The sequence below is a fragment of the Paractinoplanes globisporus DSM 43857 genome, from assembly GCF_000379645.1.
Taxonomy (GTDB): Bacteria; Actinomycetota; Actinomycetes; order Mycobacteriales; family Micromonosporaceae; genus Actinoplanes; species Actinoplanes globisporus.
On record NZ_KB903297.1, the window covers coordinates 1 to 57,671 of the forward strand.

Annotated in this window: 47 protein-coding genes; 11 read left to right on the top strand and 36 right to left on the bottom strand. The window is 69.9% G+C overall.

Annotated features, from left to right (window positions below):
- Positions 1 to 66: 66 nt before the first annotated feature.
- The 11 genes from A3CQ_RS58875 to A3CQ_RS0110835 all read right to left on the bottom strand — a co-directional run bounded on the left by A3CQ_RS58875 (position 67) and on the right by A3CQ_RS0110835 (position 12,579).
- Positions 67 to 495, bottom strand: coding sequence for a very short patch repair endonuclease (locus tag A3CQ_RS58875; RefSeq protein WP_084699009.1), 429 nt, complete (start codon positions 493 to 495; stop codon positions 67 to 69).
- A gap of 30 nt (positions 496 to 525) precedes the next feature.
- Positions 526 to 1,329, bottom strand: coding sequence for a DUF6339 family protein (locus A3CQ_RS0110790; protein WP_020510948.1), 804 nt, complete (start codon positions 1,327 to 1,329; stop codon positions 526 to 528).
- Positions 1,326 to 2,123 carry a hypothetical protein gene (locus tag A3CQ_RS57235; protein ID WP_157295692.1) on the bottom strand — a complete coding sequence of 266 codons (798 nt, stop codon included), beginning with the start codon at positions 2,121 to 2,123 and terminating at the stop codon, positions 1,326 to 1,328. The genes A3CQ_RS0110790 and A3CQ_RS57235 overlap by 4 nt, the downstream gene beginning before the upstream one ends.
- A gap of 106 nt (positions 2,124 to 2,229) precedes the next feature.
- A complete protein-coding gene (locus A3CQ_RS0110800) occupies positions 2,230 to 4,170 on the bottom strand; it encodes a hypothetical protein (RefSeq protein WP_020510950.1) in 1,941 nt (646 codons plus the stop codon).
- Positions 4,167 to 5,159, bottom strand: a complete 993-nt coding sequence (locus A3CQ_RS52320; protein ID WP_084699010.1) for a PD-(D/E)XK motif protein — start codon at positions 5,157 to 5,159, stop codon at positions 4,167 to 4,169. Before A3CQ_RS52320 ends, A3CQ_RS0110800 begins: the two co-directional genes overlap by 4 nt.
- On the bottom strand, positions 5,156 to 7,753 hold the full coding sequence (locus A3CQ_RS0110810) for a Z1 domain-containing protein (protein WP_026205540.1): 2,598 nt from the start codon (positions 7,751 to 7,753) through the stop codon (positions 5,156 to 5,158). Before A3CQ_RS0110810 ends, A3CQ_RS52320 begins: the two co-directional genes overlap by 4 nt.
- Before the next feature lie 160 nt (positions 7,754 to 7,913).
- On the bottom strand, positions 7,914 to 8,999 hold the full coding sequence (locus tag A3CQ_RS0110815; RefSeq protein WP_020510953.1) for an outer membrane protein assembly factor BamB family protein: 1,086 nt from the start codon (positions 8,997 to 8,999) through the stop codon (positions 7,914 to 7,916).
- A gap of 171 nt (positions 9,000 to 9,170) precedes the next feature.
- Positions 9,171 to 9,755: a DUF305 domain-containing protein gene (locus A3CQ_RS0110820; RefSeq protein ID WP_020510954.1), complete on the bottom strand. Its 585-nt coding sequence runs from the start codon at positions 9,753 to 9,755 to the stop codon at positions 9,171 to 9,173.
- Positions 9,752 to 10,492 carry a lytic polysaccharide monooxygenase gene (locus A3CQ_RS0110825; protein WP_020510955.1) on the bottom strand — a complete coding sequence of 247 codons (741 nt, stop codon included), beginning with the start codon at positions 10,490 to 10,492 and terminating at the stop codon, positions 9,752 to 9,754. Before A3CQ_RS0110825 ends, A3CQ_RS0110820 begins: the two co-directional genes overlap by 4 nt.
- Positions 10,493 to 10,579: 87 nt before the next feature.
- Entirely contained in the window at positions 10,580 to 11,896 is a 1,317-nt protein-coding gene (locus A3CQ_RS0110830; RefSeq protein WP_020510956.1) for a HAMP domain-containing protein, read from the bottom strand.
- Positions 11,893 to 12,579: a response regulator transcription factor gene (locus tag A3CQ_RS0110835; protein WP_026205541.1), complete on the bottom strand. Its 687-nt coding sequence runs from the start codon at positions 12,577 to 12,579 to the stop codon at positions 11,893 to 11,895. Before A3CQ_RS0110835 ends, A3CQ_RS0110830 begins: the two co-directional genes overlap by 4 nt.
- 36 nt (positions 12,580 to 12,615) lie before the next feature.
- On the opposite strand from A3CQ_RS0110835, the gene A3CQ_RS0110840 reads away from it, so the two are divergent.
- Positions 12,616 to 13,194 (top strand): hypothetical protein, encoded by a 579-nt coding sequence (locus tag A3CQ_RS0110840; protein WP_020510958.1) that lies wholly within the window; start codon positions 12,616 to 12,618, stop codon positions 13,192 to 13,194.
- A 36-nt stretch (positions 13,195 to 13,230) separates the two neighbouring features.
- On the top strand, positions 13,231 to 13,575 hold the full coding sequence (locus tag A3CQ_RS0110845; RefSeq protein ID WP_026205542.1) for a phage holin family protein: 345 nt from the start codon (positions 13,231 to 13,233) through the stop codon (positions 13,573 to 13,575).
- Here A3CQ_RS0110845 and A3CQ_RS57240 read toward each other — a convergent pair.
- On the bottom strand, positions 13,562 to 14,527 hold the full coding sequence (locus A3CQ_RS57240; protein WP_157295696.1) for an SGNH hydrolase domain-containing protein: 966 nt from the start codon (positions 14,525 to 14,527) through the stop codon (positions 13,562 to 13,564). The two genes, A3CQ_RS0110845 and A3CQ_RS57240, sit on opposite strands and share 14 nt — an antisense overlap.
- Complete coding sequence (locus A3CQ_RS57245; RefSeq protein WP_084699020.1) at positions 14,514 to 15,737, bottom strand: acyltransferase family protein; 1,224 nt, start codon at positions 15,735 to 15,737, stop codon at positions 14,514 to 14,516. The genes A3CQ_RS57240 and A3CQ_RS57245 overlap by 14 nt, the downstream gene beginning before the upstream one ends.
- Positions 15,738 to 15,885: 148 nt before the next feature.
- Here A3CQ_RS57245 and A3CQ_RS60665 point away from each other — a divergent pair, with 148 nt between their 5' ends.
- From A3CQ_RS60665 to A3CQ_RS0110870, 4 genes are read left to right on the top strand one after another with little or no spacing between them, the layout of a single operon-like run.
- A complete protein-coding gene (locus A3CQ_RS60665; protein WP_020510962.1) occupies positions 15,886 to 16,479 on the top strand; it encodes an OB-fold-containig protein in 594 nt (197 codons plus the stop codon).
- Positions 16,479 to 18,389, top strand: a complete 1,911-nt coding sequence (locus tag A3CQ_RS52330) for a flotillin family protein (protein ID WP_020510963.1) — start codon at positions 16,479 to 16,481, stop codon at positions 18,387 to 18,389. The genes A3CQ_RS60665 and A3CQ_RS52330 overlap by 1 nt, the downstream gene beginning before the upstream one ends.
- Positions 18,389 to 23,212 (top strand): DNA repair ATPase, encoded by a 4,824-nt coding sequence (locus tag A3CQ_RS0110865; protein ID WP_020510964.1) that lies wholly within the window; start codon positions 18,389 to 18,391, stop codon positions 23,210 to 23,212. Before A3CQ_RS52330 ends, A3CQ_RS0110865 begins: the two co-directional genes overlap by 1 nt.
- 23 nt (positions 23,213 to 23,235) lie before the next feature.
- Positions 23,236 to 23,571 carry a cupin domain-containing protein gene (locus A3CQ_RS0110870; RefSeq protein ID WP_020510965.1) on the top strand — a complete coding sequence of 112 codons (336 nt, stop codon included), beginning with the start codon at positions 23,236 to 23,238 and terminating at the stop codon, positions 23,569 to 23,571.
- Here A3CQ_RS0110870 and A3CQ_RS0110875 read toward each other — a convergent pair.
- Positions 23,559 to 25,448, bottom strand: coding sequence for a glycoside hydrolase family 30 beta sandwich domain-containing protein (locus A3CQ_RS0110875; RefSeq protein ID WP_020510966.1), 1,890 nt, complete (start codon positions 25,446 to 25,448; stop codon positions 23,559 to 23,561). The genes A3CQ_RS0110870 and A3CQ_RS0110875 overlap by 13 nt on opposite strands.
- Before the next feature lie 102 nt (positions 25,449 to 25,550).
- Here A3CQ_RS0110875 and A3CQ_RS0110880 point away from each other — a divergent pair, with 102 nt between their 5' ends.
- Together A3CQ_RS0110880 and A3CQ_RS0110885 are read left to right on the top strand one after the other, a co-directional pair.
- The gene (locus tag A3CQ_RS0110880) at positions 25,551 to 26,549 is read left to right on the top strand and encodes a LacI family DNA-binding transcriptional regulator (protein ID WP_020510967.1); all 999 of its coding nucleotides are present in this window, start codon (positions 25,551 to 25,553) and stop codon (positions 26,547 to 26,549) included.
- 708 nt (positions 26,550 to 27,257) lie between these two features.
- Positions 27,258 to 28,532, top strand: a complete 1,275-nt coding sequence (locus tag A3CQ_RS0110885; RefSeq protein ID WP_026205544.1) for an RICIN domain-containing protein — start codon at positions 27,258 to 27,260, stop codon at positions 28,530 to 28,532.
- A gap of 34 nt (positions 28,533 to 28,566) precedes the next feature.
- Here A3CQ_RS0110885 and A3CQ_RS0110890 read toward each other — a convergent pair whose 3' ends face one another.
- The 13 genes from A3CQ_RS0110890 to A3CQ_RS0110950 all read right to left on the bottom strand — a co-directional run bounded on the left by A3CQ_RS0110890 (position 28,567) and on the right by A3CQ_RS0110950 (position 44,779).
- A complete protein-coding gene (locus A3CQ_RS0110890; protein WP_020510969.1) occupies positions 28,567 to 29,382 on the bottom strand; it encodes a phosphate ABC transporter ATP-binding protein in 816 nt (271 codons plus the stop codon).
- A 13-nt stretch (positions 29,383 to 29,395) separates the two neighbouring features.
- Positions 29,396 to 30,424: a sortase gene (locus tag A3CQ_RS0110895; protein ID WP_211216533.1), complete on the bottom strand. Its 1,029-nt coding sequence runs from the start codon at positions 30,422 to 30,424 to the stop codon at positions 29,396 to 29,398.
- Positions 30,421 to 31,215 (bottom strand): hypothetical protein, encoded by a 795-nt coding sequence (locus tag A3CQ_RS0110900; RefSeq protein WP_040432159.1) that lies wholly within the window; start codon positions 31,213 to 31,215, stop codon positions 30,421 to 30,423. Before A3CQ_RS0110900 ends, A3CQ_RS0110895 begins: the two co-directional genes overlap by 4 nt.
- Before the next feature lie 2 nt (positions 31,216 to 31,217).
- Positions 31,218 to 31,937, bottom strand: coding sequence for a hypothetical protein (locus A3CQ_RS52335; protein WP_020510972.1), 720 nt, complete (start codon positions 31,935 to 31,937; stop codon positions 31,218 to 31,220).
- A complete protein-coding gene (locus A3CQ_RS52340; RefSeq protein ID WP_040432161.1) occupies positions 31,924 to 32,934 on the bottom strand; it encodes a WxL protein peptidoglycan domain-containing protein in 1,011 nt (336 codons plus the stop codon). Before A3CQ_RS52340 ends, A3CQ_RS52335 begins: the two co-directional genes overlap by 14 nt.
- Positions 32,935 to 32,996: 62 nt before the next feature.
- Positions 32,997 to 34,604, bottom strand: a complete 1,608-nt coding sequence (locus A3CQ_RS0110915; protein ID WP_211216535.1) for an Ig-like domain-containing protein — start codon at positions 34,602 to 34,604, stop codon at positions 32,997 to 32,999.
- Positions 34,601 to 35,581 (bottom strand): substrate-binding domain-containing protein, encoded by a 981-nt coding sequence (locus A3CQ_RS0110920; protein ID WP_020510975.1) that lies wholly within the window; start codon positions 35,579 to 35,581, stop codon positions 34,601 to 34,603. Before A3CQ_RS0110920 ends, A3CQ_RS0110915 begins: the two co-directional genes overlap by 4 nt.
- Before the next feature lie 157 nt (positions 35,582 to 35,738).
- On the bottom strand, positions 35,739 to 38,132 hold the full coding sequence (locus tag A3CQ_RS0110925; RefSeq protein ID WP_026205546.1) for a hypothetical protein: 2,394 nt from the start codon (positions 38,130 to 38,132) through the stop codon (positions 35,739 to 35,741).
- Positions 38,129 to 39,769, bottom strand: a complete 1,641-nt coding sequence (pstS, locus tag A3CQ_RS0110930; RefSeq protein WP_040432204.1) for a phosphate ABC transporter substrate-binding protein PstS — start codon at positions 39,767 to 39,769, stop codon at positions 38,129 to 38,131. The genes A3CQ_RS0110925 and pstS overlap by 4 nt, the downstream gene beginning before the upstream one ends.
- A gap of 2 nt (positions 39,770 to 39,771) precedes the next feature.
- On the bottom strand, positions 39,772 to 41,268 hold the full coding sequence (gene pstA / locus A3CQ_RS52345) for a phosphate ABC transporter permease PstA (RefSeq protein ID WP_020510977.1): 1,497 nt from the start codon (positions 41,266 to 41,268) through the stop codon (positions 39,772 to 39,774).
- 26 nt (positions 41,269 to 41,294) lie between these two features.
- Positions 41,295 to 42,302: a phosphate ABC transporter permease subunit PstC gene (gene pstC / locus A3CQ_RS0110940; RefSeq protein WP_020510978.1), complete on the bottom strand. Its 1,008-nt coding sequence runs from the start codon at positions 42,300 to 42,302 to the stop codon at positions 41,295 to 41,297.
- Between the two features lie 149 nt (positions 42,303 to 42,451).
- The gene (locus A3CQ_RS0110945) at positions 42,452 to 42,778 is read right to left on the bottom strand and encodes a hypothetical protein (protein WP_020510979.1); all 327 of its coding nucleotides are present in this window, start codon (positions 42,776 to 42,778) and stop codon (positions 42,452 to 42,454) included.
- A 144-nt stretch (positions 42,779 to 42,922) separates the two neighbouring features.
- Positions 42,923 to 44,779, bottom strand: coding sequence for a primary-amine oxidase (locus A3CQ_RS0110950; protein WP_020510980.1), 1,857 nt, complete (start codon positions 44,777 to 44,779; stop codon positions 42,923 to 42,925).
- A gap of 99 nt (positions 44,780 to 44,878) precedes the next feature.
- On the opposite strand from A3CQ_RS0110950, the gene A3CQ_RS0110955 reads away from it, so the two are divergent.
- A complete protein-coding gene (locus A3CQ_RS0110955; protein WP_020510981.1) occupies positions 44,879 to 46,021 on the top strand; it encodes an aromatic ring-hydroxylating oxygenase subunit alpha in 1,143 nt (380 codons plus the stop codon).
- On the opposite strand, the gene A3CQ_RS0110960 is transcribed toward A3CQ_RS0110955, so the two are convergent.
- The 5 genes from A3CQ_RS0110960 to A3CQ_RS52355 are packed head-to-tail and all read right to left on the bottom strand — an operon-like array spanning position 45,974 to position 50,308.
- Positions 45,974 to 46,849, bottom strand: a complete 876-nt coding sequence (locus A3CQ_RS0110960; RefSeq protein ID WP_020510982.1) for a hypothetical protein — start codon at positions 46,847 to 46,849, stop codon at positions 45,974 to 45,976. The two genes, A3CQ_RS0110955 and A3CQ_RS0110960, sit on opposite strands and share 48 nt — an antisense overlap.
- A 40-nt stretch (positions 46,850 to 46,889) precedes the next feature.
- Positions 46,890 to 48,098 (bottom strand): ABC transporter permease, encoded by a 1,209-nt coding sequence (locus A3CQ_RS0110965; RefSeq protein ID WP_026205547.1) that lies wholly within the window; start codon positions 48,096 to 48,098, stop codon positions 46,890 to 46,892.
- A complete protein-coding gene (locus A3CQ_RS0110970) occupies positions 48,079 to 48,765 on the bottom strand; it encodes an ABC transporter ATP-binding protein (protein ID WP_020510984.1) in 687 nt (228 codons plus the stop codon). The genes A3CQ_RS0110965 and A3CQ_RS0110970 overlap by 20 nt, the downstream gene beginning before the upstream one ends.
- Complete coding sequence (locus A3CQ_RS52350; protein ID WP_020510985.1) at positions 48,762 to 49,808, bottom strand: efflux RND transporter periplasmic adaptor subunit; 1,047 nt, start codon at positions 49,806 to 49,808, stop codon at positions 48,762 to 48,764. The genes A3CQ_RS0110970 and A3CQ_RS52350 overlap by 4 nt, the downstream gene beginning before the upstream one ends.
- Positions 49,805 to 50,308: a hypothetical protein gene (locus A3CQ_RS52355; RefSeq protein WP_020510986.1), complete on the bottom strand. Its 504-nt coding sequence runs from the start codon at positions 50,306 to 50,308 to the stop codon at positions 49,805 to 49,807. The genes A3CQ_RS52350 and A3CQ_RS52355 overlap by 4 nt, the downstream gene beginning before the upstream one ends.
- An 87-nt stretch (positions 50,309 to 50,395) precedes the next feature.
- Between A3CQ_RS52355 and A3CQ_RS0110985 the strand changes: the two genes are divergently transcribed.
- Together A3CQ_RS0110985 and A3CQ_RS52360 are read left to right on the top strand one after the other, a co-directional pair.
- Positions 50,396 to 51,037 (top strand): response regulator transcription factor, encoded by a 642-nt coding sequence (locus tag A3CQ_RS0110985; protein ID WP_020510987.1) that lies wholly within the window; start codon positions 50,396 to 50,398, stop codon positions 51,035 to 51,037.
- 2 nt (positions 51,038 to 51,039) lie between these two features.
- Positions 51,040 to 52,248, top strand: coding sequence for a sensor histidine kinase (locus A3CQ_RS52360; RefSeq protein ID WP_020510988.1), 1,209 nt, complete (start codon positions 51,040 to 51,042; stop codon positions 52,246 to 52,248).
- Here A3CQ_RS52360 and A3CQ_RS0110995 read toward each other — a convergent pair.
- From A3CQ_RS0110995 to A3CQ_RS0111010, 4 genes are read right to left on the bottom strand one after another with little or no spacing between them, the layout of a single operon-like run.
- Positions 52,201 to 53,373, bottom strand: a complete 1,173-nt coding sequence (locus A3CQ_RS0110995; RefSeq protein WP_020510989.1) for an acyl-CoA dehydrogenase family protein — start codon at positions 53,371 to 53,373, stop codon at positions 52,201 to 52,203. The two genes, A3CQ_RS52360 and A3CQ_RS0110995, sit on opposite strands and share 48 nt — an antisense overlap.
- A 43-nt stretch (positions 53,374 to 53,416) precedes the next feature.
- Positions 53,417 to 54,880: an aldehyde dehydrogenase family protein gene (locus A3CQ_RS0111000; RefSeq protein WP_020510990.1), complete on the bottom strand. Its 1,464-nt coding sequence runs from the start codon at positions 54,878 to 54,880 to the stop codon at positions 53,417 to 53,419.
- Entirely contained in the window at positions 54,877 to 56,202 is a 1,326-nt protein-coding gene (gene gabT / locus A3CQ_RS0111005; RefSeq protein WP_020510991.1) for a 4-aminobutyrate--2-oxoglutarate transaminase, read from the bottom strand. The genes A3CQ_RS0111000 and gabT overlap by 4 nt, the downstream gene beginning before the upstream one ends.
- A gap of 1 nt (position 56,203) precedes the next feature.
- The gene (locus A3CQ_RS0111010) at positions 56,204 to 57,622 is read right to left on the bottom strand and encodes a gamma-aminobutyraldehyde dehydrogenase (protein WP_020510992.1); all 1,419 of its coding nucleotides are present in this window, start codon (positions 57,620 to 57,622) and stop codon (positions 56,204 to 56,206) included.
- Positions 57,623 to 57,671: the final 49 nt, after the last annotated feature.

Below are 57,671 nucleotides of genomic sequence, written 5' to 3' on the forward strand. Positions count from 1 at the left end.
GTCACTGCACCCGACCTTCCAGCGCAATCCAAAGACCCTAGTTGATCCGAAGTGCTCTGAGCTCGATCAGCCTTCGCCAGTACGCACCACTGCGGCAATACGAGCTGCGGCTTCCGCCGGCTCCTCGTGCTCCCAGACTCGCACCACCTGCCAACCGAGTGCGGTCAGATGCGCGTTGGTCGCGACGTCTCGTGCCTGGTTGGTTGTCAGCTTGCGGAACCACCAGTCGGAGTTGGACGCCGGGCTGGTGGCATGTTGCGGACAAACATGCCAAAAGCAGCCATCAACGAATACCGCGACGCGGGCCCGGGTGAAGGCGATGTCCATCGTTCGGCGCGGCATGCCCGGAATCGGCATAGTGACCCGAAACCTCAGCCCCATGGCGTGCAGACGCTTCCGGATTGCCACCTCGGGCTGCGTATCGCGCCGGCGTTGGCGGCTCATACGCCCCGACACGGACGCCGAGCTCGGTATCGCGAGATGCGCCTCCGGCATGGCGGTCAGGCTACCCGCGTACGAACGTTGTCAGATTCGCGCATGCCGCCCGACGGGTCTGTCCGTGTCATCACCCTGCCGCGTTCGAGTCCGACCGTGGCGGACGTCCGAGATCGTCCGTGCCACCTCGGGGCGCAACAACACCTCGGGTAGGCCGAACAGGTCCTGGAACGCCCCACGACGCATCAGAAGTTTGAGGACGTCTCGTAGCGCATCTGTCTCGTCGAGCCCCGTCCAGTCCTTCGGCCACTCCTTGGCGAGCGCACGGATCAAATCTGGCGAACCGCCGATCGAGCGCCGACGGGCCAGGATCTGGTCGAAGTTGCGCTCGGGGAAGACGGAAAGCAAGTGGTACGGGTCGTCGAGGCGGGCGTCGTCTCGGAGCAATTCGGCCCGCCACCAGAGCCGACCGAAGACGTGGCGGGTGATGTCCGTGGCCAGAAACCGGTCCTCCGGCGGCTGGGGAAATCGCCAGGTCGCGACGTCAGGCAGGAGGACAAGGGCTAGAAACGCCCACATCGGTCGGATTGCTCCCTCGGCCGGTACGAGATCCATGCTGGTGTGCAGCGTGCGGGCGAGCTCGGTGTCGAATTCGTGCACCGCCCGCCGAATGGGCTCACCCGGGAAGCCGCGCTTTGCTGCGATTTCCACGACCTGTGTCCGGAGAATGGACAGCCGCTCAGCTGTCGCTCGGACACCACCGGTCGGGGCAAAGTACTGAGCTAGGTGAGTGGTGTCGGACAGACTGGCAAGCGCCGAGGCGTCACTATCCTTGATCTCGCGGAAGCGTTCTTTCGCGGCGTTCGCGGGCAGACGTGGGTAGAGCGTGCTCATCGCTCGTCCGCCAGGAGCTGGGTGGCGGCCTGAGTGATGGCTGCGAACAGCGGCGGGTCGCTCGCACGGATCCGTCGAATCTCCAGCAGATCGTCTGCAAGGTAGTTCGACATGTACGTCCTCATCAGCCCTTGCAGGACGGCGCCGAGCGTGTCCTTCTCGAAGGTTTCGGTCATCTCGAATGCTTCGTCGCCGAGTGCCCGCTCGAGCATCGTTCTGACGACGTCCGACCTGAGCGTGGACAGCACCGCACGGTCGACCTCGTTCGGTGATCCGGCACGTTTGACCGCCGCCACGATCATCGGGTGTTCCTGATTGACCAGAAGCTGGATGGCCCCTAACGCGGTCGCGTTCAGATCCGGACCCAGCTCCAGAAACCACGCTGCACGATGCGGGAGACTCGACGAGGAGAACGGGATGAGGGCGATCGGGAAGAGCGGGGCGTCGCCCTGCAGCCGAATTTCGATCGCGTCGCTCCACAGACTGCTGCCGATGAGATGTGCGACCGCCGGCCTCGCCTCGATCTCACCCGCAAGCACCACCAACGTTTCCAAGCGAACGACACCGCCCAGCCGCTCGCCGGAAATATCCACGTCGATCACGTAGTCCTGGACGTCATCCTTCAGCGGCACCCAGGCGGCCGAGCCGCGGAGCAGTGACGGGACGGCATTCCAGCGAACGCTGATCGCCATCGCGGTATCGCCGGGCAAGCCGGCGGACTCACGGCTTGCCGCCAGGTCGATCGACAGCCTGCGACGAAGCCGGAGATTTGCCTGGTAGTCCCAGTCCGGCAAGCTGTTGGGCGCCTCCCTCGCCGAGTCGGAGTGCGGGTCGATCGTCCAAGCCGAGGCCTTGACCAGACCACCGGTGATACGACGGTAAGGCCAGGCTCTTGTCCCTCTACCGGCCAACGCCCGCGACCTCCTCAGGACGGAGAACTGCGACATCAACCTGGGTGATGGTGTCCGGGACGGGCCTGACGACCAGGCTCAGCCGCAGGCCGGTCGTGGCGTTGGAGAGATTGATCAGGTCGCCGTCCACCTCTTCGGCGCCGATCCGCCACCCGATCACCAGCGCCTCGTCGGAACCTTCGGGCGGGTCCTGCTCGCGACTTCCGTCGGCGACCGTGATGCCCGCCGAGCCTCGAGCGACCAGATGACCGCTGCCCACCGCGACTGCGTCCTGGACGAGCAGCAGACCTATCTCGGACTCCTCGAAGTACGGGTCACCGTCGAGCCGGATCGAGGCGCGACTGCGCTTCGACGTCGCGGCCATGGGAGGTGGCACGTCGGACCCCTCCTGCTCTTTGGCGCCGTCCTTGTCGGCCGGCCGCACGCCGGATTGCTCGATGACCGGGATCGAATCCCCGACAGCGAGCGGAACCGGCAGCACGCCCGAGGCGGCTCCGGATCCCGTCGCGGCGGCCACGAGCGATCCCAGGAAGTTGCTGACCGCTCCGAGTGGTGCGGACGTGGCCGCCGACTTCACCTCGGCCGGCCTTGCGAACTCCGCGAGCCGCTCCTTGATCCGGACGAAGGTCGTCCGGACGAATGTGCGTTCGGTGCCCTCCAACTGGGCGAATACCCAATCGTCGTGCGTGGGCGGCTCGGCTGCCGCGTAGGTGCGGTCCATGTCATCGAAGGCGCGGAATACGCCGGCGTACGCGAGGTTGGCGCTGATCGGTTCGGGTCCCGGGTGGTACTTCACGACCAACTCCGGCGCGCGCAGAAGGCAAACGTGGTGTGGCGCAGTCGTAATCCCCAGATCCTGGGCCGCCGCCGGGGGCTCGTACGGCGGGATGAGCTGCCGTTCAAGCGCCATCCGACCAAGCTGCTTCTTCGGACGTTCGCACTTGAGGATCAGTACGTCGTCGTTACTCGCCAGCCGCCGGTATGCCGCGACGAAAGTACGCAGGCCACGAGTCTTCTCCGGCACCGGGACGGGAACCGCGAGACCTCGATGCCAGACCCGCGGGAGGAACCGTTCATCGCCCCGCAGTTCAAGCATGATCGGCCAAAGGTTCCACGCAATCGCGTCGGCGAGGTACTGCGCGATGTCCTCGTCGGTCTCGTCACCGAAATCCGGCTCCACGACGACGACATCCGTCCCGGTTTCGTCGGGTGCGAACGAACGCAGACCGAGGGCGTCGGCTGCGGCCGACGCCCGGTCACCGGTCAGCGGCTCGACATGCTCCGACTCGACGTCGCCCCACCAGTGACGTCCGGTGTACGGCTTGGTGACGCCGTCGGCATCCGTCAGCTCCATGGACTCACCGAGGCAGATGCCGATGACTCGGGTCTCCGGACCGTTGGGAGTGGCGGTCCTGGTGTGCACGATGATCGTGCCGGCGCGGGACATCTGATAGAGAATTCCTTTGCCGTACCCGTACGTGCCCCCGCCTCGCTTGGTATCCGGCGGGTCACCCACATTGAGCACGAACGACACCCAGTCGCGCGCCTTATCGCCTCGCGCGGTATCTGCGCGAGTCGGGCCGCCGAGACCCTTCGTACCGCGATCGCTGATGGTGAGCGTACGAACCATCGTCGACTGCCACTCGCGGCCACGAAGGATCTGTCTGAGCGGGAACTGTTCGCTGTGCGGCGCGCCCTCCAGCAACATGCTCCGCCAGGCGTTGGCGTTCTGCGGTGGGACGACGGTGAGGTTCAACGTGAACTCGACCGGCCGATCACCGAGTCTCGCGTCCCAGCTGTTCTGGGCCGACTCGCGTACCAGGATGGCCGGCCAAGGGATAGGCGGTTTGCCCAGCGTGCGCTTGATTCCCTCGGCACTGATCGAGCCGGCGGGCGGAAAGGGTTGCGAGTACCAGCGTGGCGGCGTCATTTCCTGACCATGGAGTTCATGAATTCGGCGATCTCGTCCTTCTGCATGGGGGCTGGAGCAAGATCAAGATCGAGGGTATAGCGAAGGTCGGACAGTCCCGCCGGCACACCGGTGACGAAGGAAGTCGGGATCACCCGCGGGAAGTCTTCGGTAACTCGGTAACTCGCCTCTTCGACCAACGTGAAACGTATGCCGCTATATTTGTCCCGGTCCGCGACAAGGTACCCAGACCGGGCGAGAAGCTGCCAGAACTCGCGTGGTCGACCGACCCGATCGGTGATCTTGTCGACGAGGTCAGCGATCGAGGTGCCTGACCCATCGGAGGTATCGAGGCGCATCCAGCGCAGCATCAGGCCACCACCCGGCGGCGCCGCGAGCTGATCCAGGCCGTGGATCCGCACCGATCTCCCCTCAGCCGACGCCGTGGCTTTGACTTCGGCTGCCCATCCATTTGCCACGAAGTCGTGCGGCGATCGAAGCGGTCCCTGCCAAGCATCGGCCAGGCTCGGGTCAACAGTGACCAGAGCGTCGAGGAAAAGCAGCTCGCCGAAGAGACCCGCCAGCCGATCGATACCCAACTGGGCGCCGCTTCGGAACAACTCGTGCCATCCGTCCAGGACCTGCTCGACGACTACGAGCGGCGCAGCCCGCCGGGCAGCAAGCGCCCCAATGACATCGGCGCAGAGCCCGGTGAAGATGTTGGTGAGATCGTCCCGAAGCAGCACCAGGTTCGCGTAGCCGTTCGCTCCCGAGTCGTCCTCGAGAACGAGAGGCAGCAAATGCACTGCTGCGGCTCTCGTATCGGCTCTCACGACTTCCCGCCCGTTCGCCGGCACCAGCAGATGGCGCTTGTTGTCAGGGCCCATGGCGCAAAGCACGGGAGATCCGTCCACCGTCACCGGCAATGCGGACGTCAACCACGCCGATCCTGGGGGTTGCGCATCGAGGACGGCCCAGTGGTCGACCACCACCGTTCTAAGGTCGGTCATACGCTCTCGTCCTCAAGGTCCTGCTGGAGAACCTCCGGGTTCTCCTCCTCCCAGTAGGTACTGGAAACCCTCGAGAGGTCCGCCGAGATGTAGTCCTGCTCAACCTGGCTGTCTGCCTTCGTCGGTTTGGGGAAGACGAACGCCGCGCCCATCACAACCTCGCATGGTGCGTTCAACGGCGATCTGTTCTTGCGCGTGCTCGTGGACACCGGGTCGATCGGGTAGAGCAGGAGCAGACCGTGGTCGGGTCGCTGTTTCGCCCGAAGCTTGTCCACCTCCGAGCGCTTGGCCACGTCCGTCCCGTCCGGCACCCGCAGGTTCACCGTCGCGTCCCGTGGCCCGGACAGCGTCTTGATGTCAGCCAACGGATCTTCGGAACCGTTGATCCTGCTGCGCCGGTTCAGTCCTACCGATGTTCCGTCCGGCAGTTTCCACGTCGTCGCGTCTTGCCTGGAGTTGCCGATCACGGCCACGTCCCAGGCAACCAGCGCGTTGTTGTCCACCCGCTTCTCGATGTACCGCCTCAGCAGATGGGAACGTGCTTCCTCGGTTCGCTCATGGAATTGATATTCGTCGACGAAATTGACGACGTCCCGGTAGGAGACATCCCGCCATAGCCACCGCTGGTCCGACCCGGGCAAGGGTTCGGCTCGGCCGTGTTGCTGTGCCGCCTGGATCAACCGGACAGCCGCATCCGAGTTGCGCTGAAGCCACTCCTCCGCGCCGCCGTCGGTCGGGAAGTAACGACTCTCCACGAGATCGCCGCCGTAGGCGGCGTGCGCGGTCACCGCTGCCTTCATCCGGGCGGGCGCCGTGACGAGCATTTTCGGATGGGTACGGATCCTGACCGCGAACGTCAACGGATTCTTGTCCTCGGTCAGGTAACGGTCGATGTCCTTGCGGATCTCCGCCTCCACCACCGCCAGATGACGGAACCAGCCCGCCAACTCGTCCGTCATCCAGATCCGCGGAAGATCCGCGTAGCCGGATCGGTGGCCGAACCAGCGGCCCATTTGCAGCAGCGTGTCGTATGCGGAGGAAGCCCGGACGAAGTAGCTCGTGACCAGGCCCTCGAGCGTCAGGCCTCGACTGAGCGTGTTGCCACCCACGGCAATGGCGACCACCGAGCCGGACTCGTAGTCGAGGCGGTCGCGACTGCGGTAGTTGTCCACGACGACCCTGCTCTCCGACACAACGTCCGGGAGATGCCGCAGAACGGCGTCGAAGGGAACGGGAGCCTCGCCGAAGTCAGCGGCGTCAACGCGATTCGTCTCGTCCGCCCATTGCTTCTCGATCTCGTCGTAGAGTTCGAAGTCGTCATCCTGCAGCCCGGCGATCACCTCCTGGCGCAGGTCATCGAGCGGGAAACGGAAGTCCTCGTGAATACCCGTCTGCAGCGTGGTGTGAACAAGCATCGTCGAATGCGGCACGCCGGTGCCTCGCTCGCGACGCGCTGCCGTGGCAAGCCAGAAGTAAAGAACCGCGCGGCGAAGTGAGTCGGTCATCTCCGGCATGAAGCCCGCGGCAGCGGCCCTGTTGATCGGACGAACGAGTTCGACGTCCTCGTCCGGGATCTCGCGGATCATGTCCTCGCCCGCCGGCACATCGTTGAGATCCTCGCCGTCCAACGGGTCACGCCCGAAGAGCAACTCCGGTCCTTGGTATCCCTTAGGAGCTTCCAGGCTCACGACGAAGTCCCGGGGATAGAAGTCTTCTTCCTCGGCTGGATCGATGAGGAGGTTCGCGAAGGGCGTCGCCGTATACCCCACATAGTCGACCTTGGTAAAGGACTTGAGCAGCTTTCCCAGCAAAGGATTGATCACTTTGCCGCCGACCGTGGCCTGGTCGGCCTCGTCGTCGATGACCAGCGTCGGACAGTCGCGAAGATACTCCTTCGCGGATGCCAGCCACCTGTTCAGCTTCTCCAAGACCTTCGCGTTCTTCTTGACGACCAGCAGCGACTGTTGGTTCTGGGAGGCGAAGTAGGAGGCGGCGTTGCCTTTGCGATCGAAGTCCGAGTCGACGGTCGTGACCTCGTGCCACTGGCCGGGGTTGAGCTGGACGAGTTCACGCGCGAGCCGGGCCTGCGTCTGTCGGCGCAAACCGTTGTGGATCCCCGAAAGCACGATGAACAGGCGATATCCACGATCGGCGGCTTTGGCCATCACGGCCGTGAAGTTGGCCGTCTTGCCCGACTGAACGTATCCGAGAACCAGGCCCATGCTGCGGAAATCATCGGCCCGTGGATTGTCCAGGAGTCCGACAACCTTCGTTGACTCGTCCTCAAGCGAGTCGATCGCACCCTGCGACCAAGGACGAACACCGCCCGCCAGATTCCTCTTCAACGCCGGCCAATAGCGGTCTCCCGTTCGCGGTCCGGTGTACCACGTGAGCCGACCCGCCGTGTACACGACCTTGGGCTCCCGCATTTCGCGGATCTTGATGACTTCCCGCTCGTGGCGCTCCAGGATCACCCCGATGATGTCGTCCGGGACCCGGAGCAATCGAAGCATCTGGACAGCCTTTTCCGGCGTGTTGCGATCCAGGATCGACTGAAATGCCTCGTACTGGTCATCCAGGTCCTCGTCCGTCATGCGGCCCATGTTTGCAGTACGGCCGGTCGACGCGACATAAGAACGCGGAAGAAAACTGCTGAAAGCGCTTGACCAATCGTCGGCCGAACCCGGCCGACTGACGGTAGCGGTCTCGACGAACGGACCAAGACGCCACGGTCACGACGCCGGCGTCGTGATCCTACGGTGCGTAGGCAGCAAGCCTGCCGTCGTCGACCGTGAACAGCATGCCGCCCGTGATGATCTCGTGGCCGGGGTAGGCGGGGGCGAAAAGGGCTCCCGTCGCCGGGTCGAGGATGGGGCCGCCCAGGTAGAGGAGACCGCCTGCGCGCACCGGCTGAGCGAAAGGCTTTGGCAGTAAGCGCGACCACAAGAGGCGACCGGTCGCTGCGCTCAGGGCGTCGATCGCGTTGCCGTAGGCGCGGAACACCCGGCGGCCGTCGGTGGCCAGCAGGTCGTTTTGGGCGCCTCGGGCCGTCCACAGCAGGGCTCCGGTGGCGGCGCTGACCGCAGACAGGGAATTGCCGTTGGCTACCAGGAAGCGGTCGCTGGCCGGCGTTGCGGCCTTGGCCTGCCAAAACGCCTTTGCCGTCCACAAGGGAGCGCCGGTGACGATGTCGACCGCGGACGTGTTGTGGGTGTCGGTCAGCAGGAGGCGGCCGTTGGCGGAGACGTTTGAGGCCTGGTAGCCGGGCTTGCGCCAAGCGATCCGGCCGTCGGCTGCGCGGTACGCGATGGTCGTTAGCGAGTCCGACGGGGATTCGCCCCAGATGACGGCCATGCCCTTGTCTACGGCCAGGGAGTAGACGGGGATGTCGCTGTCGGCCTGCCAGCGGAGTCGGCCGGTTCGTAGGTCGAGGGCGACCACGGTGCCGTCCGGATCGCTCTGGGAGTAGCAGTCGGAGGTGGCGGCAATCAAGGTGTTGCCGTCGACGGCCATCGCGGGGGTTTCCGTTCCCACCGGGTCTTGCCAGTTGAAGTGCCAGGCCGGGGCGCCGGTCGCGGCGTCATAGGCGGAGATGCCGTACTGGTCGGTGGCGATCACGCGTCCACCTGCCACGAGTGGTGCCGAGTAGCCGGCGCAGGCACCGCCCTCGTGCTTGCGCAGCGGCACTGACCAGCGGCGGGTCAGGGACGTGATCGTGCTGAGGTTGATGACCGTCTCGTGCGGGTTGTAGTAGCTGTCCTCGGCGTCGTAGCCGGGATGGTCCCAAGCCGCGGGGACTCCGGCATGGGCCGCGACGGCTGGTGACAGAGCAAAGATCAAAGACACAACCACGGCTTGTGTACGTCGGAAAGCGTGCACGGCGAGACCCCCGATACCCGGAAATAGGGTGATTTGCGCAGGCTAGCCTATGCCGTTGACAACCCTCGACGCGGCCAAAGGCGGTCCCCGGGGGAGTCCGGGGGCCGCCTCAGCCGGGGTAAGCGAAAGGGCTCAGCCGTTCATCAAGCGCAGCATCTGCTGCACCTCGCCCTGGCGCGACTCGCGCACCCGGGCCGCGTAGGCCTTGACCGCCTCATTCGCCCCGTTCGTGGTTTCCAGGTGGGCCATCTCGATGGCGTTGTGCTGGTGGGCCAGGAAGAGGTTGAGAAACGCCGTGTCGAAGGCGGCGGCCGAAACCGTCTTCAGTGCCTTGATCTCGGCGGGGCCGGTGGCGGGGAGGCCGCCATGGTCGGCGTGCAGGCTCTTGGTGGTGTCGACGTCGACGGGCCTCTTCCATTGGGTGAGCCACGACTTCATCATCGACAGCTCGTCCTTCTCGGTGGCCTGCACGGCCTGGGCGAGCACCTTGAGATCGGGACTCTGCGCCCGGGAGGCCGCGGTCGCCGTCATCTCCAGGCCCTGCTTCTGGTGGTAGACCAGCATCTGCAGGAACATCACGTCGGTGTCGTTGAACTTGTCGCCGGCCTGGATCTCGGCGACGTCCTGCGCGGACAGGGTGGCGGCAGGAGAAGGGGCGGCGCTGCCGCAGGCTGCCAAGGACGGAAGGAACAGGAGAACGAGCAGCAGGCGCTTCACAGCGGCAGCCAGAGGGCGAGCGTATAGATCGACGGCTCCCAGCTGTTGATCGACGTGTGCGACTGACGGCACTGATACTTCTTACCCTGATAAGTCACGACGTTATCGATTTTGTACGAGACGCCCGGAGCCCACGAGGAGGACGACGCGGTGGGCGGGTAGCTGGGTGCCGTGGTAGGTGGAGACGTCGGGGCGCTTGCTGTCGGGGCCGTACTGGGCGACCCGCCGCCGATGTTCAGGTCCACGCAGTTGTAGAAGGCGTTCGCCGTGTCCCCGATGTTCCAGACGGCCAGCACCGTGTGCCGCCCCGGAAACCTGCTGAGATCGACGGTCTGCGAGACGACGGCGTCCGGCTGCGCGTTCCCACCGTCGAACGTGGCGACCTTCGTGCCCTCGATGAAGTACTCCCAGTCCGCGGTGACGTGTCGCGCGGTCAAGACCCAGGTGAAGGTCACGGAGTTGCCGACGGACTTGGCCGGCCAGTTCCGGGACTCGTCCGAGAGCACCGACCACTGCGCCACTCCGCCGTCGCACGATCGCAGGCCCTTCTTCCCCTCCACGCTCTGCGGCTCGAACTGAATCGGCCCGCAGTCGGCGACCGCGCCCGAGGCGCACAGCGCCTGCCGGCTCGGCGGCGTGGAAACGTATCCGTGTGCCAGCGCCGGCGAGGCGACCGCGAGGCTCGATCCGGCCGTCACGCTCAGCGCTACCAGCGGATAGGCGATCTTCCTGCGCATGTCGGCTCTCCCCTGACGTCGTGGCCATGTACGGCGGAGACGCTAGGGAGGGCCGTCATAAAGGAGCCTTAACGAACCCAGAAAGGATCATGAAACCGCGCGGCGGCGGCGCGGGGACGGCTCCAGGGGCTGCGCGGCAGGCGAAGTGAACAGGATGCCCACGCGGGCGCCGCCGAGCGGGCTGCGTGAGATCACGAGTTCGCCGGCCGATGACGAAGCCGCGCGACGCACGATGTCCAAGCCCAGGCCGGTCGAGCCGGCGCCGCTGACCCCGCGCTGCACGGCCCGCGACGGGTCGGCGATGCCGGGGCCGGCGTCGTCGACCAGCAGACCGTCCGGCGAGATCGACACCCGGAACGCGGTGCGTTCGGGCGTGTGCGAGAAGACGTTGCCGAGCATCGCGTCGACGACCAGGATCAGCTCGCTGCGCGGGACCGGCAGCATCACCGGCACGTCGCCGCCGACGACCTCCCACGGCCGTTCCTGGTCCTCGGCCAGCACCGACCAGAAGGCGAGCCGGTCGGCCAGCACCTCGACCAGGTCGGTCCGCTCCTGGCCGCGCGCCTCGACGCCCAGCCTTGCCCCGGTGATGATCGCCTCGAGTTCCTCGTCGAGCAGGTCGCAGGCCTGCCGCATGCGGTCGGCCACCGGCCCGGGCGGCATCGCCTCCGCGTCGAGGCGCAGCGCGGTCAGCGGCGTACGCAATCGGTGGGAAAGATCCGCGGCCAGCTCGCGCTCCTTGTCGAGGAGGCTGCGCAGGTCGTCGGCCATGGTGTTGAAGGCGTTCGCGGCGTCGCGCAGCTCGCGCGGCCCGATCGGCTCGACCCGGGTGGCCAGGTCGCCGGAGCCGAGCCGGCGGGTGGAGTTGGCCAGCTGCCGGGTGGCCCGCACGAGCTGGCTGCCGAGCCGGTCGGCGAGCAGCGTCGAGCCCGCGACCAGCACGATCGCGAGCCCGCCGAGCACGAACCAGGCCGGCCACACGCCGCGGCGCATCTCGGCGTCGGGCACGTAGACCTCGACCACCACCGTCCGGCCGTCGGTCAGGACCGTTGGCTGCAGGTAGGCCACCCCGTCGGGCGCCGGCGCCAGCACCGACCGGCGGTCCTGGGCGGCGATGGAGATCTGCGCGGCATCGGTGTGCGAGCTGCCGATCGGGGCAACTTCCGGCAGGTGTACGGCGAGCCGCCCCGCGCTGCCGGCAGTAGTGCTGGCCACGGCGTTGGTCAGCAGCGTCGGATCGGCGTCGACCCCGAGCACGGTGACCAGGGACGTGGCCTGCTGGCGCGCGTCGCTGATCGCCCGGTCGTGCGCGATCTGCCGGGTGGCCACCGCCAGCGGCACGAGGAAAGCGAGCGCGACCATCGAGGTGATGGCCAGCGCGAGACGATTCAGGGCCCATCTCATCGGGGATCGACCATCATCACGCCGACACCGCGCACGGTGTGCAGGAACCGGGGCGCCGCCGCCGTCTCGCCGAGCTTGCGCCGCAACCACGAGATGTGTACGTCGATGGTCTGCTCCTCGCCGATCCGGGCCTGGTTCCACACCTCGTTCATCAGCTCCCGCCGGCTGATCACCTGCCCGACCCGCTCGGCCAGGTAGGCCAGCACGTCGAACTCGCGCCGGGTCAGCTGCAGCGGCTGCCCGCTCAGCTCGGCCCGGCGCTGCCGCGGGTGGATGACCAGGTCGCCCACGACGATCTGCTGCTGGATCGGCTCGGGCGCGGTGCGGGCCCGGCGCAGCACGGCGGCGATCCGGGCGAGGATGTGCCCGCCCGAGAACGGCTTGGTCACGTAGTCGTCGGCGCCGGCGCTGAGCAGGCTGATGATGTCGGCCTCGGAGCGCCGCGCGGTGGCCACGATGACCGGCACGTCGGAGACCGAGCGCATCATCCGCAGCGCGTCGGTGCCGTCGATGTCGGGCAGGCCGAGATCGAGGATGACCAGGTCGGGCCGCTCCTCGGTGACTATCTTCAGCGCCTCCGCGGCCCGGCCGACCGGCCGCACGACGTGCCCGGCGTCGGTCAACGCCCGGGACAGCGCGGCCGTGATGATGCGGTCGTCCTCGACCAGCAGGATCAACGCCATGGCGTACACCATAGGTGTATCTGAGAGCATGGCCGCGTGGGATCTTCCCGGTGGACTCCGATCGCGGGCTGGGCGGCCGCTACCGCGACCAGCATCGTGCTGGCCAGCGTGGCCATCCTGCCGGTGCTGCGCGCGAGCGAACCGCGGGACAGCGCGCTCGCCCAGCTGCCGGCCGCGGCGACCAGCTTCCCGGTGCCGCTGCCGAGCGTGACCACCGCGCCCGGGACGCAGAGACCGGCGACCTCACCGACCAGCCGGCGGCCGCGCACGACGGCGCCGACCTCGAAGGCCACCACGACCCGACCGGCCACGAAGACCACCACGCCGCCGACCACGACCGAGGACGGCTGGACGGTCACCACCGCCGAGGACGGGCTGCGCACCTACGTGCGGACGTTCCAGGTCGAGGGCGGGCAGGCGGTCATCAAGATGACCTCCGACGCGGTCGTCACGCTGGTCACGGCGACCCCGGCCGAGGGGTTCGCGGTGCAGAAGGTCCAGGACTCCCCGGACAACCTGGCCGTCTACTTCAACGAGACGAACCACAGCTTCATCATTCACGCGACCTGGTTCAACGACAAACCGTTCGCCGAGGTCAGCGAGATCGGTCAATAGCGGGATAAATCAGCCGCCGATGGGTACTTCGGCGGCATGGCTACGCAGTTGGTGCAGCAGCTCACCGACCAGGCCACGGCCCTGGTCCGCGAGGAATTGGCCGCCGTCCGGGTCGACGTCGTGAAGACGGCCAGGTGGGGCGCGGCCGGCGTGATCGCCTTCTACGGCCTCGGCGCGCTCACCGTGACGGTCGGGGCGCTGGTGGCGCTGGTCGGGCCGGCCTGGCTCGCCGCGCTGGTGACCGCGGCGCTCCTCCTCGCCGTCACCGGCGCGGCCACACTGACCGGAAAAGGTCAGTTGCGCAAGCCCTTCCCCGAGGAGGCACTGGCCAGCGGCCGCCGCGACGTGGCCGCGGTCCGGGACGCGATCAGACGGCGCTGAGCGAGTCGAGCGCGTCCTCGAGGACGCCGTTGAGCATCCGCGAGTACGTCCCGGTGAGGTGGTACCGGTTCCGGTAGACCATGACGTTTCCGACCACCGGCGTGCAGGTCGTCGTGCACAGCCAGGGCAGCACCGAGATGTACCCGGCCCCGGTGGCCCGCGCGGCGGCCTGGTCGGCGGCATTCCAGACCCGGGCGGTGGCCTTGGCCCGGGTCGTGAAGCAGGACGGCACGTTGGAGCCGTGCGCGGCCAGGCAGTCGGGCGCGCTCTGGTCCAGCACCGGGGTGTCCCCCAGCACGACCACCCGCGTCGCCGATCGGGACAGCGTGCCCAGCGTCTTGATCAGCCCGTCCCGCCACTGTCCGGGTGTGATCAGCACGCCGCGGCCCAGCTTCTGCGAGAAGCTCTCGTTGGTGACCACCACGAGCTCGGGGCGCGTCAGCCGCACCTGCCCGAGGACGAAGTCGCGGAACCGGTCGCACTCGGGGAACGGCCGCGACTCCTGCTGGTTCCAGTAGCTCAGCGCGGGCGTCGGGCAGGCCGGCTTGCCGTAGAAGTCGAGTCGCCAGTGCCGGCGCTCGGCGATCTCCTTCATCGCGGGCAGCCACATCCCGGCGTGCGAGTCGCCGTAGAGGACCACCCGCACCGCGCTCGCCGGGTCACCGAAGACGCACGGCTGCGCGATCCGGTCGGCGGCCGGCGCGACCTCGCACTTCGTGTTGTCGAAGCCCAGGTCGTCGCCCGCGGTCGCGAGCGACGGGGTCAGGTCAGCGGGCACCGTGTGGATGGTGGGGGCCTTGCGAACCGCGGCCAGCACGCCGGCCAGGGCGACCCGGGGCGCGGGCCGATCGGCCGGGCGCGGCGCCGCGTTGCCCTCGGAACAGGCGGTGAGCAGCGCCAGAACGAGCACGAGGACCGGCAGTCGACGCGTACGGGAATCAATGCTGCACATGCGGGACCGGCGCTCCTAACCGCGGTTGATACTCGGCACCGTCACCCGAGCCGGCGGGCGAGGTGGTGGTCTTCCACTGGGCCACGGCGACCGGCGCGAGGCTCAGCAACACCGCTAGGGCCGCCGTGAGCAGGTGCGACCGCCGGAGGCGGCCACTGCGGCGGATCGGGTTCTCCACCAACGCGTACGTGATGATGGCGAGCCCGACGCTGAGCAGCACCAGAACCGCCCGGCCGAGGCCGCTGAGCTGGCCGAAGGCCTGCGAGGCGATCATCAGGACCGGCCAGTGCCAGAGATAGAGGGAGTACGAGATCCGGCCGAGCCAGCGCAGCGGCGCGAGCCCGAGGATCGCGTCGCCCCGGCCGGCCAGCACCAGCACGGTGGACAGCACCGGCAGCGCGGCGGCCGAGCCGGGGAACGGCGTGCCGTCGTCGAGGGTCAGCGCCGCGACGACGATCCCGGCCAGGCCCGCACCCGCCATCGCGGTGGACAGGCCGGCCGGGATCCGGTCGAGGCGTCCGGCGACCAGCGCGAGCAGGCAGCCGGCCCCCAGTTCCCAGGCGCGGGTGGCCGGGGAGAAGTACGACCAGGTGGCGCCCTCCTGCCACACCGAGCAGGCCAGCGACGCGGCGACCGCCACGGCGAGCACGGCCGGGGTGGCGTGCCGCAGGCCCAGCCAGATCAGCAGGACCAGCAGCGCGGGCCACACGAAATAGAACTGCTCCTCGACCGCGAGCGACCAGAAGTGCTGGAGCGGCGACGGCGCGGCCTGCGACTCCAGGTAGTCGACGCCCTGTGCGGCGAAGTTGAAGTTGGAAGCGAACAGCGCGGCCCACCGGCCGTCCGAGGCGATCTCGTCGCCGCGGAGGAAGCCGAGCCAGTGGTACCCGGCCAGGATCACGGTGACCAGCACGACGCTCGACGCGGGCAGGATGCGCCGAGCGCGGCGGCCGTAGAAACGCAAAAGCGAGAGACGGCCGGTCGTGGCCACCTCGCGCAGCATCAGGGAGGTGATGAGGAAACCCGAGATGACGAAGAAGACGTCGACCCCGATATAGCCGCCCCCGATGCCGGGCACCCCGGCGTGGAAGAGGACGACGGCGGCGACCGCGACGGCGCGCAGCCCCTCGATGTCGGGACGGAAGGAGAGGGACGGCCCGGCCGCGCGCGTCGCGACCGGGTGACGTACCTCTGTTGTCGTCTCTGTCATCGGAATCGACGCTAGCGGTACGAACCCGGCGAAACCGCTCATTGAGCCGAATTCGACGCGTCCGGCGAGACTTCCGCGAAACCCCTGCGTAGCCCCGCAAAGAAGTGCTAGCGCGCGTTGCACCCGCCTGTCACCATGACGTTCGGCTATGGACGGGGACGGGGGCGTCATCAGGGCGATGGACGGGTTCATCGATGCTGCGCTGAGCTTTCCCGCCGTTCTTTTCACCCCGCTTTTGATCATCGTGGTCGCGTTCTGGGCCGTGGTGGTCGCCGGGGGCGCCGACCCCGATGCCGACGGCAGCGGTGACCTGCTCGGCTTCGCCGGACTCGGCGGCGTTCCGGTCTCTGTCCCGCTGTCCTTGCTCGTGGTCTTCGCCTGGTTCGGCAGCCTCGCCGGCGCCGAGTTCCTCCCCGGCTGGATCGCGCTGATCGCCGCACTGGCGGTGGCCTGGCTGATCACCCGGCTCGCCGTCGTCCTCATCGGACGGTTCCGGCCGCCGGCGCCCGAGTCCCGCGCCGACTTTGTCGGCCGCACCTGTGTCATCCGTACCGGGCGCGTGAGTCGCACCTTCGGCCAGGCCGAGGTACGCGCCGAGGACGGCTCCTCCGCCATCGTGCAGGTTCGCCAGGCCGGCGACGACGATCTGCACGCGGGCACGGTCGCCGTGCTCTACGACTTCGACCCGGAAGGCGAGTTCTTCTGGGTGGTTCCCGCCGACATCGCCACGAAGGATCATTGATGGACGTAATTTCCACCGGTCTTGGCATCCTGATCGCCGTCGTCGTCCTCATCGTTCTGGGCGCGCTGCTGTTCGTGAGCCGCCTCTTCCGCAAGGTCGAGCAGGGCAAGGCGCTGATCATCTCCAAGGTGAGGCGGGTGGACGTCACCTTCACCGGGGCCATCGTTCTGCCCGTCCTGCACAAGGCCGAGCTCATGGACATCTCGGTGAAGACCATCGAGATCGCGCGGACCGGCCGCGAGGGGCTGATCTGCCGCGACAACATCCGGGCCGACATCCGGATCACGTTCTTCGTCCGGGTCAACAAGACGACCGAGGACGTCATCAAGGTGGCCCAGGCGATCGGCACCGCCCGCGCCAGCAACGAGACCACGCTGCAGGAGCTGTTCAGCGCGAAGTTCTCCGAGGCGCTCAAGACGGTCGGCAAGCAGCTCGACTTCGTCGACCTCTACACGAAGCGGCACGACTTCCGCGACCAGATCATCGAGGTCATCGGCACCGACCTCAATGGATACAGCCTCGAGGACGCGGCCATCGACTTCCTCGAGCAGACGCCGCTGATGGCGCTGGACAACAAGAACATCCTGGACGCCCAGGGCATCCGGAAGATCACCGAGCTCACCGCGATCGAGGCGGTCAAGACCAACGACTTCCGGCGCAACGAGGAGAAGGAGATCACCCGGCAGAACGTGGAGGCCAAGGAGGCCATCCTCGAGCTGCAGCGCCGGCAGGCGGACGCCGAGATCCGGCAGCGCCGCGAGATCGAGACGATCCGCGCCCGCGAGGAGGCCGAGATCGCGCTCGCCCAGGCCGAGGAGCGGCTGCGCGCCGAGGGCGCCGCGCTCAAGACCGACCAGCAGCTCGGCATCCAGCAGGAGAACAAGGCCCGCGAGATCGCCGTGGCCGAGAAGAACCGCGAGCGGGTCATCGCGATCGAGACCGAGCGCATCGAGAAGGACCGCATGCTCGAGGTCATCGCGCGGCAACGGGAGACCGAGCTGACCACGATCTCCAAGGACAAGGAGGTCGAGGGCGAGAAGCGCCTGATCGCCGAGGTCATCCGGGAACGGATCGCGGTGGAGAAGACGGTCGCGGAGCAGGAGGAGAACATCAAGCGCCTCCGGGTCGTCGAGGAGGCCGAGCGCACCCGCCAGGCCGTGATCATCCAGGCCGAGGCCGAGGCGCAGGAGGCGCTGGTCAAGGACATCAAGGCGGCCGAGGCGGCGGAGGCCGCGGCGAAGTTCAAGGCCCGCGAGTCGCTGCTGCTGGCCGAGGCACGGCAGCAGGCCGCCGAGCTCGACGCCCGCGCCAAGATCCGGCTGGCCGAGGGTCTGCAGGCCGAGTCGGCCGCGGCCGGCCTCGCCGACGTGCAGGTGCGAGAGCGCAACGCCGAGGTGGTCGAGAAGACGGGCAAGGCGGAGAACGTGGTCGCCCGCGAGAAGGCGATGATCGCGGCCGACGCGATCAAGGCGAAGCTCGTCGCCGAGGCCGCGGGCCTGCAGGACAAGGCGGGCGCGATGGCCGCGCTCGACGACGCGACCCGCGAGCACGAGGAGTACCGCCTGCGGCTGGAGGCGGAGAAGGAGATCCGGCTCGCCGGCATCAGCGTGCACAAGGAGATCGCCGAGGCGCAGGCCATGGTCATCGCGGCCGGCCTCGAGAAGGCGGACATCGACATCGTCGGCGGCGAGTCGGTCTTCTTCGACAAGCTGATCGGCTCGATCACGCTGGGCAAGAGCGTGGACGGCTTCGTCGAGCACTCGACCGTGGCCCAGGCCCTCGGCTCGCGCTACCTCAACGGCGAGGGTGACCTCGTCGGCGACCTCAGCAAGGCGCTGGCCGGGATGAGCACGGAGGATGTCGCCAACGTCAGCGTCGCGGCCCTGCTTGCCAAGCAGACGGCTCAGTAGTGGCCGAGGTGACCGAGCCGAACCTCGATGCCGGCACCTACGAGGTCCTGCGCGCCCGGCTGGGCGCGCAGGCCAAGGAGTTGGCGGCGCGGGCCGAGGCGCTGAACGACAAGAGGGTGCGGACGTTCGGCGGCCGGCCGATGACCCTCATCGGCACCGAGCGCATCCGCACCGAGAACAACTGCGTGCCGCGGGACATCGCGCACGTGGGCGGGGCGATGCTGTTCGGCTACAACGTCTTCATCGGGCTCAAGGCCGAGACCTCGGTCGGGGACGTCTTCGCTGTCCACGACTTCGTGGACGGCAAGCTCGGCGGCTCGGCGAAGCCGGGCCTGATCGACGACCCCGGGTTCCAGCGGGACTTCGCCGAGCTGTACCGCTACTACCGGGACACCAGGCTGCTGCAGTTGCGCCGGCTGGAGGGGCTGCTGCTCGCCGTCTTCCAGACCGGCGCGCGCGGCGACGACCTGAAGGTGCTGCGCTGGCGGGTGGCGACCGACGGCACGGTGTCCTACCTGGACAACCGGGGCGAGCGCGACCACGTCTTCCCGTCGGCGCACGACTTCGCGTGGACTCCGACCACCCGCGACCAGCACGTGCTGGGACGCCACCCGCACGTCTCGATCGAGGACACGGTCTTCGTCGAGACGGTCGGCGGCGACCTCACCATCAAGGTCGAGAACAACACCGAGGACGGCGAGGGCGTCTACACGGAGCCCGTGGACGAACCGCTCCAAAGTCTGGCCGATGCCGAGATCGCGTACGCGCGAATCGGGCCTTTGATCTTGATCCGGGTCCTGCCCTACAAGGAGACCCGGCCGCGCCATCTGGTCTTCAACACCCGCACCCGGGACGTGCGCCGGCTCGACGGGATCGGGCAGGCCTGCCAGCGACTGCCGGAGGATCAGGGGATCATCTTTCCGGGCGGGTACTACCTGGCCACGGGCGTGAGCCGGACCTTCGACGCGGAGACCGCCGACCTCGAGTTCGAGCGGGTGATCCGTTCGGTCAACGGCGAGGACGTGCTCTACGTCTTCCACGCGCGTGAGTCGGGGCGCTATCTCCTGCTGCCCTACAACGTGATCCGTAAGGAGGTCGCCACCCCGATCACCTGCCACGGCTGGTCGCTGTTCGACGACGGCACGCTGATCGCCTTCCGGCACGACGGCGACGAGCCGAGCCGGGTGCATCCGATGCAGATCTGGCAGACGCCGTACGTCTCGGACACGTTCGCGGCCGCGCAGCCGACCGGCGCCGGACCGCTCGAGCGGATCGGCAACGCGGACCTGGTACGCGGCATCGCCGACGCGCTCTCGGTGGCGCGGATGGTCGACGAGATGTCGCCCTCCGGTCCGGTCTTCGAGGCGATCATCGCGACCTGCGGGCGGCTCTTCGACCACTACTTCTGGCTCGGCGAGGCGGAGCTCGAGGACCTGGCGACCCCGCTCGGCGAAGTGCGCGCCACCGCCGAGCAGGTGCTCGACGAGTTCGAGGCCGTGCAGCAGCTCACCGCCCAGGCCAAGGCGGCGGTCGATGAGGCTTCCGAAAGCGCCGCCGCGTTGATCCGGCGGGCCCGGGCCGATTCGCCGACCGCCACCGACGGCTGGATCGCCCTCCTGGCGTCGCTCCGCGCGCAGCAGGGACACGCGGTCACGCTGCGCGAGATGCGGTACGCGGACCTGGCCCGGCTCGGCGAGCTCGCCGCCTCCCTGGAGGAGGAGGTCGACGCCACCGCGGGCCGGGCGGTCGAGTTCCTTCGCCGCGAGGACGCCTTCGCGGGCTATCAACAGGCGGTCGAGGGGCTGGTCGCCGAGGCCGGCAAGATCGCCACGGTGGCGGCGGCCGAGCCCGTTGCCGCCCGGCTCGCCGAGCAGGGTGACGGCCTGCAGGTGGTCATCGACGTGGTCGGCGGTCTGGAGATCGCCGACGCGACCGTACGGGTGGCGATCCTCGAGCGGATCGGCGAGGTGCTCGGCGGAGTCAACCGCGCCCGGGCGACTCTCGACGCACGCCGCCGGGAACTCGCCGCTTCGGAGGGGCGGGCGGCGTTCGCAGCTGAGTTCGCGCTGCTCGGGCAGGCCGTGACGGCCGGGCTCGCGGCGGCCGACACCCCCGAGCGCTGCGACGAGCAGTCGGCCAAGCTGATGCTGCAGGTCGAGGGACTGGAGTCGCGGTTCGGGGACTTCGACGACTTCGTCGAGCAGCTGACGGCCAAGCGGGCCGAGCTCTACGAGGCGTTCGCGGGCCGGCGGCAGGGCCTGCTCGACGAGCGGCAGCGGCGGGCCGACCGGCTGGTGGCCTCGGCCCAGCGCACGCTCGCGAGCGTACAGCGGCGGGTGGCCTCGCTGTCCACACTGGACGAGGTCAACACCTACTTCGCGACCGATCCGATGGTGGGCAAGCTGCGCTCGGTCGCCGGCGAGCTGCGGCAACTCGGCGACACCGTGCGGGCGGAGGAGCTGGACGGGCGGGTCAAGGCGGCGCGGCAGGAGGCCGGGCGGGCCCTGCGCGACCGGCTCGACCTCTACGGCGACGGCGGTGCCACTATCCGGCTCGGCCGGCACACCTTCGCGGTGAACACCCAGCCCACCGACCTCACGCTCGTGCCCGACGGCGCCGACCTGGCCTTCACGATCACCGGCACCGACTACCGCGCACCGATCCGCGACGCCGAGTTCATCGCGACCACCCGTTCCTTCTGGGAGCAGCCGCTGATCTCCGAGAACCGCGAGGTCTACCGCTCCGAGCACCTCGCCGCCGCGATCTTCGCGTCGGATCCGGCGGGTGCCGCGGCCGCGCTCGCCGACGATTCCCTTCGTGATCTCGTACGGCGGGAAGCCGAGTCCCGCATCGACGAGGGGTACGAGCGCGGCGTGCACGACGCCGACGCGGCCCTGATCCTGTCGGCCGTGATCCGCCTGCACGCCACGGCCGGCCTGCTCCGGTACGAGCCGTCGGTGCGGGTCGCCGCGCAGCTGTTCTGGGCCTTCGACGCGACACCCGAGCAGCGCGCGGCGTGGACGCTGCGGGCAACCTCGCTGGCCCGTGCCCGTTCCGTCTTCGGCGCTGCGGACGTGCTCTCCACCCTGGCCGACGAGCTGTCCGCGGCCGCCGGCGCGCCGATCGGCGAATACCTGGCCGAGGAGTTGGCGGCCGGGCCGGCCGGGTTCGTCACCAGCGCCGGCGCGCGCACGTTCCTCGACCGTTTCCACCGGGCCGGGCGGGGTTACCTCGACGATCTGGCCGGGTTGCCGGACGTCGGGGCGCGCCGGCAGCTGATCACCGAGTGGCTGTCGGCGTTCCTGGCCGCGCGGCCCGACAGCGGCACCGCCGACGACCTGGCCGAGGCGGTCGCGATCGAGCTGACCGGAACGCTGCTCACCCGGTACGACTCGGCCGCGGCCCTGGACGCCACGGTCGAGGGGCTGCTCGGGGTGCATCCGCGGATCGTGGGCGGCCGGCTGGCGATCCGGCTCGACCGGTTCCTCGCCACGACGCGGTCGTTTCGCGAGACGGCGGTGCCGGCCTTCCGGGCGTACGGGAAAAAGCGAAGCTCTCTGGCCGGCGCCGAACGCACCCGCCTGCGTCTCGATGATTTCCAACCGGCGGTCCTGACCGCCTTCGTCCGGAACCGTCTGCTCGACGAGGTGTATCTGCCGCTGATCGGGGACAACCTGGCCCGGCAGATCGGGGCGGCCGGCGACGCCAAGCGCACCGACCAGTCCGGCCTGCTGCTGCTGATCTCGCCGCCCGGCTACGGCAAGACCACGCTCATGGAGTACGTGGCCAACCGGCTCGGCCTGGTCTTCGTCAAGGTCAACGGGCCGGCGCTCGGGCACGCGGTCACCTCGCTCGACCCGGACGCCGCGCCGAACTCCACCGCCCGGCAGGAGGTCGAGAAGATCTCCTTCGCGCTGGAGATGGGCAATAACGTCCTGCTCTACCTCGACGACATCCAGCACACCTCGCCCGAGCTGCTGCAGAAGTTCATCTCGCTCTGCGACGCGCAGCGGCAGATGGAGGGTGTCTGGGAGGGCTCGACCAAGACGTACGACCTGCGCGGTAAGCGGTTCGCGGTGTGCATGGCCGGCAACCCGTACACCGAGAGTGGGCAGCGGTTCCGGATTCCGGACATGCTCGCCAACCGGGCCGACGTGTGGAACCTCGGTGACGTCCTGTCCGGCAAGGCGGATCTCTTTGAGATGTCCTACCTGGAGAACGCGCTCACCTCGAACCCGGTTCTCGCGCCGCTGGCCACCCGCGCGCCGGAGGACCTGCCGCTGCTGGTGCGGCTCGCTTCGGGCGACTCGAGCGTGCGGCCGGACCGGTTGTCGTACGCGTACTCGGCGGCCGAGCTCGACCAGGTGCTGTCGGTGCTCCGCAAGATGCGGCACGTACAGCGGGTGGTGCTGCGGAACAACCAGGCTTACATCGCGTCGGCAGGACAGGCGGACGCGTCGCGGACCGAGCCGCCGTTCCGCCTGCAGGGCTCGTACCGGAACATGAACAAGCTCGCCGAGCGGATCGTCCCGGCCATGAACGACGAGGAGGTGGAGACTGTGCTCGACGACCACTACGTCGGCGAGGCGCAGACCCTCACCTCGGGCGCCGAGGCGAACCTGCTGAAACTGGCCGAGCTGCGCGGACGGATGACACCCGCGCAGGTGACCCGGTGGGCCGAGGTCAAGGCGGCCTACCTGCGGGCGCAGGCCCTGGGTGGGGACGGTGACGACCCGATGGCGAGGGCGGTCGGCGCGGTCGGTCTGCTCGCCGATCGGGTGGGTGACGTCTCCTCGGCGATCGGGCGCCTGCGGCCGAATTGATCTCTGCCGGATATCGTTCCGGCATGGATGGAGTCGAGGTCTTCCGCCTGGCCGACATCGCGGTCAAGCACGCCGCCGCCGACGCCGGGGACGTGGTGTCGGGCTCGCCGACGCTCGGCACCACGGCGATCACCACGCTCGGGGACTCGGGCGTGGAGGTCGGGGTCTGGGAGATGAGCGTGGGCGCGGTTCGTGACGTCGAGGTCGACGAGGTCTTCCTGGTGCTGGCCGGCTCGGCGACCATCACCGTCGACGGTTCCTCGGTCGTCGTCGGTGCCGGCGATCTGGTACGGCTGACCGCCGGCACCGCTACGACCTGGGAAGTTACTTCTCCCCTCCGGAAGCTCTACCTCGCGTAGGCCCGAACGTCCGCGACCGACCACCAGCTGCCGGACTCCCCGGTCACGCTGATCCGGACATATCTAGTTTGTCGCCCATTGAGGTTGCCGGTCGAGAACTGGCCGGTGCCCGCGGTGGGTGCCGCCCACCAGGTCTGACCGTCCCTCGAGGCCTGAATCGTGTAGCCGCGCGGGTAGTCGCCGGTGGAGGCGCCGGTGTCGAAGACGATCCTTTCCGGCCTGAGCGTGCGGCCGAAGTCGACCTGGAGGTACTGACCGGGCTGCTGGGCGGCGCCGGTGCTGAAGCGGGTGCTGGCGTCGTCGTCGACCGCATTGGCCGGTACGTCGGTAGCGCTCGCCGGGGAGGCCGTGGCCGTCCAGCCGGTCGGGGCGATCGGGCGGTCGTCGCTGTGGCCGCGCCAGATGAAGGTGGCCAGCGCGCCGCCGGGCAGCGTGTAGCTGAACTGCCGGTCGCCGAGGCGGACCGCGACGGCCTGCGGGTTGTCGTTCTCGTTGTGCGCGACCAGGACCGTCTCGCCGTTCGGGTTCACAAAGGCCACGTCCATGACCTGACCGTTCCAGCCCGTGGTGCCGAACGAGGTGCTCGCGACCCGGACCGCCCCCGGCCGCACGAAGCGGGCCATGTGCCCGAGTGTGTAGAACTCGGCGTTGTAGGTGACCTGGCCCTGGTCTCCCACCGTGACCACGCCGGTGCAGGTTCCGCAGCCGCCGGTGTGCGGGCCGTTGGCCGGGTCCAGCGCGAGGTTCCAGTTCACGACGGACTTCGCCCAGTTCCGGGTGTTCCCGATGATCAGGTTGCGGGCGTGCCACTTGAGCGTGTCGGAGAACGTGTTGGCCGGGTCGCCCGACTGGCTGCCCGAGCACTCGGTGAAGTAGATGTCCTTCGCCGGGAACTCGTTGTGCAGGGCGGTCATGGCGCTCGGGTCACCGGCGTAGCAGTGGTACGCCGTGCCGTCGACCCACCGCGCGGCCGGCGAGGCGAGCAGTTCCTGCGGGTAGTGGTCGATGTCGGCGGTCTCGTCGGGTGGGGTGTTGGCCGCGTCGTTGGGATGCTCGTTCCAGTTGTGGTCGTACCCGAGGATCTTGGTGTTGAGGTGGTTGGCGCGCAGCATCGGCCCGAGCTGCTCGATCACCTTGGCCTCCTGCCAGGACGGCAGGTCCATGCCCGGGTAGCCGGAAGGGTTCCGGTTCTGCGGCTCGTTCTGGATCGTGAGGTAGTCGACGCGTACGCCCTCTGCCTTGTAGGCCTGCACGAACTTGAGCAGGTAGCCGGCGAACGCGCGATAGATCGCCGGGTTGTCGATGAGCCGGCCGCCGATCAGGCTGCCGTTCGTCTTCATCCACGCGGGCGGCGACCACGGCGTGCCGAGGACCTTCAGCTCGGGGTTGAGGCGCGCGGCCTGGCGGAGCAGCGGAAGGATCTGCGTCTTGTCGTGCGCGACGCTGAAATGCCGCAGCGCGTAGTCGGTCTGCCCGGCCGGCACGTCGTCATACGTGTACGCCGGCTCGTCGGTGAAGTCGGAGGCGCCGATCGGCTGCCGCAGGAAGTTGAGCCGGTCGCGCCCGAAGAGCTCGGCCATCACCTGGGACCGCTGCCCCGGGTCGAGCCGGTAGAGCACGGCGGCCGACGAGTCCGTGATCGAGGCCCCGAACCCGGTCATCGTCTGGAATCGCCGGTTCGGGTCGACGACGATCGTCGGCGTCGCGGTCTCGGCGGCCGGCCCGAGGGCGACCGTCCCGGCATCGGTCATCTTGTACGCGCCGTCCGGCGAGGTCAGCCAGACCTGCGCCGTCGCGTCGCGCGGGTGAGCGGCCGCCGGCACCGGCGCGACGACCAGGACAAGTGCGGTGAGGGCGGCGGTTCCGAAGCGTGCCATGGGCTCTCTCCCGATGTAACAAGCTGAAACAACCACGAAACGTTTCCGTCACGAGTCAGGTAACCACCGACTTTCGCGCACGTCAATGTCTATGCTTCCGGCATGAAACGCGTGACCGTCCGGGACATCGCGGCGCACGCCGGGGTGTCGATCGCGACCGTCTCGCGCGTGCTCAACGACCAGACCAACGTCGCGCCCGAGACCCGCGACCTGGTGCAGCAGACCATCGAGCGGCTGGGCGGGCACGTCGTCAGCCGGCGCCCGGCGACCTCCGGCCCGATCTTTCTGCGCTGCCCCTACCTGCTCACCGACTACTTCGGACTGATCGTCTCGTCGATCGCCGAGACGCTCGACCTGCACGGCCGCCAGGTCGTGCTCAACGCGGGCGAGGCCGCCCAGCAACACCGGGTGCTGCCGACGCTCGCCTCCCGAGCGGGCGTGGCCGGGGCGATCATCGTGCTCCCGCCCGAGCCCGGCGCCGAGTTGGTAGCACTGCAGGAGGCGCGCTTCCCGTTCGTGGTCGTCGACCCCCGCGAGACCGTGCCGCGCGACATCGCCGCCGTCTCGGCCGCACATTTCGCCGGCGCGCGCAGCCTCACCACCCACCTGGTCGAGCTCGGCCACCGCCGGATCGGCCTGATCGCGGGCCCCGACAACTGGCTGGCCAGCACCGCCCGCCGAGCCGGCCACACCTCAGCGCTGGCCGACGCGGGCGTGCTCCCCGATCCGGCGCTGGCCCTGCCCGGCGAGCCCACGGTCCGCTTCGGCTACGAGGCCGCCCAGCACCTGCTCGATCTGCCAGCCCGCCCGACCGCCCTACTCGGCTTCAACGACAAGGCCGCCTCGGGCGCGCTGGCCGCGGCGGCCCAGCGCGGCCTGCGTGTCCCCGAAGACCTGTCGATCGCCGGCTTCGACGACATCGACCTGGCCCAAGCCACCCGCCCGACGCTGACCACGGTCCGCCAGCCGCTGCAGGAAATGGGCCGCATAGCCGTGAGCCTGCTGCTGCGCCTGCTCAACCACCACCGCCTGGACGCCCTGCACATAGAGCTGGCCACCGAACTGATAGTCCGCGACTCCACCGGCCCAGTCCCCCGGTAATCCCAAGCAGCGCCCGCCCCGTCACACCGCACGCAGGACCCCGCCACCGCATTCACCCACCGTCACAGAAGCGCCGACCCGAGCCCACCGGTTCCCGCCCCTTTGCTCTGCGCACATATACGCACCAAGCTCCGGAGCTGGAAGAACTCCCCGAAAAGGGCGCTCAACCCGAACGGGCGCGGCCACTCCGTGTCATCCTCCGCGCGCCCATGTAAGCAGAGCAGCGCGCCCGCGTAAGCAGAGCAAGGCGCCCGCGTGAGCAGAGCAGCGCGCCCGCGTAAGCAGAGCAAGGCGCCCGCGTAAGCAGAGCAAGGCGCCCGCGTAAGCAGAGCAGGGCGCCCGTGTGAGCAGAACTAGGTCGGGTGGGCCGGTGTGGCTTGCGGGGGGCCGGGCTCGGCTTGCCATTGGTCGGGCGCCGCGGGGCCGCACTGCCGCAACCAGGCACACGCCGGGCCATGGCACGCCGAGCCCAGCCGTCCGCCCACCTCGACCGGCCCGCGCCGGGCGCACCTCCGCGCACCCTCTGCGTGCATCCGCGCGTAGAGGTAAGCAGAGCAAAGGGGGGCGCAGAGCGTCCGGCGCGGGGGAGCTTCGGAAGTTAGTTTAACTATTAATGCTCTTTACCTTGTGGGCGCACGCATCGATGGATGAGGATGTGAGCCAGCGGCGCCGCTTCCCCTACCGCTCTCATCCCCAGAGGTATCGGACGTGGCGATAAGACTGTTCAGGCGTTTCCTCGCGGTGGTTGTTGCCCTGCTCACGGTGTCGGCCGTCGGGGTTGCCGTGCGCGGCGAGGCGGCCGTGGCGGCGGTCAACTTCAAGGTTCTGGCGTTTTACAACGGGACCTACGACGCGGCGCACATCGACTTCGACAAGGAAGCCAAGGTGTGGTTTCCGCAGGCGGGGGCCCAGTCTGGCTTCAGCTGGGAGGCTACTACCGACTGGAGCCGGCTCAGCGCGACGGGGCTGGCCGGGTATCAGGTGATCATGTTCCTGGACGACGGGCCGCCGGCCGACCGGCGAGCCGCGTTCCAGCAGTACATGCAGAACGGCGGTGGCTTCCTGGGCTTCCACGTGAGCGCGTTCACGACCAGCGCCAACGACTGGAGCTGGTACTACAACACGTTCCTCGGGTCGGGAAACTTCGTCTCCAACACCTGGGGACCGACGGCCGAGACTCTGAAGATCGAGGACCGGAACCACCCGTCGACCGCGGGGCTGCCGGCCACGATCCAGTCGTCGGTCAGCGAGTGGTACTCGTGGAGCAACGACCTGCGGCAGAACGCGAACATCGACATTCTGGCGTCGCTCGACCCGTCCACGTTCCCGGTCGGCACCGATCCCAACCAGCAGTGGCGCAGCGGGTACTACCCGATCATGTGGACGAACAAGAACTACAAGATGCTGTACGCGAACTTCGGCCACAACGGCATGAACTACGACACCAACACGCGTACGTCGTCGACCTTCGAGAGCGCTCAGCAGAACCAGTGGCTGATCAACGGGCTGCTGTGGCTGGGCGGGCAGGGCTCGACCACCCCGCCCACCGATCCCCCGCCGGCGGCGGACTGGCACTCGATCGTCAACAAGACCAGCGGCAAATGCGTGGACGCCAAGGCGGCCGGCACGACCAACGGCACCGTGATCCAGCAGTACGCCTGCAACGCCACGAACGCGCAGCAGTACCAGCTGGCCACCACGTCCGGCGGCTACGTGCGGATCAACAACAAGGCCAACAGCGCTCAGGTTCTCGACGTGACCAACGTGTCCACGGCGGACAATGCCAAGATCCAGACTTGGGCGTACGGGGGTGGCCTGAACCAGCAATGGCAGCCCGTCGACGAGGGTGGCGGCTACTACCACTTCGTCAACCGCAACAGCGGCAAGTGCCTGGACGTCCCCGGCGCCAGCACGGCCGACGGCGTCCAGCTCGTGCAGTACACCTGCAACGGCACCGGCGCGCAGAGCTTCCGCCTGGCCTGAAACGCGGCATGGCTGGCCTGAAACGCGGCGAGGGTCAGCCGAAGCGTCCGTTGACGTAATCGGCGGTGCGCGGGTCGATCGGCTCATTGAACATCTGGTCGGTCGGCCCGTGCTCCACGATGTGTCCGGGCGTGCCCTGCTCGGCCAGGAAGAACGCGCACTGCTGGGAGACCCGCGCCGCCTGCTGCATGTTGTGCGTGACGATCACGATGGTCACCTCGTGGGCCAGCTCGCCGATCGTCTCCTCGATCCGCCGGGTCGAGGTGGGGTCGAGCGCCGAGCACGGCTCGTCCATGAGCAGCACCTGCGGGCGTACGGCCAAGGAACGCGCGATGCAGAGACGCTGCTGCTGCCCACCGGAGAGCGCGCCGCCGGGCGACCGCAGCCGCTCGCGCACCTCCCGCCACAGCCCGGCCTTGCTCAGGCACTCCTCGACCAGGGCGTCCTTGGCCCCGCGCGACACCCGCATCCCGGTCAGCTTCAGCCCGGCCAGCACGTTGTCGTAGATGGACATCGCGGGGAAGGGGTTGGGCTTCTGGAAGACCATGCCGATCTTCTTGCGAGCGTCGGTGACCTTGACGTTCGGGTCGTAGATGTCCTGGCCGTCGAGCCACACCTCGCCGGCCAGTGAGGCGCTCGGGATGAGCTCGTGCATCCGGTTGAGAATGCGCAGGAAGGTGGACTTCCCGCAGCCGGACGGGCCGATCAGCGCGGTCACCATCCGGGCCGGCATGCTCAACGACACCCGGTCGAGCACCTTGTGGTCGCCGAACCACGCGGAGATCGAGTGCGCCTCGAGCGCCACGGCGTCGTACGCCGACACCTGCGGCATGAGCAGGGTTTCGGTCATCGGGGCTCCTCGATCAGATCAGGTTGGGCACGAGCTGGGCGCACTGTCCGGCGACCAGGATGCCGAGAAGGGCGAGGACGGGCAGGCCGATCAGCCAGGCGTGCCAAGGGCCGAGGCGGTGCCGCACCCAGGTGAGGGCGAGGGCCGCGGCCACCAGCAGCTGTCCCCAGAGGACGAGCGGGACGAGCGCCATCAGGTCGATCTCCATGACGGCGTCCTTGTGCGGCAGGATCGCGGGACTGATCGCGAGCCGCGGGGTCTCCTGCACCTGCGAGGTGAGCTTGGCGTCGACCCGGAACACGTCGGTGGGGATGTACGCCGTCCCGTCCGCGGTGACGAGCGTCAGCCGGCCTTCGCCGGCCGCGAGGGGAGCCGGTTGCGCTTCGCCTTTCCGCCGCACGCCCATGACCTCGTACGTCTGCTCGCCCTGCCCGGTGATCACGGTGATCTTGTCGCCGCCCTCGAGATCGCCGAGCCGGGCGAAGGGACCGCCGAAGGCCGCCCGCCGGCCCATGATCACGCTGGCGCCCTCCTGACCGGGGAAGACGGTGTCGCGCCGGTGGCCGGGCCCGCGGGTGAGCACGCCGCTGTCGGTGCCCTCGAAGACGACTTCCTTCAGGCCGATACGCGGGATGCTGAGCACGGCGATGGCCTCGCCCGCGGGCAGGGCGTCCTTGCCGGTGTCGTCGAAGTGGCTGACCGGGGCGGTGGCCATGGCGAGCTCGGCCCGGAAGTTCGCGTACGCCACCTTCTGCGCCCGCTCGTGCGACAGCGACCCGACGATCGTCATCTGCGCGACGAAGCCGAGCGTGATCGCGGCCAGGATGGTCAGCGCGGTGCCGAAGAGCGACGCGGCATAGCGGTCGGGGCGCCGGGGCGCGGGCGGGGTGCGTCGCTGCGGCTGCGGCCGGACCGCGGGCGGCGGCGGGGGTGGCGGCGCGATCGGCGAAACCGGGCTGACCGGCACGACCGATGCCGGCACGGCAGGGGCCGGCGCGGCGGTGGTGCCGGGGCTGGTGGTCGGGGCGCTGATGGTGCTCACCACCGGGCCGGTTGCGGCCGGTCGAACCGCATGGTGCCGAGCACGACGCTGCCGCCCAGGATGATCAGGACGACGCCGAGGGCGAAGAGCCCACCGGCCGGCGGCCCGGTGACCGGCAACGTCTCCGACGAGGCCGCCGGCGAGGTCGTGGTGGTCGGGTCGGGCGTCGGATCCGTGGTCTCGGTCGGGTCCGTCGTCGGATCGTCCGTGGGGTCGTCCGTCGGCTCGGTGGTGGCGGTGGCGGACGGCATGGCCGAGGTGGACGTCGAGGTCGAGGGCGTCGGGTTGGGCTCGTTCGGGCTGCCCGGGTAGACGTTCGGCCCGGCCTGGTAGTCGGTGGCCGTGTAGTAGTGCATGTACCCGGAGAAGACCGCGAGCGCCTCCTGGCTGAACTTGTCCCGGCAGGTGACCTCGACCTTGTAGTACCCGACCGGCACGGCGTTGAGCCCGAGGACGTCCTTCGCGAGGTCGATCAGACTGTGGTTCAGCTGGACGTCGAACCCCTCGTCGTGGGAGAGGTTCACGTCCGCGGGGTCGGTGATCAGGACCGGGTTCGCGCTGAACTCGGCGGGACCGGTCACGTAGGCGATGTACTCGTCCGCCGCCGCCGGGCACGGGTCCTTGGTGTGCACCTTCGGGTACGTGTTGTCCTTGCCCGTGGCCGGGTCGAAGGTCAGCGTGGTGTCGCTGTCCGCCGCCTGCGCCGGCGGCGCGGCCACGAGGGCCACCACTCCGGCCGTCATGAGGACGACGCCGATCGATGCCGCCCAGGCTCGGATGGATCGCTTCACGGTCAGTTCCCCTCCAGGTTGCGGCGGCCGAAACGCCGTCCGATCTCGAAAGACAGCAGGACCGCGGCGACCCCGCCGAGGATCCAGCCGATCGGGAGCCCGTCGTTCTTGGCGGGCGCCGGCGCCGAGACGAGCTGGGCCGGGCTCGGCTCCACGGCCTCGGGCGCGCCGGCCAGGGGCGACGACGACGCGGCCGCCGCGGACTGGGCCGGCGCCGGGGCCACAGCGGTGGGCGCGACGGTCGCCGGCCCGGACGGCGGCGACGACATCGTGTCCTTGCCCGACGCCTTGTACTTGGTCGGCGACGTGAAGGTGAGGGTGCCGGTGAACTGGGAGAACTTGGTGCCCAGGAACGAGTCGATGCAGTAGACGGCGACGTCGTAGCGGCCCTTGAGCGTGGTTCGGTTGTCGCTCGCGAAGTCCTTCATCGTCTGCGCGAAGTAGACGTCGAAGCCCGCGGTACGCGACATCCCGGCCGCGGTCGGGGTGGTCACGATCTGGCCGTCCGCCGGGAAGCCGTGGCCCTTGACCACCGCCATGTAACCGTCCGCCGGCGACGGGCAGCCCGCCGAGGTACGCGCCTTGATCGCCGCCTGGTCGATGCTGTTCGACGGGAAGAACGTGAGCGTGCCGTTGGGCGCCGCGCCGGCCGGGGCCGGGGTCACCAGCAGCAGCGCGGCGGTCGCGAGACCGGCGACGCGGATCAGGTCACGCGGTCGCACCGGCCACCCCCTTCGAGCGACGGCGACGCAGGTAGCGAACGCCGAACCAGGCGCCGACCAGCAGCGCGATCCCGCCGACGATGGCGAGCAGCGTCCACGAGACGGCCCAGAAGCCGTGGTCGCGGTTGACCGTGTACAGCGGCAGCTTCTCGTCGCCCTTCTGGGCCACCGGGTCGGCGGAGACCGAGCTGGTCAGCCAGATGGCCGGGAACGCGCCGCGGACCTCGGCGGTCATGTCGACGGCGTCGCCGGGCAGGATCTCGGGTACGTCGGCCACGCCGTCGGCGGTCTTGTGGGAGCCCCAGAACGTCTTGACCGTGACCTTCTGACGGGCGCCGAGCCGCACGTTGCCGGTGTTGCGCACGCGATAGGTCAGCGTGGTCGTCCCGGCCGCGAACGGGTTGGCCTTGGGGTGGTACGTGGCGCTCAGCCCCTCGACCGTGAGCCCGGGCTTGAGCTCGCCGCTGACCCGCAGGTAGATGCGGGCGCCGACGCGCTGGTCGACGGCGACCTTGTTGCCCTTGGCGTCGTTGCCGACGGAAGTCAGCGTGGCGACGATGCCGGCGCTGTGGTCGCCCGGCGTCGCGCCGGTCGGGACCTTCAGCGTGAACGGGAGGACCACGCGGCCGCGGGCGGGCACCGTCACCACCGGGCGGGACAGACTGACCCAGGTGCCGGCGTCGTCCGACTTCCTGCCCGCCGCCAGCAGGTCGAAGCCGCCGGTGCGCGGGGTGAACGCGTCGCTGGCGTACACCTTGAGGGTGAGTGGCTTGGTGCCGGCGTTGGAGATCTCCACCTGGTCGTTGAAGACGCCGCCGGGCGTCGCCGCGTACGCGAAGGTGGGCCGGTTGTCCGGGCCGTTCTTGCCGGTCGGGCGGACACCGAAGGTGGCCCGGTCACCGCCGTTGGTGTCGCCCGGGTTGGCCTCGGCGGGTGCGCCGGAAACGAGGCCGAGCAGTACGCCCAGCAGTGCCATGGCTGCGGTGGCTCGCCGCATGATGACCGTCCTTCGACAAGGGGTGTGCGGGGCGGGCGCGAACCCGCCCCGCACGGGGTGAATCAGATGGCGGTGATGGTGAGCGTGGCCGAGTAGGTACCGGCCACCGTGGTGGTCGGGGCCTGGAGGGCCACCGAGGCGCTCACGTGGGCCGTGCCCATGCCCGCGCCGGCAGCGGCGGTGGCGAGGGTGCGGCTGCTGGCCAGGCCGACGCCGGACGGAGCGGCCGCGCCGGGCGCGATCGCGTCGGCCGGGGAGACCTGCGGACCGGCGGCGACGGTCTGCGACGGCGACTTGTCGACGACCTTCGGCGTCCAACCGAGGTTGGCCGCGTTGATCGAGTGGCTGCTGCCGTCGGAGAAGTCGGACACCTGGCCGGACACGTTCCAGCCGAGGTTGCCGGCGCGGGTGTCGGTCACGGTGAGCGAGTTCAGGTTGCCACCGGTGGTCAGCTTCGAGGCGTCCGACGCGAGCGCCGGGGCCGGGAGCACGACCGGGTCGGTGCTGCCCACGCTGATCGTCAGAGCGCCGCTCTCCACGGTGGTGGAGATGGTCTGCGTCGCGGTGCCGCCGGTGAACGGCGTGACGGTCAGCGGGACCGCCGGGGACTCGGAGGCGGCGTACGCGCCCGAGTCGGCCGGCACGAACCGGGCCGCCAGCGAGTGGTCGCCGGCGTCCAGGCTGCTGGTGGTGAGGGTGGCGGCACCGCCGGTGACGGTCACCGCGGCGCCCAGGTTCTGGCCGCCGTCGAGGAACTGGACCTTGCCCGCGGCGCCGGACGGGAGAACCGTGGCGCTGAGGGTCACCGGGGTGAACTTCTCGATCGAGCCGCTCGGGTTGACGACCAGCGCCGTGGTGGTGGCGGTGGCCGGCGCCCCGTTCACGACCAGGGTGGTCGCGGACGAGGTCGAGCCGTTGACCCCGGGCGAGGTGCTGCTGAACACGGCGGTGATGGCGTGGCTGCCCGCGGCCAGGGCCGCCGTGCTGAGCGAGGCCACGCCGCCGCTGACGGCCACCGGGTTGCCGACGTTGTTGGCGCCGTCCTTGAACTGCACCGTGCCGGTGGCCGTCGCCGGGGTGACGGTCGCCTTCAGGGTCACGGTGTCACCGGCGCTGACCGGGCCGGCCGGCGTGACCTCGAGCGCGGTGCTCGACGGCGACGACGCGTTCGGGTCGGTCGACTGGTACGCGGTCGGCGACGTGAAGTAGAAGGCGCCGGTGAAGGTGCCCTTCACGTCCTGCGAGAACGCGTCGAGGCAGTAGATCGTGAGGTCGTACTCGCCCGCGACGATCGTCGTGCCGAGGTCGGTCGCGACGTCCTTGAAGCTGTTCTCGACCTGGACGTCGAACCCCTCCTCGGTGGAGAAGTTGACCGTCTGCGGCTGAACGACCTGGGTGCCGTCGGCGAACGCGCCTGGGCCGGTGAGGACACCCCGGTACGAGTCGGAGTCGGTGGAGCAACCGGCCGAGGTGTGCACCTTCGGAGCGATCAGGTCGCTACCGGTGGCCGGGCTGTTGGTGAGGGAGCCGAGGGTGCCGGCCGGCGGAGCGGCCTGCGCGGCACCGACGCCCACCCCGAGGACCGTCGCGGCGGCGGCCGCGGTGACCACGGCTACCCCGGCGATACGGGACTTGAGCTGCATGGTGAACTCGCCTTCGAGTCTGGTCACGGCGTGCGGAGGGTGGTGTCGCCACACGACGCGTGCGGGGCGAAGCCGTACTTCTTGATGACGTTGGTGTTCGCGCAGACCTGCGAGGTCGGGCCCACGAACACACCGGCGTAGGTGGAGTCGGTCAGCTTCGAGCTCGGGACCACGTTGTAGACGTCGCGGACCATGGTCGAGGACGTGTTCAGCACGGTCGGCGCGGTGCCGTCCAGCTGACCGAGCACGACCTTGCCGTGCACGTCCGGGGTGACCGAGGTGGTCTGCGAGAGGTACTGGGCGATCGAGTACGGCACGACCTGCTTCACGTCGGTGATCAGCGTGCCGGTGTTCTCCTGCAGCGGGTTGCCGGTGGCGTCGGTCTGCCCGATGCAGGTGTGGTTGACCTGCGAGGTGAAGTCGGCGGCGTCGGTGAAGCCGAGCGACTTGAGGAAGAACGAGCGGGTGCCCGAGCCGAACTGCGGGAGCATCGGCTTGTAGTTGGCGCCGGCGCCGCAGTTGTAGATCGTGGTCAGCTGGGCCTTGGTCAACGTGCGCGAGATGCCGCTGTCGCTACGCACGGCGTAGGTGACCGCGTCCACCGCGAACGGGATGTAGGTCAGGTTCTTGCCGGGGAACGTCGACGCGTTGTTGCTCGACGAGCGCGCGAAGTCGAGGCAGCCGTTGGCGGCGTCGAGCGACGCGACCAGGGCGGTCACACCGGCGCCGGAACCGGCGGGCCGGTTCATGACGCAGGCGGGGTTGTCCTTGGTCTGGATGGTGGCCGAGCCGAACGCGTCGTACGACGCGATCGCCTTCGTGCCGTTGACGGTCACGACCTGGGACAGTCCGTTCAGGACACCCTCGGTGGTGTCCGAGCCGACACCGGCGAGGGTGCGGAAGGTGGGCGACCCGCTCGGGTCGGCCGACGCCGGGGAGGCGGTGAAGGCGAGTGCCCCCACCAGCCCGACCCCGACCACAGCCAGGAACCGTTTGTTCTGCACTGCGGCTATCCTTTTCTGTGCGAATGCGAGCCGGGCTGGTGCCCGGCCGCGTGGTGTGGCGGCTCCTACGCCGCCGCACCCGTCCCGGCAGCTGCCGGCTGCCGGTGCTGTGGCCAGGAGTTGGCGCTCCTGGCCACAGACGTCTCAGCGGTGCTACCTACCGCCCTCCTCTCCGGGCCCGCAGCAGGAAGATCGGCCCGGCGAGCGCCGCCGCCACGCCGATGACCAGCGCGGCGAGCAGGGCGAATCGCAGGTTTCCGACCGGGTGCCCGGGTGTGGGGTTGGACTCGGCGACCGGCACGGGCGAGCCGTGGCCCGCCGGCATCGGCGCCTGAGCGGCGAGGCTTGGTGCGATGCCCGCGGCCGGCACGGTCCTGGTCGGCTTCGCGGTGGCCGGCACGCCGGTGGCGGTGCCGCCGCCCATCGGCGGGGTGGTGGCCGGGGGCGCGATGACCGGCGGCGGCTTGCCGGCGCTCTCCTCGATCGTGTCGGCGGCACTGTTGGTGAGCACCCGCAGCGCTTCCGGCATCGGGGCGTAGCCGAACGGCAGGGTGCCCGGCTCGACGCCCGGGACCTGGCCGTTGCCCGCGGCGTACCGCAGCAGCGTGGCGTAGTCCTTGCCCGCGTCGGCCTGGATGGCCGACGGCACCGTGGCCGCGTAGAGCACAGTGGTCAGCGGGTACGCCCCCGCGATCGAGCTGGTCGGATTCGGGTCCAGCACATTCGCGACCGTCTTCGAGGTGGTCATCGCGGCCACGCCGGAGATCAGGTTCGTCGTGGTGGGCGCCACGAACTGCTTGGCGTGGTTGCGCAGCTTGGCCATCGGCAGGCCGTACCGCTCGGCGGTCGCCACGTCGGTGACCGCGAGCACTGCCCGCTTGCCCGGCGCCTGCGGCGGGCCCTTCTTCCAGCCGATGACGTTGCCCTTGGTGTCGCGCGAGGTCGCGTTGTGCACGAGCGTGTCGCCGCGGGCGGCGTAGCGCGCCGCGTCGTGCATGTTGTTCGCGTACGGGTGCATGTCGAGCGTGCAGAACGGGTGGAAGAGACCGTCGTCGGCCCGCAGCGGGATGCAGTACAGGTCGCTCTTCGGGAAGTTGTCCTTCGGCCACACCTGCGCCGCGTACACCGGGTTGACCTTCATGCCCCACGGGTCGGGGCTGCCGGTCAGGAACGCTTTGGCCTCGGGGTCGGAGAGGATCCACTCCCAGAGCCGGGTGGCCAGGTCGGTCTGGCCGGAGGGCAGCAGCATGTCGCCGATGCCGAGCGCCAACTGGTGATCGAACCCGGGGTTCAGATCCAGGAACTCGTGGTCGTTGCCGAGCGAGGGCGGGTTGTTCCTGATCGACTCGCGGCTGTTGTCGGCGCCCGCCAGGTACGACTGGGTCAGCAGCTTGGCGACCAGCCGCGGGGTGAGCTTGAGGTCGGTTATTCGCTCGCCCTCGTGCACGAGGTCGTCGTCGGTCGCCTTGGGCCCGGCCTGATACTCGATGTTCAGGGCGATCGTCAGCCCCGACACCGCGACCGGCGCGTACACCTGTGGCCGGGTCGGATCGGGTGCGGCCGGCGAGTCGACGAAGACCATGTTCGGCTCGGTGCCGGCCAGGTTCAGCCGGCCCAGGTCGTCGGTGACCTGCGAGTATCCGTAGACCGTCCCGCCGTCGGCACAGAGCGCCGGCTGCCAGCGCAGGATCGCCTCGGTCATCGCCTCGGCGCCCAGGGTGCGCCGCTCGGCCGTGCCGATCGGGCAGGGCTTGCCGATGAGCTGGAACTTCAGCGGGATGGTGATGTGGTTGTTCCAGTTCGTCTGCTCGAGCGGGGAGGAGTCGAGCCACTTGTGCGGCCGGTCGTCGCCGCTGGTGCCGTTGATCTCGGTCTCACCTCGCGGCACGATCACCAGATAGCACTCCCGCGGCGTGCCGTCGTCCTGCTCCTGACCGCAGCCCAGGCCCGGCGCCTCGGTGCCGGTCTGCACCTCGAAGAACTCCTCGCCGCTGCCGTCCGCGCGGGTGCGGCCGTACGGGATCTCGTTGGTGGTGGTGGCGTCGAAGAACTGGCCGAGCCCGCCGATGTCGACGGTCGTGCCGGTGACCGAGGAGAACGGCACGTACTTCGGCGCCCCGTCGGCGGCCGGCTTGATCGACTCGTTCGGGTCGACCCAATCCTTGCCGAACGCGCTGCCGTAGGTGACCTGCCGGCTGCCGGTCCAGGCGCCGCCGCGGTTGTCGGTGTACAGCGCGCCGTACTGGCACTGGGTGCGGTCCGGGCCCTTCACCGGGTCACCCCAGCACTGCATGATCTGCAGGTAGTTGAGGAAGACGCTGGTGTCGACGGTGGGCTTGCCGCCCTTCCAGGAGACGGTCACCACCTGGTTGATCAGGTTCGTGGTCTGGCTGACCGTGATCTTCAGGTTGGCGAACTCGCCGGTGCCGGAGACGGTGACCTCCGACGAGCCGGTGTCGTCGGCCGCGACGGCGTCGGTCTGCGGGTAGACCAGCGCGGTGAGCGCGGCCAGCAAGGCGGCGAGCAGCGCCGCGGTCCATTTGCGGCTCATCGGCGGCCACCCCCGTGCAGCAGGCGCGCGATCAGCGGCGGGCCGACCGTGAGGCCGAGCAGCAGGGCGCACGCGACGATGATCAGGACGAGTTTCAACGTCGGGTCGAGCTGGTTGGAGAGCGAGACCGGGATGGCCGAGACGCTGTCCGCGCCGCCTCCGCCGGTGCCGCCGACCACCTGCCCGGTGTCCGGGTCGATCACCGCGCCCGCGGTCGAGCCCGCGGTCGGTGTTCCCGTGCCCGCCGTCGAGGCCGGGTTCGCGCTGTTCCCCGTACCCCCGCTGCTGTGGTTGGTGTTGTTGTTGTTCTTGTTCCCGCCGTTGGAGGTGGGGGTCTCACTCTTGGCGCCGCCCGTGCCGGTCGTGCATTGGACCGGGCCGACCTTGTCGCAGGCGCGCGGCTGAGGGGCGTTCTTGGCCAGCGTGTTCGACCCGTCGCTGGAGAAGGTCGGGTTGTGGCACCCGCTCAGGTTGATCGCCTTCACGTCGACGCCGGGGATCCGCTTCACCTGGGCGATACCCGCCTCCACCAGGTTCTTCGGCAGCGGTGAATAGCCAAGGCTGTCCGCCTGCTGCTGCCCCTCGCAGAGGAAGTAGTACGCGAAGTCGCCGAGCGTCTTGCCCTTGGCCACCTTGAACCGGTCGTTCTCCTCGTCGACCGGAATCAGCATGTAGCTGTAGCTGGAGAGCGGGTAGGTGCGCTTGTCGGCGTTGGTGTAGACGCCGCGCAGGTCCTGAGTGAGGTAGTCCTGCGAGCCCTGGACGTTGTTGATCTTCGCCTTGAGCAGGGCAACGGCCACCGACGGCGCGGTCGGCTCGATGTAGTAGTCGGCCTTGTTCCGGATCTTCGCGACCGGGAAGTGCAGGTTCAGCGCGTACGAGTATTCGACGTACGTGATCGCGCCGACGCTCGCGTCCTGGGCCACATACGCCGCCACACCGGTCGAGCTCGACTGCGCGGTCGTCGCGGTGCCGGCGATCGTCGGGTAGATCGAGGTGACGCCGCACGGGGTCTTGCGGCCGGCCCTGGCGCAGTAGGCGTTCCAGAGCGAGGGATACTGGTTGGCCATCCACGTGGAGAACTGGGCCGTGGTGCCGGAGCCGTCCGAGCGCACCACCGGGACGATCTTGCGGGCGGGCAGGGCGAGCCCCGGGTTGTCCGCCTTGATCGCCGGGTCGTTCCACTTGGTGATGACGTTCGTGAAGATCTTGACGAGCGTGTCGCCGGAGAGCCGGAGGTTGGTCACCCGGTTCTTGCCGATCGACAGGTTGTACATGAACGCGGTGCCACCGGCGACGATCGGCATGTAGGCGTACTTGAACTTCGGCTTCGCCTCGGCCGCCGCGTTGTCGTCCTTGCCGTACGGGATCTCGGAGACGCCGAAGTCGACGAGGCCGCTCGCGAACTGGTTGCGGCCGTCGGTCGAGCCGGTGCCGGCGTAGTCGATGCGCATGCCGTACTGCTGGACGTTGGACGCCCACTGCCGGATCGCGTTCTCACTCCAGGTCGAGCCGGCGCCGTTGACCGGGACATAGGGCCCGGCGGCGGTCGCGGCCGGCGGCGAGCCGGTCAGCAAGAACGTCAGCGTCACCGCGGCCGCCGCCGCGAGGACGACGCGGGTGACACGCCTCAGCATGATCACTCTTCCTCATTTCTGGTGGTGCTCCCGCCCGTGACAGACGCGGGGTCGTCGGTGCTCTCGACCGGCGGGATCGGGGCGGGGGTGCTGCGCTGCTCCGGCGCGGCCGAGGCGGGGGTGACGCGCTCGACCGGCGACGTGGGGTCCGGCATGGTGGGGTGGGCCACCGGAGCCGGGGCGGGCATGGTGCTGTCGACCGGGAAGGCCGGTCCGTAGTAGACGGGCGGGCCGTAGTGGGGCGGCGGGAACAGGCTGATTCCCGGCAGGATCGGCTGTGGCGGGTGGCGCCGGGAAAATCGGGCCGCGTCGCGCGCCGAGGCCCGGGCCCGCGCCCGCTGCTGCCGCGGGCTGAGGTCCTGCGGCCCGCGCCCGCCGATCAGCCGGGCCACGATGAACAGCATCAGCACCAGCGCGAGCAGCAGCGCCGCGGTGCCGAAGCCGCGGGCCACCACGTTCGGCTGCGGCGACTTGATCAGGGTGAAGGTGGCCAGCGGCAGCGAGACCTGCGGGCCCTTGAACGGGTTCGCGTTCAGCGCCGCCGAGTATCCGGCGGTCAGCAGCACCGGCGAGGTCTCGCCGACGCCGCGCGCGGTGGCCAGGATGATCGCGGTGGCCAGGCCGGGCCGGGCGGTCGGCAGCACCACGGTCCGCACCGTGCGCCACCGGCTCGCGCCCAGCGCGAGCGACGCCTCCTTGAGGTTGCCGGGCACGAGTCGCAGCACCACGTCCGCGGCCCGGATCATGATCGGCAGCATCATCACGCTGATCGCCAGCGAGGCCGCGAAGCCGGACTTCTCGAAGCCGAGGATCAGCAGCACGGTCGCGTAGATGAACAGACCGGCCACGATGGACGGCAGGGCGGTCATCGCCTCGACGACCGTACGCACGAAGCGCGTGAAGCCGCCGCGCAGCTCGGACAGGAACAGCGCGCAGACCAGGCCGAGCGGCACCGTGATGATCAGCGCGAGAGCGATCTGCTCGAGCGTGCCGACCACGGCGTGCAGCGCGCCGCCGACCGTGAGCGGTTCGAGCGGCCCGGCCCGCGTCAGGTCCTGCGTGAAGAAGTTGAGGTGTACCAGCGCCTTCCAGCCCCGGAAAAGCGTGAAGAACACCACGAAGCCCAGCGCCAGCAGCAGCAGGAAGGCGAGGCCGTGCACGATCGCGCCAACCAGCCGGTCGCGTACCGCCGGGCCGTCGCCGTCGAGCCAGACCAGCACGGCGAAGAACGCGAGGAACATGACGAACGAGCAGACCACGAAGCCAAGCAGGCCCGAGAACGGTGCGAGCCAGAAGTAGATCAGCGCGGTGGCGCTCACCCCGGCGAAGATGGCGCCGAGCGTGAGCGTGACGTCGTCGGCCGAGACGCCGGCGGTGACCCGGCGCTCCTCGGGCTCGAGCGACTCGGGCTGGGCGCCCGGCACGAGGTGCGGAACCGTCGTCGTCGCGCCGTGCGGCGGAGGGGCCGTCGTGGCGTCTCGCTGCGGAGCCGTCGTCATCACGCCTCGCTGCGGAGCCGTCGTCATCAGGCCTCGCTCTCGGCGCCGGAACGGCTGCGCGCCACGATCGAGCCGGCCGCGAAGTTCACGATGAGCGTGAGGATGAACAGCGCGACGCCGGCCGCCATCAGCGCGGAGAGCGCGACCGGCCCGGACTCGCCGTACCGCAGGGCGATCAGGGCCGAGACCGAGTTGGCGCCGTTCTGCAGGATGTGCGGCTGGATCACGAAGACCGGCGAGATGATCAGGTAGACCGCGATGGTCTCGCCGAGCGCGCGGCCGAGGCCGAGCATGGTGCCGCCGATCATGCCGCCCTTGCCGAACGGCAGGACTACCGAGCGGACCATTCCCCAGCGCGTCGCGCCGAGGGCGTACGCGCCCTCCCGCTCGCCGATCGGGGCCTGGGAGAACGCCTCCCGCATGATCGAGCAGATGACCGGCGCCACCATGAGCGCCACGACCATGCCCGCGATGAACGTCGACGACGTGTAGATGGTCTCGGTCGCCAGCGGGTCACGCGGGTCGGAACCGGTCACCTTGAACAGCGGGAACCACGCGAAGTAGGTGGACAGCCAGCGGGCCAGGCCGATCACGTGGGCCTGCAGGAAGGCGAAGCCCCAGAGGCCGTACACGACGCTGGGCACGGCCGCCATCAGGTCGATCATGTTGATCAAAATGCGACGCAGACGCTGCGGGGCGTACTCGGAGACGTAGAGCGCCATCCCGGTGGCGAGCGGCACCGCGATGCTGATCGCGACGCCGGCGATGAGGATCGTGCCGGTGAGCACGGCGGCGATGCCGAAGTGGCCGGAGTCCGGCTCCCACTCCTCGGTGGTCAGGAAGGACCAGCCGGCGAGGCGCAGCGCGCTGATCGCCTTGGTGAACAGGAACGTGCCGACCAACACCATCAGCAGCAGCACCGCCGCGCCGGCGCAGCGCAGCACGACCCGGAAGACCAGGTCCTGTCCTCCGGACGGCCGGAGGCGGCGTCGCCGCTCCGGCGCCGCCACAGTCTCGAGCGGCGCGCTCGTCATAACCCGTCCCCTGCCTGACATAACTCTCGGGTAACACCGTGCGCGCTCAGAGAAACGATGTTGGCTTTCCGCAAGGCCGGGGTCAGGTGAACGACGGACGAATGCGCGCCATGGTTTGAAGCGGGAACGGGCGAGACGGTGTGCAATGCTCACCGCCGGGGATCGAGGTCCACCAACTCGGCCGCGGGGATCAGATCGAGGGCTATCGTTGCAGCTTGATCGGCCTGAATGCGGCGCTGATAGTCCCGGCTGGAGACGGCGACGACGGTCTCGCCCGCCATGATCCGCCAGCTCCACGAGGACGGCCCGGCGCGCACGATGACGATCCGCAGACCGGTGACATTGCGCTGGAGCCAGAGCACGGCCGCACGGCACGCCTCGGGGTCGGCATAGCTGACGGGCGCCCGGCCCAGGTCACGGTTGTTGGTGGCGAGCAGCCGCCAGGTCATCGACCCGTCCACCCGGTGTCGCAGCATCCGAAAACGCGCAGCAGCCACGGCCCGCTCGCTCCTCCATAGGGACGCGAGTGATCATCTGCTCGCGCGCCCCATACCGTGGCGGCCCTTAGTACACAGCCGACACACAGCGAGTGAACAGCAGGCTTTAAAGAAGCAAAGGGCTCAGTGACAATGCCGGGCCGTCGACCGCGGGACGTCGAGAGCGGGGTTGCGATCGAAGAAGCCGTACGGCTTGAGCGTGAACCCCGCATAGTCGACCGGCATGATGGGCCAGTCCTCGGGCCGCGGGAAGTGCGTGAGGCCGAACGTGTGCCAGAGCACGATGTCCTCGCCGTCGATCGACCGGTCGGCGGCCGTCCAGGCCGGCAGTCCGCCGCCACCCGGGCTCTGGTTGACCAGGTCGCCGGCGGGGTAGCGCTCGTCCGGCGAGTACCGGGTGACCCACAGGTGCTTGGTGGCGAACGCCGCCCGCGCATGGATCGACGACGATTCGTCGGCGAGCAGCAGCGGAAGCCCGGCCGGGTGCAGGGCGTACCCGACCGGCTGGCCGAGCCGGTTGGTGACCTCCGGGTTGACGATGCCCCAGACCCGGCCGGCCGCCGGCTCGGCGACCCGCTGCCCCTGCGACTCGGAGGCGAGCCGGGTGGTGCGGCGGGCGAACGCGTTGCCGTAGGGGTTGTCCGGCCCGACCGGCACCCGGACCGCGTCGATCTCGTCGACCGCGTTGCGCACGCCGTCCACGGTCATGTCCAGCCGCGCCGAGAAGAGGTGCTGGTGGAAGGGTGCGCCGAGACCGGGCGCGATCTCGGTGGCGTACGGGTAGCCGGCCCCCGGATAGGCCGAGGTGAACACGACGCCGGTCGCCTTGGCCTCGAGCTGGATCGTGCCGTCGAGATAGAGGTACCAGTAGAAGCCGTAGTCGTAGTTCCCGATGGTCACGAAGAATGAGATGACGAGACGGCGCTGCCGGCGGGTCTCGGACATCTCGTTGAAGAGGTCGGTGTGCTTCCACACCACCCCGTAGTCCTCCTCGTGCAGGCAGATCGCGTTCGGGATGACCCGCGGCGCGCCCCGCTCGTCGATGAGCGTCGCGTCGAAGTAGTGGATCTCGCCGAGGCAGTCGCAGCCCAGTTCGAGCGAGTTCGTGTACCGGGCGAACAGGTACTCGCCGATGTCGAAGTAGTTCTGCCAGAACCGGGCCGGGGACGGGTCGGCGTACGGAACGACCATCTCGGCGATCGACGCGCGGTAGACGATCGGCCGCCCGTCGTACGAGATCTGGTTGAGGATCAGGCCCTCGCGCATGTCGAAACCGATCCGCAGCCGCCACTTCTCCCAGCTCACCACGTCGTCCTCGACACTGAAGCTGGGCCCGTCGGGCTGGGTGATCTCGATCGGCCGCAGCGTCTCGCGCGGCGGCACGTCCCACTCCGCTTTCTCGCGCGGGATCGGCGCGTTCTCGTGGTCGTGCACGGCGAGCGCGGTGCGCCCGGTCAGGTCCACATAAGCCACAAGACCATCGATCGGGTACGCCCAGACGAGCTCGGCGGGATCGGGCTGGTGGAATGCCAGCACCCGGATCATCCGCTTGCCGCCCTCGTCCGGGTAGCCGAAGTTCCCGGCCGACAGCGGGCAGGCGCGCACCTCCTCGACCGGCAGGCCGCGCTTGTCGAGGGCGGCCAGCCACTCCGGCGACTCGGCCAGGATCTCCTCGATGACCATGAACTCCTCGTCGAGGATCGGCATCTGGCCCGCGACCGGGTCGAGCTCGGCGATCGCGGTGACGGCGCCCGCGGTCAGGTCGATCCGGCAGTCCCGGCCCAGGCCGGTGTCCCGGTCGAGCAGCAGCACCCGCACCTCACGCGGCACCGGCTCACCGGCCAGCACCAGGCTCTTCTCCGGCTCGACAAGCCCGAGGTACGCGAAGCGGGTGCTCGCGGCGAGCGCCCCGGCCGCGGCGAGCAGCCCGCGAGCCTGGTTGATCTCGTCAGCCGTGATCCGGGCGAGCGGGTGCGACATGCGGATCCTCCAGAATGGTCGATCGGCCCGCGTCAACCTATCGCCCTCACGTTTCGCCCACTAGCGCTTCGCGAGCGCTGATTCGGGCAGACTGGCGGCATGGCCCAGCACAACCCCGCCGCTCCGATCGATGCCGACGCTCTCGACGCCGCGTTGCTGCCGTTCGGCCGGTCGCGCACGCTCCCGGCCGCCGCCTACACCGGCCACGAGATCTTCGAGTGGGAGCTGCGCCACCTGTTCGCCGGCACGTGGACCTGCCTGGGCCGCGCCGATGAGGTCGACGAGGGGCAGAGCCAGCGCGCCTTGACCGTGGGCGGCATCGGCGTGCTGCTCACCTTCGACGAGGGAACGGCCCGCGCGTTCGCCAACGTGTGCCGGCACCGCGGCCACGAGTTGCTGCCGGAGGGCGGGGCGGCCGACCGGATCGCCGTAGTTTGCCCGTACCACGGCTGGGCCTACCGCCTCGACGGGAGTCTCAGCACCGCCACCGCGATGCGCGAGGTGACCGACTTCGACCCGGCCGAGCACGGCCTGGTCGAGCTGCCGGCAATGGTGTGGGAGGGCTGGCTGTTCGTCAACGCGACCGGGGAAGCGCCGCCGTTCGCCGACCATCTCGGCGACCTGGACGGCCTGCTGCGCCCGTACCGGCCGGCGGAGCTGCGGCTGCGCGCGGCGCACGACTACCGGGTCGCCGCCAACTGGAAGGTGATCGTCGAGAACTACGAGGAGTGCTACCACTGCCCGCAGATCCACCCCGAGCTGTGCCGGGTCTCGCCGCCCAACTCGGGCAACAACTGGGATCTGCCGGGCGCCTGGGTGGGCGGCTCGATGGACCTCCGGGAGCACGCCGAGACGATGTCGGCCGACGGGCGCGGCGCCGGGGTGTTCATCGACGGCGCCCCGCAACGCACCGTGCGCTACATCGCGCTGTTCCCCAACCTGCTGGTCTCCGCCCACCCCGACTACGTGATGACGCACCGCCTCTGGCCGGTCGCGCCCGGTGTGACCGAGATCGAATGCCGGTGGTACTTCCCCGAGGAGATCACCGACCCGGCGTACGCGGTGGACTTCTGGGACCTCACCAACCGGCAGGACTGGGCCGCGTGCGAATCCGTCCAGCGGGGCCTCGGCTCCCCGCACTTCCGGCCGGGCCCGCTCGCCCCGAACGAGGACGCGGTGTACCGCTGGACGACGCTAGTCGCTCGCGCGTATGCGGGCGGGCGCCTCGATCCGGCGAGGTGACGTCCAGAGCTCGGCCGGCCCGGCCATCAGCCAGCCGACCGCACCGGTGAGCGCCAGCCCGATCATCGCGATCACATACATCCACGCGTACGCCGAGGACCAGTCGACCTCGCCCGCGTGCACGAGCATCGCGACCACCGCGGCGGCCCCCGCGACCAGGTAGTTGATCGCGCCGACCCGCTGCCGGTCGGAGTCGCCCTCGCGGATCGCGAGCACCGAGCCGACGCCGAACACCAGCGCCCACACCCCGAGCGCCGACACGTCCAGATCTGACACCGGCCAGGGCCATTGCGCGGCGACCCGACCCGGGAACGCCAGCGCGAGCAGGCCGACCACTCCGCCGATCACCGCCACGACGGCCACCGGCAGGACGGTGAACCAGACCCTCGGCTCGGCCCGCGGCGACGGCCGGCCCGGCGCGCGCAGCTGCCCGATGAGCAGCACCACGCCGACGATCACCGCCGCCACGTGCACGAGCAGCCAGCCCCACGCGGAGAAGAAGGAGACGATCTCGCCGCCGCCGAGGTGGGTCGCGCCGCGATACCGCAGGGTCACCGCGAGCATCAGCACCATCAAAAGCAGCGTGCTCCCGTACGCGAGGCGGACGTCGACCCAGCGACGCAGCCGTACCGTGGCGACGAGCATGGCCAGTCCGCCGAGATAGCCGGCGCCCATCGTCGCCGCGGAGAGCGACGACCGGAAGTCCCAGGCGAAGCCCCGGCCGCTCAGGACCAGGAGAACCAGCACCTGGAGGCCGGCGCAGTACGCCAGCGGTATGAGGAACGCGCCGCGCGACGCGGCCGTAAGGTCACGCTCGATCGGCGACATCCGGTCACGTTACCAGTGAGTAACGTGACCGGACACCCCCTCAAACCGTGCGCAATGCCTCGGTCGGGGAGAGTCGCGCGGCCCGCAGCGCCGGAACCAGCCCGGCGATCGCTCCGATCACGACGGCCGCCGCGATCCCGCCGGCCCACGCCTCCACCGGCACCACGACCTGCCAGCCCTTGTTCCGGGCGTAGACGACCGTGGCGATCATCCCGGCCGCCACGCCGGCCGCGCCACCGAGCACCGTGAGCAGCACCGCCTCGGCCAGGAACTGCCCACGGACCTGCCGCCGGGTCGCGCCGAGCGCCCGCCGCAGGCCGATCTCCGACCGCCGCTCCAGCACCGAGATGATCATGATGTTGGCCACGCCCACCGCGCCGACGATCAGCGCCACCACCCCGAGACCGAGGAACAGGCTGTCGAACGCGCCCTCGGCCGCCGCCCGCGCGGTCAGCGCGTCGGACGGCTGGCTGATGTCGACCTCGCTCGGCGCCTCCGGGTTCGCCGTCCGGGCCAGCACCGCCTGCACCTGCGCGACCCGGTCGGTGTCGGCCCGCACGTACAGCTTGCTCGGCGGTCCCGCGACCGCCTTCCCGCCCTCGATAGCGACGTAGTTGAGATAGTGCCGCGCGGCCGGGTATCCGATGAGGACACTGCTGTCCAGGTCGGCGGCGAGCAGCGCGGGCTGCAGGATGCCGGCGATGTAGAACCACTGGCCGCCGAGCCAGATCCGCCCGCCCGGGGCGACCCGGTCGAGCCCGAGCCGCTGGGCCGCCACCGCCCCGAGCACGGCCCCCGGCTGGGTGGCAGTGGCCTCGTTTAGCCAGCGGCCCTGCGCCACGCCGGTCGCCACCACGTCGGGCAGGTTGAGGCTCGCGGCCCGCACGGTCAGCGCGTTCGTGCTGATCGCCGGGATCAGCGGCGTGCGATAGACCTTCGCGTCGTCGATCGCCGCGGTGTGCGCCACCTGCTCGACCGCGTCCAGGTTGCCGACCCGGGCCGGGGCGGCCGTCGGCAGGTCGGCGGCCGCGCCCGAGAACGACTGGCCGCTGCTCGCCGTGAGCAGGTTGGTGCCGAGCCGGTCGATCTGGGCGAGCAGGCCGGCCTGCGACGACGAGGAGAGCCCGAGCACCGCCACGATCGCGGCCACGCCGATCGCGATGCCCAGCGCCGACAGGGCTGCCCGCACCTTGCGGGCCCGCACCCCGATGCTGGCCACCCGCACCTGATCAGAAGGTCGCAAACGCATTGGTGTCCCTCACGATCCGCCCGTCGAGCACCTGCACCCGGCGTGGCATCTGAAGCGCCAGATCGTTGTCGTGGGTGATCACGATGATCGTGGCGCCGTCGGCGTTGAGCTCGTGCAGCAGCTCGACGATGGTGGCGCCGGTCGTGCTGTCGAGGTTGCCGGTCGGCTCGTCGGCCAGCACGATCGCCGGGCGCCCGACCAGCGCGCGGGCGATCGCCACCCGCTGCCGCTCGCCGCCCGACAGCTTGACCGGCTTGAACGACGCCCGGTGCGAGAGCCCGACCCGGTCGAGCGCCTCGGCGGCCCGCTGTCGACGCACCCGGGCCGGCACTCCGGCGTAGAGCATCCCGTCGGCCACGTTCTCCAGGGCGGTGGCGTGCGCGGCCAGGAAGAACTGCTGGAAGACGAAGCCGATGTCGCGGGCACGGACATCGGCCACCTGGCGGTCACCGAGCCCGGCCACGTCCACTCCGTTGATCCGGACGACGCCGCCGCTGGGCCGCTCGAGCGTGCCCATGATGTGCAGCAGCGTGGACTTGCCGGAGCCGGACGGTCCGACCACCGCGACCAGCTCACCGGGATCGACGCTCAGATCTATCCCGTGCAGCACGGGCACGTCGCCGTACGCCTTGACCACCTGCACCAGCTCGAGCACCGGGCCGCTCATGAGGACGGCACCACCACTCGGTCGCCGGCCTTCAGGTCGCCGGTCACCTGCACCATCCCGGCCGAGTCGTCGAAGAGCCCGAGCTTGACCGGCACCGTCTCGCGCCCGCCGGCGTCGCCGACCCGCTCGACCGCGAAGCCGCCGGTCCCCACCCCGACCAGCGAGGTGACCGGCACGATCAGCGCGTTCTTCACCCCGGCCGTGGTGATCTGCACCCGGACCGGAGCAGCGTCGAGCGTGCCGGCCTCCTTCGGCTTGTCCAGCGCCAGATAGACCGGGACGGTCGCACTACCGTCCTTGTCCTGGGTGGCGACCGTGCCGATCCGGCCGACCCGGCCGGTGGTGACCCGGTTGTCGGGCAGCGTGATCTGCGCCTTGTTGCCCACCTTGACCTGCGCCTGCTGCGACGCGTTGAGCTGCACGACGACCTCCCGGCGGGTGGTCACGGCCGTGCCGAGCGGTGTGCCCGGCGCGGCCCGGCCACCCAGCTGCGCGGTCACCCCGGCGATCCGCACCGGGCCGGGCAGCACGACCGCGTCCCGCACGTCGAAGTCGCCGACGTCGTCCTGAAGATCGTCGAGACCCTCGGCCGTCTCCCACGTGTAGTCGTCGCCGTCGTCCGCGTCGTACCCGAGGTCGCGGAGGTTCTTGTTGAGCGTCGCGACGTCCCAGCCCTCGTCGCCCTCCGCGAGGTCGCGGTAGAACGGGCGGCTGCCGCAGAGCAGCAGCACCGGGTCGTCGTCGACCCAGTAGAGGACCCGGCCGCAGGCGACGACCTGGCCCGCGGCCGGGAGCTTGGTGTAGACGCCGGCCGCCTGGTTGACGATCGGGTAGTCGCTGCCGTCGGCCTGGGCCGCGTACGACAGGGTGCCGGTCTGGCTGACCTGACCGTTCAGCGCGCCCTGCCGGACCGGCACGGTGGCGGCGGCCGCGGTCACCGCCGGGGCCGGTTCGCCCGCGGCCGAGCGCGACCAGAACAGCCCGCCCAGCCCGACCGCCACGACCCCGAGCAGCGCACCACCGATCTTGAGAACACGACTCATCCCATGCCACCGGGCGCCAGGTCGCGGCATTTCTGCTGGGCGTCCTTGAACGCCTGCGACTCCGGGTCGACACCGGTGCCGGAGTTGAACAGCAGCCGGCCGTCGGCCTGCGGGTCGGGCATGGTCGGCACGCCGTTCTGCCGCATGCACTGCACCCACTTGAGGGCCTGTGCCTGCTGTTCGCCGCTCTGTCCCTGCTTGGCGGCGCCGGGCGGTTCGTACTGCTTGCAGGTCTCCTGTGCCTTCTTGAAGGTCTCGCTTTCCGGGTCCAGGTCGCTGCCCTTCTGGGCCCGCAGCATGAGCCGGCCGTCCGGGTCGGGATCGGGGAAGCTGGGCACGCCGTTCTCCCGCATGCACTGCGAGTACTTCACGGCCTGCGTCTGGCCGGTGGCCGTCGAGGCGGGGGCGGTCGGTTGGTCGTCGTCGCCACCGCAGCCGGCCGTCGCGAGGACGGTCCCGATCACCAGCAGGCCGGTGGCGAGCAGAGTTCTGATTCGCATGGTTGTCGGTTCTACGAGAGTGACGGTCACAGCCCCGTCCGCGATTCAGTGACCTCGCTGTGACGCGCGATCGGGCAGGCTGGGCCCATGCGCGTGCTGGTGGTGGAGGATCAGGCCGAGCTGGCCGACTCGATCGGGCGGGTGCTGCGCCGTGAGGGCATGGCGGTGGACGTCGTGTACGACGGTGGCGCCGCCCTCGAGCGCACGATCGCGACCGACTACGACGTACTGGTGCTCGACCGGGACATCCCGGTGGTGCACGGCGACGACGTCTGCCGGCGGCTGACCGGCCCTCGGGTGCTGATGCTGACCGCGTCGGGCACCCTCGCCGAGCGGGTCGAGGGGCTCAATCTCGGCGCCGACGACTACCTGCCCAAACCCTTCGCGTACGCGGAATTGATCGCCCGGATCCGGGCGATAGGCCGCCGCTCCCAGCCCGCCGTGCCCACCCTGCTCGCGCACGACGATCTGCATCTCGACCCGGCCCGCCGGGTCGCCACCCGCGCCGGGGTCCGGCTGGCGCTCAGCCCCAAGGAGTTCGCGTTGCTGGAATACCTGCTGGCCGCCGACCACCGGGTGGTGTCGGCCGAGGAACTGCTGGAACGCGTCTGGGACGAGGCCGCCGACCCGTTCACCACGACGGTGAAGGCGACCGTCAACCGGCTGCGCGGCAAGCTCGGCGACCCGCCGATGATCGAGACCATCCCCCGCGCCGGGTACCGGATCTGACCATGCGGGTCCCGTCGCGGGTGCGCGCCCGCCTCACGCTGCTCTACAGCGGCCTCTTCGCGATCAGCGGCGCGGCCCTGCTGACAATCACCTACCTGCTGCTCGCGCACACCAAGCGCAACGTCGTGCTGCGCAACATGAGCGAGTTCAGCGGCAGCGCCACACCCAGGCCGCTGCCGTCCGCCACCCTCGACGACATCGCGGAGCGGGCCCGCGTCGAGGCCGAGCGGCAGCACCAGGAGACCCTGCACGCCCTGCTGACCTACTCGGGCGTCGCGCTGGCGATCACGACGGTGCTCGCGCTGGTGCTGGGCTGGCTGATGGCCGGCCGCATCCTGCACCCGCTGCGCACGATGATCGCCACGATCCAGCGGATCTCGGCGCGCAACGTGCACGACCGGCTCGCCGCGACCGGTCCCCGCGACGAACTGCGGGACCTCTCCGACACCGTCGACGGCCTGCTGCAACGGCTCGAGACCGCGCTCGACGCGCACAAGCGGTTCGTCGCCAACGCCGCTCATGAGCTGCGCACCCCGCTCACCCTGGAACACGCGCTGATCGAGGAGACCCTGACCGATCGCACGGCGACGCTGCCGCAGTACCGCGCTCTCGTCGAGCGCCTGCTGGAGCTGCGCCAGCAGCAGGCGGAGATGCTGGAATCGCTGCTCACGCTGGCCGGCAGCGAGCGCGAGCTCGCGCAGCGCGAGCACGTCGATCTCTCCGAGATCGCCGACCGGACGGTGACGGCCTACCGGATGGCCGCCATTCATGAGGGTGTACGCCTCGACGCGCGCATCGATCCGGCCTGGGCCACCGGCGATCCGGCGCTGGTGGAGCGGCTGGTGGCCAACCTCGTGGACAACGCGATCGGTTACAACGTGCCGGGCGGCTCGGTCGAGGTCGTCACCGGTGTCCGCGACGGGCACGCGGTGCTGACCGTCACCAACACCGGCCAGCCGATCCCGCCCGAGCGGATAGACGACCTGTTCGAGCCGTTCCAGCGGCTCGACCGCACCGCGGGCCGGGCCGGGCACCACGGTCTCGGCCTGTCGATCGTGCGCGCCATCGTGGCCGCGCACGACGCCGCGCTCGAGGCGACACCCGGCCCGGCCGGCGGCCTCCGGGTCGAGGTCACCTTCGCGGGCGTACGCGAACTGGTCGCCTCAATGGCGGAAGGCGGCGTGGCCGGTGAGAGCCTGGCCGAGCACTAGCGTGTGCATCTCGGTGGTGCCCTCGTAAGTGAGCACCGACTCGAGGTTCGCCATGTGCCGCATCACCGGGTACTCGTACGAGATGCCGTTCGCGCCCAGGATCGTCCGGGCCGCCCGGCAGATCTCCAGCGCCTCCCGCACGTTGTTGAGCTTGCCCAGGCTGACCTGCTCCGGGGCGAGCAGCCCGCGGTCCTTGAGCCGGCCCAGGTGCAGCGCGAGCAGGCCGCCCTTGGCCAGCTCGACCGCCATGCCGGCCAGCTTGGCCTGGGTGAGCTGGTAGGACGCGATCGGGCTGCCGAACTGGGTGCGGCCGCCGGCGTACTCGAGCGCGGCGGCATAGCAACTGCGGGCAGCCCCGAGCGCGCCCCAGACGATGCCGTACCGGGCCTCGTTCAGGCAGGAGAGCGGCCCCCGCAGGCCACGCACCTCGGGCAACACCGCGTCGGCCGGCAGGCGTACCTGGTCGAGCACGAGCTCGCTGGTGATCGAGGCGCGCAGCGAGCCCTTGTGCTTGATCAGCGGCGCCGCGAAGCCCTTCGACCCGGTCGGCACGACGAAGCCGCGGATGCCGTCGTCGGTCTGCGCCCAGACCACGGCCACGTCCGCGATGCTCCCGTTGGTGATCCACATCTTGCGGCCGGTGAGCACCCAGTCGTCGCCGTCCCGCGTGGCGCGGGTGCGCATCGAGGCCGGGTCGGAACCGGCGTCCGGCTCGGTGAGGCCGAAGCAGCCGATCGCCTCGCCCGCGGCCATCGGCGGCAGCCACTGCTGTTTCTGCTGCTCGCTGCCGTGCCGGTGAATCGCGTACATGGCCAGCGAGCCCTGCACGCTGACCAGCGAGCGCAGGCCGGAGTCGGCGGCCTCCAGCTCGAGGCAGGCCAGGCCGTAGGCGACCGCGCTCATCCCGGCGCAGCCGTAGCCGGTCAGGTGCATGCCGAGCACCCCGATGCCGCCCAGCTCCTTGGCCAACGCCCGGGCCTCGGGCAGCTCGCCGCGCTCGAACCAGTCCCCGACGTGCGGCAGCACCCGGTCGGCACACCAGTCGCGCACCGTCTCGCGGACCGCGCGCTCCTCCTCGGTGAGCACCTGGTCGATGCCGGCCGGGTCCAGCGGGTCGATGGTCATGAAGTCTCCTTCCGAGGGCGGGCCGGCCCGTGGAGCGGGGCCGTCATCGCTCCCAGGTCCCGTCGACGCGGCGCGGGATCTGCCACGGGTTGGCCGATCGCAGGGCCGGGGGCAGGGCGGCGTCGGGCGTGTCCTGGAAGGTCACCGGCCGCACGAAGCGCTGCAGGGCGGCCGCGCCGACCGAGGTGTGCGCCGGGGAGGTGGTGGCCGGCCACGGTCCGCCGTGCTGCTGGGCCCAGCCGACCGCGACGCCGGTGGGCCAGCCGTTGACCACGACGCGGCCGCAGCGGCGGGACAGCCGCTCGACCAGTCCGGGCAGGTCGGGGTCGTCCCCGGCGGCGTGGACGGCGGTGGCGAGACTGCCGGGGAGCACCTCGAGCACCTCGTTCAGTTCCTCGTTGCTCGCGTACTCGGCGACCAGCGCGACCGGGCCGAAGACCTCCTCCAGCAGGGTGGGCTCGTTTCGCAGTGCCGCCGGGGAGACCGCGAGGACGGCGGGTTGCGCTTGCCATCCCGTTCCGCTGGCCTCCGTACGCGTTATCGCGCGCGCGCCCGATTTCTCCAGTTCCCGCACCCCATCCTGGTATGCCGCGGCGATCTGTTCGGTCAGCAGCCACCCTTGCGGCGAATTTTCCGATAGAGCGGCGGCGATCCGGTCGGGCAGGCCCGCACCCTTGGGCGCCAGCAGGAGGCCCGGCTTGGTGCAGAACTGGCCCATCCCTAGGGTGAAGGATGCGACAAATCCGTTTTCGTCGAAATCTTCGGCACCGGCCGGCGTGACCACAGCGGTGTTGACCGTGCCCATCTCGGCGAAGACCGGAATCGCCTCGTCGCGCTCGGCCGCCTGCCGCCACAGGGCCAGACCGCCGCGCTGCGAGCCGGTGAACGCCACGGCCCGGATGGCCGGGTGCCCGACCAGGCGCGCCCCGGCCGCGAAGCCGGCGACCAGGCCGAGCGAACCGGCCGGAGCGCCCGCCTCGCCCAGCGCATGTAGCGCGAGGCCGGCGAGCGCGGCCGAGAGCCGCGGGTGCGCGGGGTGGGCCTTCGCGATCACCGGGCACCCGGCGGCCAGCGCGGTCGCCGTGTCGTGGCCGAGCACCCCGAAGCCGAACGGGAAGTTGCTCGCCCCGAAGACCGCGACCGGGCCGAGCGGCACGTTGACCCGCCGCAGGTCGGGCGGGCCGTGATCGATCGCGGCCCCGAGCCAGCCGCCCTCGCGCACGACGCTCGCGTAGAACCGGATCGTGTCGGCCGCACGCCCGCACTCCCCGGTGAGCCTCGCCATCCCGAGCGCGACCTCTTCGTCCGCTTTTTCGGCCAGCGGCTCGATATTTGCGGTTATGGCGTCGGCGATCGCGTCGAGCCAGCCGGCCCGCTCATGGGGCGGGGCGGCGGCCAGCCCGGCCGCGGCCGCGACGGCCGCGGCCACGGCGTCGTCGACCTCGTCCGGCGTGGAGTCGGGCGGTGCCTCGAGCGAGGCGCCGGTCCGCGGGTTGTATGAGCTCATGCCGCCACCTTGTGCACGGCCTCCACCAGTACGTCAACCGCGTCGTCGAGCAGAGTGAAGTCGATCACCAGTGGCGGAAGCAGCCGGATCACGTTCGAGTAGGTACCGCAGGTCAGCACGAGCACGCCGTGCTCGTGGCAATAACGCGCCACCGCCGCCGCCATGGCCGGTGCCGGCGTCGTGCCGCCGGCCTCGACGAACTCGAGCGCCAGCATCGCGCCGCGGCCCCGGACGTCGCCGACCGCGGGCAACTCGGCCAGCTCGTGGAGCCGGGGCAGCACCCGCGCGCCGATCTCGGCGGCCCGGGCGGCGAGGTTGTCCCGCTCGATGGTCTCCAGTGCGCCGAGCGCGGCCGCGCAGGCGATCGGGTTCCCGGCGTACGTGCCGCCGAGCCCGCCCACGTGCACGGAGTCCATGATCTCGGCGCGGCCGGTCACCGCGGAGAGCGGCAGGCCGCCGCCGAGCGCCTTCGCCGTGCAGACCACGTCGGGAACGATGCCCTCGTGCTCGACCGCGAACATGGTCCCCGTACGGGCCAGGCCGGTCTGCACCTCGTCGGCGACGAAGACGATGCCGTTCTCCCGGCAGAACTCGGCCACCCGCGGGAGGAAGCCGAGCGCGGGCACGACGAAGCCGCCCTCGCCCGCGATCGGCTCGGCCACCACGGCCGCGACCCGGTCGACCCCGATCTGCGTGCGCAGCACGTCCGCGAAGCGTGCGAAGGCCTCCTCGGCGTCGGCGTAGGGGCCGCGGAACGGATCGGCCGTCGGCACCCGGTGGATCTCCGGGGAGAACGGTCCGAACGTGTGCTTGTACGGCATCTGCTTCGCGGTCATCGCCATGGTCAGCGACGTGCGCCCGTGATAGGCGTGATCGAAGACCACGACCGCCGGCCGCCCGGTGTACGCCCGCGAGATCTTGACGGCGTTCTCGACCGCTTCGGCGCCCGTGCTGAACAGCGCCGTCCGTTTCTCGTGGTCGCCGGGGGTCAGCCGGTTGAGCGCGGCGGCCACGTCGACGAAGCCGTCGTACTCGGTGACCATGAAGCAGGTGTGGGTGAACAGGCCGGCCTGCTCGCGGACCCGCTCGACCACCCGCGGGTCGGACGCGCCCACGCTGGTCACGGCGATGCCGCAGCCCAGGTCGACGAGGTGGTTGCCGTCGACGTCGACGACGATGCCGCCACCGGCCCGCTCGACGAAGATCGGCAGCGTGATGCCGAAGCCGGCCGGGACCTCGCGCTGCCGGCGGGCGTGCCGCTCCCGCGAGAGCGGCCCGGGGATCTCGGTGCGGACGATGCGCCTCTGCTCGATGCCGGTCACGTCAGGCCTCGATGTTCGACATGACGTGCTTGATCCGCGTGTAGTCCTCGAGCCCGTACATGGAAAGGTCCTTGCCGTAGCCGGAGTGCTTGAACCCGCCGTGCGGCATCTCCGCGACCAGCGGGATGTGTGTGTTGATCCAGACGCAGCCGAAGTCGAGTCGCTTGGCCATCCGCATGGCGCGGCCGTGGTCCCTGGTCCACACGCTCGACGCGAGGCCGTATTTCACGCCGTTCGCCCAGCGCAGCGCCTCGGCCTCGTCGGTGAACCGCTGCACGGTGATGACCGGCCCGAACACCTCGTTCTGAATGATCTCGTCGTCCTGGCGGAGGCCGCTGACGACCGTCGGCGCATAGAAGTAGCCCCTGTCTCCGACTCTTTCGCCGCCCGCGTTGACCGCCGCGTGGCCGGGGAGCCGGTCGACGAAGCCGGCGACCTTGGCGAGCTGGGCCGAGGAGTTGACCGGGCCGTACAGGGCATCGGTGTCGTCCGGCGGCGCGGTCTTGGTGTTCCTCGCCTGGTCGGCCAGCGCCGCCACGAAGTCGTCGTGCAGACCGGGCCCGACCAGCACCCGCGTCGCCGCCGTGCAGTCCTGGCCCGCGTTGAAGTAGCCCGCGACGGCGATCGCCTCGGCCGCGGCCTCCAGGTCGGCGTCGTCGAAGACGATCACCGGCGCCTTGCCGCCCAGCTCCAGGTGCACCCGCTTGAGGTCGCGCGCCGCCGAGCCGGCCACCTCCATGCCGGCCCGGACGCTGCCGGTGATCGACACCATGTCGACGTCCTCGTGGTCGACCAGCGCGCGCCCGGTGTCCCGGTCGCCGGTGATCACGTTGAACACGCCTTCCGGCAGGTACTCGGCGGCGATCTCGGCCAGCAGCAGCGTGGAGGCCGGTGTGGTGTCGGACGGCTTGAGCACGACCGTGTTGCCGGCCGCGATCGCCGGCGCGAACTTCCAGACCGCCATCATCATCGGGTAGTTCCAGGGCGCCACCTGCCCGCACACCCCGATCGGCTCGCGCCTGATCATCGAGGTGTGCCCGGCCAGGTACTCGCCGGCCGACTTGCCCTCCAGCACCCGGGCCGCGCCCGCGAAGAACCGGATCTGGTCGACCATCGGCGGGATCTCCTCGTCCAGCGTGAGCTGGATCGGCTTGCCGGTGTTCCGGCTCTCCACCGCGACGATCTCGCCGGCCCGCGCCTCGATCGCGTCGGCGATCTTGAGCAGCGCGCGCTGCCGCTCGCTGGGCGTGGTGTCCCGCCAGGTTTCGAACGCCGTCCGGGCGGCCCGCACGGCGTTGTCCACATCGGTCGCGCCGGAAAGCGGCGCGGTCGCGTACGCCTCCCCCGTGCTGGGGTCGATGACGTCGGTGCTCTTGCCGTCCACGGCGTCGATCGACGCCCCGGCGATGAAGTTCTGCATCTGCTCTCCCTGGAGGCTCAGGTTGTAGAGGCTCAGCTTGTGGCGGGTC

Bases quoted from the DNA above. Each gene is read 5' to 3' on its own strand.
- A3CQ_RS58875 (WP_084699009.1), bottom strand. From the start codon at position 495: ATGCCGGAGGCGCATCTCGCGATACCGAGCTCGGCGTCCGTGTCGGGG.
- A3CQ_RS0110790 (WP_020510948.1), bottom strand. From the start codon at position 1,329: ATGAGCACGCTCTACCCACGTCTGCCCGCGAACGCCGCGAAAGAACGC.
- A3CQ_RS0110800 (WP_020510950.1), bottom strand. From the start codon at position 4,170: ATGACGCCGCCACGCTGGTACTCGCAACCCTTTCCGCCCGCCGGCTCG.
- A3CQ_RS52320 (WP_084699010.1), bottom strand. From the start codon at position 5,159: ATGACCGACCTTAGAACGGTGGTGGTCGACCACTGGGCCGTCCTCGAT.
- A3CQ_RS0110810 (WP_026205540.1), bottom strand. From the start codon at position 7,753: ATGACGGACGAGGACCTGGATGACCAGTACGAGGCATTTCAGTCGATC.
- A3CQ_RS0110825 (WP_020510955.1), bottom strand. From the start codon at position 10,492: ATGCGCAGGAAGATCGCCTATCCGCTGGTAGCGCTGAGCGTGACGGCC.
- A3CQ_RS0110830 (WP_020510956.1), bottom strand. From the start codon at position 11,896: ATGAGATGGGCCCTGAATCGTCTCGCGCTGGCCATCACCTCGATGGTC.
- A3CQ_RS0110835 (WP_026205541.1), bottom strand. From the start codon at position 12,579: ATGGCGTTGATCCTGCTGGTCGAGGACGACCGCATCATCACGGCCGCG.
- A3CQ_RS0110845 (WP_026205542.1), top strand. From the start codon at position 13,231: ATGGCTACGCAGTTGGTGCAGCAGCTCACCGACCAGGCCACGGCCCTG.
- A3CQ_RS57240 (WP_157295696.1), bottom strand. From the start codon at position 14,527: ATGTGCAGCATTGATTCCCGTACGCGTCGACTGCCGGTCCTCGTGCTC.
- A3CQ_RS57245 (WP_084699020.1), bottom strand. From the start codon at position 15,737: ATGACAGAGACGACAACAGAGGTACGTCACCCGGTCGCGACGCGCGCG.
- A3CQ_RS60665 (WP_020510962.1), top strand. From the start codon at position 15,886: ATGGACGGGGACGGGGGCGTCATCAGGGCGATGGACGGGTTCATCGAT.
- A3CQ_RS52330 (WP_020510963.1), top strand. From the start codon at position 16,479: ATGGACGTAATTTCCACCGGTCTTGGCATCCTGATCGCCGTCGTCGTC.
- A3CQ_RS0110870 (WP_020510965.1), top strand. From the start codon at position 23,236: ATGGATGGAGTCGAGGTCTTCCGCCTGGCCGACATCGCGGTCAAGCAC.
- A3CQ_RS0110875 (WP_020510966.1), bottom strand. From the start codon at position 25,448: ATGGCACGCTTCGGAACCGCCGCCCTCACCGCACTTGTCCTGGTCGTC.
- A3CQ_RS0110880 (WP_020510967.1), top strand. From the start codon at position 25,551: ATGAAACGCGTGACCGTCCGGGACATCGCGGCGCACGCCGGGGTGTCG.
- A3CQ_RS0110890 (WP_020510969.1), bottom strand. From the start codon at position 29,382: ATGACCGAAACCCTGCTCATGCCGCAGGTGTCGGCGTACGACGCCGTG.
- A3CQ_RS52340 (WP_040432161.1), bottom strand. From the start codon at position 32,934: ATGCGGCGAGCCACCGCAGCCATGGCACTGCTGGGCGTACTGCTCGGC.
- A3CQ_RS0110925 (WP_026205546.1), bottom strand. From the start codon at position 38,132: ATGAGCCGCAAATGGACCGCGGCGCTGCTCGCCGCCTTGCTGGCCGCG.
- pstS (WP_040432204.1), bottom strand. From the start codon at position 39,769: ATGCTGAGGCGTGTCACCCGCGTCGTCCTCGCGGCGGCGGCCGCGGTG.
- pstA (WP_020510977.1), bottom strand. From the start codon at position 41,268: ATGACGACGGCTCCGCAGCGAGACGCCACGACGGCCCCTCCGCCGCAC.
- pstC (WP_020510978.1), bottom strand. From the start codon at position 42,302: ATGACGAGCGCGCCGCTCGAGACTGTGGCGGCGCCGGAGCGGCGACGC.
- A3CQ_RS0110945 (WP_020510979.1), bottom strand. From the start codon at position 42,778: ATGCTGCGACACCGGGTGGACGGGTCGATGACCTGGCGGCTGCTCGCC.
- A3CQ_RS0110950 (WP_020510980.1), bottom strand. From the start codon at position 44,779: ATGTCGCACCCGCTCGCCCGGATCACGGCTGACGAGATCAACCAGGCT.
- A3CQ_RS0110955 (WP_020510981.1), top strand. From the start codon at position 44,879: ATGGCCCAGCACAACCCCGCCGCTCCGATCGATGCCGACGCTCTCGAC.
- A3CQ_RS0110960 (WP_020510982.1), bottom strand. From the start codon at position 46,849: ATGTCGCCGATCGAGCGTGACCTTACGGCCGCGTCGCGCGGCGCGTTC.
- A3CQ_RS0110965 (WP_026205547.1), bottom strand. From the start codon at position 48,098: ATGCGTTTGCGACCTTCTGATCAGGTGCGGGTGGCCAGCATCGGGGTG.
- A3CQ_RS0110970 (WP_020510984.1), bottom strand. From the start codon at position 48,765: ATGAGCGGCCCGGTGCTCGAGCTGGTGCAGGTGGTCAAGGCGTACGGC.
- A3CQ_RS52350 (WP_020510985.1), bottom strand. From the start codon at position 49,808: ATGAGTCGTGTTCTCAAGATCGGTGGTGCGCTGCTCGGGGTCGTGGCG.
- A3CQ_RS52355 (WP_020510986.1), bottom strand. From the start codon at position 50,308: ATGCGAATCAGAACTCTGCTCGCCACCGGCCTGCTGGTGATCGGGACC.
- A3CQ_RS0110985 (WP_020510987.1), top strand. From the start codon at position 50,396: ATGCGCGTGCTGGTGGTGGAGGATCAGGCCGAGCTGGCCGACTCGATC.
- A3CQ_RS52360 (WP_020510988.1), top strand. From the start codon at position 51,040: ATGCGGGTCCCGTCGCGGGTGCGCGCCCGCCTCACGCTGCTCTACAGC.
- A3CQ_RS0110995 (WP_020510989.1), bottom strand. From the start codon at position 53,373: ATGACCATCGACCCGCTGGACCCGGCCGGCATCGACCAGGTGCTCACC.
- A3CQ_RS0111000 (WP_020510990.1), bottom strand. From the start codon at position 54,880: ATGAGCTCATACAACCCGCGGACCGGCGCCTCGCTCGAGGCACCGCCC.
- A3CQ_RS0111010 (WP_020510992.1), bottom strand. From the start codon at position 57,622: ATGCAGAACTTCATCGCCGGGGCGTCGATCGACGCCGTGGACGGCAAG.